The organism is Kitasatospora sp. HPM-01-4 (assembly GCF_051374625.1).
Classification (GTDB): Bacteria; Actinomycetota; Actinomycetes; order Streptomycetales; family Streptomycetaceae; genus Kitasatospora.
Window position 1 is genome coordinate 1,892,834 of the sequence record NZ_JBPQGP010000005.1, and the last position, 56,411, is coordinate 1,949,244.

Sequence of the window (56,411 nt, forward strand, 5' to 3'; positions counted from 1 at the left end):
AGGGCGAGGCGCTGGCGCTCAGCGACCGGATAGCGGTCTTCCGCCAGGGCCGGATCGAGCAGGCCGGCTCCCCCGCCGAGGTGTACGAGCAGCCCGCCACCGCCTTCACCGCCTCCTTCGTCGGCACCTCCAACCTGCTCGGCGAGCAGGAGTCCCGGCGCCTGCTGGGCACCGGCGGCACCCACAGCATCCGCCCCGAGCGGATCCTCGTCGCGCCCGCCGGCACCGCGCCCGGCCCCGGCCAGTGCGCCGCCGAGGGCGTGGTCGCCGAGCACGGCTACCTCGGCCACTCCACCCGGCTGCTGGTCGACCTCGACGGCGGCGGACGCCTCACCGTCCTCGGGCCGCCGGGCACCGCCGACCCGGCCGCGCCCGGCTCCCGAGTCACCCTGCTCTGGCAGCGCACCCACAACTACCAGGTGTCCCAGGCCGACTGACCGCACCGCACCGAACGGAGCCCGATCATGCGCAGCACCACTCGGACCCTGCGAGCAGCCGCGGCCCTGGGCGCCCTGGCCCTGGCCGTCGCCTGTTCCGGCTCGACCGGCGGCGGCAGCGGCGGGCTGAACCCGCCGAAGCTGGAGGCCCTGAAGTCCATCGGCCCGGGCGAGGGCAGCCTCAACCTGATCGCCTGGGCCGGCTACGCCGAGAACGGCTCCAACGACCCCAAGGCGGACTGGGTCACGCCCTTCCAGAAGCAGACCGGCTGCCAGGTCAACACGAAGATCGCCGGGACCTCCGACGAGATGGTCAGCCTGATCAAGACCGGCGAGTACGACGCGGTCTCCGCCTCCGGAGACGCCTCGCTGCGCCTGATCGCCTCCGGTGACGTGGCGCCCGTCAACACCGCGCTGCTCACCAACTACCAGGACATCTCGCCGACCCAGAAGATGCGGAAGTGGAACTCCGTGAACGGTGTCGCCTACGGCATCCCGCACGGCTACGGCGCCAACCTGCTCGCCTACCGCACCGACAGGGTCAAACCGGCACCCACCTCGTGGAGTTCGGTCTTCGAGGCCAACTCGCCGTACGCCAAGCACATTTCGGCCTACGACTCGCCGATCTACCTGGCCGACGCCGCCGTCTACCTGATGTCCGCCAGGCCGCAGCTGGGCATCAAGGACCCGTACGCGCTGGACCAGCAGCAGTTCGACGCCGCGGTGGCGCTGCTGAAGCAGCAGAACAGGAACATCGGCGAGTACTGGAGCGACTACCTGAAGGCCGCCTCCGCGCTCAAGTCCGGAACCACCGTCATCGGCAGCTCCTGGCAGGTCGTGGCGAACACCGCCGTCGGCGAGGGCGCGCCGGTGGCCACCGTGCTGCCCGCCGAGGGCGCCACCGGCTGGGCCGACACCTGGATGGTCTACGCGAAGGCCAAGCACCCGAGCTGCGCCTACCGGTGGCTGAACTGGATCACCTCCCCCAAGGTCAACGCCCAGGTCGCCGAGTACTTCGGCGAGGCCCCGGCCAACCAGCTCGCCTGCCGGGAGACCGCCGACAGGAACTTCTGCACCACCTACCACGCCGGCGACACCGCCTACTGGAACAGGGTGCACTTCTGGGCCACCCCCGTCCCGCAGTGCCTGGACGGCCGCACCGACACCAAGTGCGTCCCGTACGCGCAGTGGGTGCAGGCGTGGGCCGCGGTCAAGGGCTGACCGTGAGTGCACCGACCACCGCACAGCGCCTGGCCGGCGGCCTGCACCGGCGGCCCCGGCTGCGGCTCGCCCTGCTGCTCGGCGCCCCGGCGGCCTGGCTGCTGGTGGCGTACCTGGGCTCGCTCGCGGTGCTGCTCTGCTCGGCGCTGTGGACCACCGACCCGTTCACCTCGGATGTGGTCAAGGTCTGGAACCTGGACAACTTCCGGCAGCTGTTCAGCACCGGGGTCTACCGGCAGGTCGCGCTGCGCAGCCTCGGCACCGCGGTCGCCGTCACCGTGCTGGACGCGGTCATCGCCTTCCCGGTCGCCTTCTACATGGCCCGCGTCGCCCGGCCGCGGGTGCGTCCGCTGCTGGTGGTCGCGGTGCTCACCCCGCTCTGGGCGAGCTACCTGGTCAAGACGTACGCCTGGCGCGGCATCCTGACCGAGGGCGGGCTGCTGGACTGGGCGGGCGGCCCGCTCGGCCTGCACTCCCCCGGATACGGGCTGACCGCGACCGTCGTGGTGCTGGCCTACCTGTGGCTGCCGTACATGATCCTGCCGGTCTACACCGGGCTCGAACAGATCCCGGCCGCGGTGCTGGACGCCTCCGCCGACCTCGGCGCCGGCACCTGGCGGACCTTCCGCTCGGTGGTGCTGCCGCTGGTGCTGCCCTCGGTGGCGGCGGGCTCGGTGTTCACCTTCTCGCTCAGCCTGGGCGACTACATCGCCGTACAGATCGTCGGCGGCAAGACCCAGCTGATCGGCAACCTGGTCTACGCGAACATCACGCTGAACCTGCCCCTCGCGGCGGCCCTCGCCACCGTGCCGGTGCTGGTGATCGTGCTCTACCTGCTCGCCGTCCGGCGCAGCGGTGCCCTCGACTCGCTCTGATCGGCGGTGGTCCCACCGTGCACCTGTCCAGAACCGCCCGGATCGCGGTACGCGTGATCGCGTTCGCCGGGTTCGGGGTGATCTACCTGCCGCTGCTGCTGGTGCTGGTCGACTCCGTCAACGCGGACCGCACCTTCGGCTGGCCGCCCACCGGTCTCACCCTGCGCTGGTGGGCCGACGCCTGGTCCGACTCCGGTGCGCGGCAGGCGCTGTGGACCTCGGTCGGAGCCGGGCTCGGCGCCACCGCGATCGCACTGGTGCTGGGCACCCTGGCGGCGTTCGCCGTGCACCGGCACCGGTTCTTCGGCCGGGAGGCGGTGTCCTTCCTGGTGGTGCTGCCGATCGCACTGCCGGGCATCGTCACCGGCATCGCGCTCAACACGGCCTTCCGGACGGTACTCGGGCCGCTCGGGATCGGCCTCGGGATGGTGACGGTGGTGATCGGGCACGCCACCTTCTGCATCGTGGTGGTCTTCAACAACGTGGTCGCCAGGCTGCGGCGCGGCCAGGCCTCGCTGGAGGAGGCCTCGATGGACCTGGGCGCCGACACCTTCCAGACCTTCCGGCTGGTCACCTTCCCGCTGGTGCGCAGCGCCCTGGTGGCGGGCGGGCTGCTGGCCTTCGCGCTCTCCTTCGACGAGATCGTGGTGACCACCTTCACCGCCGGCCCCGGAGTGCAGACCCTGCCGATCTGGATCTTCTCCAACCTGGCCCGCCCCAACCAGGCGCCCGTGGTCAACGTGGTCGCCGCCGTCCTGATGCTGCTCTCCGTCGTCCCGGTCTACCTGGCCGGGCGGCTCACCTCCGACTCCCCCTCCGCCGGGCGCCTGTGAGAACCCGCGTGCCGCCGGCCCGCCTCGGCCGCCCGGGGCGCGGGGTCCGTGCGGGAGGCCCCGGAGCCCGGTGCCGGGGCGACGGCAGGGCCGGGTAGCGTTGGCGGGGTGAGGGAGACGGCGGGGTGGACCGCGAGCGGGCTGCACTGGCACGACGGCCGCGCCTACCTGAGTGCGCGCAACGGCGAGCGCGAGCACGAGCGCCCGGTCACCCCTGGCGACCGGATCGGCTGGCTGCTCACCGGCCCCCGCCGCTGCACGGGCGTCCGGCTCCCCGGCGAACCGCAGCGCCGCCCCTGCCCGCACAACGCGCTCATCGACCCTGACGGCGCCGCCGTCCAGTGCCCGACCTGCCAGCGGGCGGACCTGGGCCTCGCCCTCGCCCGCGACCAGATCCTGGACGACGGCCGCACCTACCGCCTCTACCTCGCCTGGCTCGGCACCGGGCTGCTCAAGGTCGGCCTGACCGCCGAGGAGCGCGGCACCAACCGCCTGCTGGAGCAGGGCGCGCTCGCCTTCACCTTCCTGGCGCGCGGACCGCTGCCCGGCATCCGCCGCGCCGAACTCACGCTCTCCGGCGCCGGGTTGGCCCGTGAGCGGTACCGCAGCCGGACGAAGACCGAGGGCTGGTGGCGGCTGCCCGGCCCCCGGCGGCGCCACGACGACCTGGCCGCCTCGCGCGGTGAGGCGCTGCGCCTGCTGGCCGGCCACCAGCGCATCGAGTGCTTCCCGGGCGGCGGGATCACCGACCACGTCGAGCTGTTCGGCCTCGCGGACGGCGCACCCGCCGAGTACCGCGAGGTCGCCGGGGTGTCGGACGGCGCGGTGCTCTCCGGCACCCTGCGCCGCCCGATCGGCCGCCACCTCTTCCTCGACCAGCCCGACGGCGTGCCGCTGCTGCTGGACACCCGCCGACTGGCCGGCTGGGCGCTGTCCGCCACCGACCTCCCGGCGGGCCCGGGCCTGGACCTCCGCCCGCGCCGCCGCCCCGAGGCGCCGGGCACCCAGGACACCCTGTTCTGAGCGGCCCCGGTCCAGGGTCCACCGGCCCAGGGCCCAGGCGCTCCCGCCCCGGGAGGCCTCCGGGCCCGGCCGCGCACCGTACGGATGCTGTCGGCCGACGCTGCCGACATCATGGAGTCAGCGCCGGAGAACACGGTTCCGAGGAGGACTGCCGTGACCAGCACCGGATGGACCCTCCCTGGCAACGCCCCCGTGGAATGGCTGCCCGCCCTCGACATCCCCGAGCCCGGTCGGCAGCGCAGGCTGACCGTGCTGCTGCGACTGCTGCTGCTGATCCCGCAGTACATCGTGGTCTTCCTGCTGGCGATCGCGGCCCTGGTCATGGTCGTGCTCGGCTGGTTCGCCGCCCTGGCCCTCGGCAGACTGCCGGGGCCGGTGCACCGGTTCCTGGCCGGGTACCTGGGCTACTCCACCAGGGTGGACGCCAGCACCATGCTGCTGGTCGACCGGTACCCGCCGTTCACCCTCGACGCTCCCCCCGACTACCCGGTCCAGCTGGGACTGCGGGCCGGGCCGCTCAACCGCCTGGCCGTGTTCTTCCGGCTGCTGCTGGTCATCCCGGCGGCCGTCGTGGCGAGCCTGGTCACCTCCGGCTGGTACATCCTGGCGTTCTTCTTCTGGCTGCTGGTGCTGGTCCTCGGGCGCATGCCGCGCCCGCTGTTCGAGGCGACCGCCGCGACCCTGCGCTTCGGGATGCGGCTGCGCGCCTACCTCCTGCTGCTCACCTCCGCCTATCCCAAGCGGCTGTTCGGCGACCAGCCTCCCGTTCACGCCCCGCAGGGAGCGCACTCCGCCACGCGGCCCCTGCTGCTGGGCGGCCCGGCCAAGTTCCTGGTCACCCTGTTCCTGGTGCTCGGGCTGACCGGGGAGATCGCCTCCTCCTTCGGCAGCCAGCGCAGGGAGGAGCACACCGAGTTCCACGGGGCCGCCGCCGTCGTACGGCTGCGGTGAGGCCGTGCGGCCGCCGTGGCCCCCGTGCCGTGATCAGAACCGGTACGCGTCCACCTCGGCGAGGTAGCGGGCGCGGGTCGGCTCGTCCAGGAAGGACGCCTCGAAGGAGTTCCGGGCCAGCGTGCGGACCTGCTCCTCGGTGAGCCCGAGGACGGCGGCGGTCTCGGTGAGGTTGTGGTCGACGTAACCGCCGAAGTAGGCGGGGTCGTCCGAGTTGACGGTGGCGACCAGCCCGGCGTCCAGCATCCGCCGCAGCGGGTGGTCGGCGAGGCTGTCGATGCAGCGCAGCCGCACGTTGGAGAACGGGCAGAGGGTGAGCGGGATCCGCTCCCGGACCAGGCGCTCGACCAGCTCCGGGTCCTCCATCGCGCGCAGCCCGTGGTCGATCCGCTCCACCTTCAGCAGGTCCAGCGCCTCCCGGACGTAGGAGGCGGGGCCCTCCTCGCCCGCGTGGGCGACGGCGCGCAGACCCAGCTCGCGGGCCCGCTCGTAGACCTCGGTGAACTTGGACGGCGGGTTGCCGACCTCGGCGGAGTCCAGACCGACGGCGGTGATCCTGTCCAGGTGGGGTCGCGCCGACTCCAGGGTGGCCAGCGCGGCGGAGGCCGGCTGGTCGCGCAGGAAGCACATGATCAGCCGGGTGGTGATGCCGTACCGTTCCTCGGCGCGCTCCAGCGCGGCGGCGAGCCCGGTGACGACGGTGTCGATCGCCACGCCCCGGGCGGTGTGCGCCTGCGGATCGAAGAAGATCTCGGCGTGCCGCACCCCCTGGGCCCGGGCGCGGGCCAGGTACGCGTCGGCCAGGTCGGTGAAGTCCTGAGCGGTGTGCAGCACGTCCATCAGCCGGTAGTACAGGTCGAGGAAGGACTGCAGGTCGTCGAAGCGGTAGGCGGCGCGCAGCCCGTCCACGTCCGCGAAGGGCAGGTCGACGCCGTTGCGCTCGGCCAGGGCGAAGGCCAGCTCCGGCTCCAGGGTGCCTTCGATGTGCAGGTGCAGCTCAGCTTTGGGTATCGGCATCGGGCAATCCTACGGAGCCCCGTCCTCCGGAAATACCTGACTAGTCAGTTACTGTTACGTCAGACGATTCGGTTCGAAATCGCCCGCACCCCTTCCGACAAGGCAGGTACCCCCATGCAGCTCGTCTACGTCCTCGACGCCTACTGCGGCTGGTCCTACGGCTTCGCCCGCACCATGGCCGCCGTCGCCGACCGCCACCCCGAGCTCCCGGTCGAGGTGGTCTCCGGCGGCCTGTTCACCGGGTCCCGCCGGGTGCCGATCCGCGAGTTCGGCTACGTCCAGGGCGCGAACGCCCGGATAGCCGAGCTGACCGGCGTCGAGTTCGGCCCGGCGTACGAGCGGCTGATAGCCGACGGCTCGTTCGTGATGGACTCCGAGGACGCCGCGCGCGGCTTCGCCGCCCTGCGCTCGGCCGCACCCGCCCGGGCCGTCGAGCTGGCCGCCGACCTCCAGGAAGCCTTCTACCGGGACGGCCTGAGCCTCTCCGACCCGGCCACCTACCGGAAGGTCGCCGCGGCCGCCGGCCTGGACGCCGAGGCGGTCGTCCGCCACTTCGAGTCCCCCGCAGCCGGGGCCGACGCCGCCGCCGACTTCCGCCGCTCCGGCCGGCTCGGCGTCGAGGCCTTCCCCACCCTGCTCGCCGTGGACGGCCGCCAGGCCACCGTGCTGGCCGTCGGCCACGCCACGGCCGACGAGGTCGACCGCCGCCTCGCGGCACTGTGACCCGGGCGACCACCCGGGGCACTGGGACCTCGTCCGCCGCCGGAAGCGCCGGCACGACGTACGGGAGCCGCGCGGGCGGACCGCCGGGGACGCGCGGCCCCCGGCACGCCCCTCGGCCCCCGCGGGCGGTCCCCCGGTGCGCGCGCCACCCGTGATCACCACCACCCCAGGAGATTCCCGATGAGCACCCTCGACTTCAAGGTCGTCGACCTGGACTTCCCGGTCGGCAGCAGGAACAAGACCGCCACCCTGGTCACCGGCGAGCGCGAGGCGCTGCTGGTCGACACCGGCTTCACCCGGGCCGACGGCCACCGGCTGGTGGCCGAGGTACTGGACTCGGGCAAGGAGCTGACCACGGTCTTCGTCAGTCACGGCGACCCCGACTACTACTGGGGTGCCGAGGTCCTCGCCGACGCCTTCCCCGCCGCCCGGCTGGTCGCCACCGCGCCGGTGATCAGCCACATCCTCGCCGGGTTCGAAGGGAAGCTGAAGGCCTGGGAGGTTCTGGGCGCCAACCGGCCGACCCGGCTGGTCGAGCTGGAGCCGCTGGCCGGCGACCTCTTCCTGGAAGGCCACCGCTTCCGGCTGATGGGCGGGGCCCCGGCGCTGCCCGACCGCCACTACCTCTGGCAGGCGGAGCACCGTGCGGTGCTCGGCGGCGTCCTGGTCTTCCAGCAGGAGCACGTCTGGACGGCCGACACACCCCGGGTGGAGCAGCGCACCGCCTGGATCGAGCAGCTGAACGAGATGGAGGAGCTGGATCCGCGCCTGGTCGTCCCCGGCCACCGGCTGCCCGGCGCGGCCGCCGACCCCAGTGCCATCGCCTGGACCCGCGACTACCTGCTGGCCTTCGAGACGATGCTCCCGGCGGCGGCCGACGGCGCCACCCTCACCCAGGAGCTGGTCGAGCGCTACCCGGGCGCGGGCATGGTGATCGCGGCCGAGATCGGCCCCAGGGTCGCCAAGGGCGAGCTGGCGTGGGACTGACGACGGACCCGGCCGCCACCCCGCTCACCGCCACGGCTCCCGCCGTCACGGCCCGCTCCGAGCTGTTCGCGGACACCGCGAAGGTGAGCGCCGCGATCCGGCCGTGAGGGCTCGGACACCCTTCCGCCCGGCCGGTGACCGGTTCAGGATTGGACGGCCGACACGGCCGGCCGGGACGATTGGGCCGGGCATCAGTTCGATCGACCAGGGAGGGCTCGCGGTGGCGGAGCAGCAGATCAGCAGCGGGGCGCAGGCCGCCGCCGACCCCCGGATCAGGGCGGTCGGGGTCCTGCTGAGCGCCTCCGCCCTGCTGGAGCACCAGCTCGGCACCGCGATCCAGCGCGAGGCCGGGATCAGCCACTCGATGTTCGAGGTCCTGCTGATCCTGGCCGAACGGCCCGGGGGCGCCCCGATGAGCGAGCTCTCCGGCCGGCTCGTCGTCACCAGCGGCGGTGCGACCCGTCTGGTCGACCGGATGGTCAAGGCCGAACTGGTGGAGCGCCGGCCGTCCCCGGACGACCGCAGGGTCCAGCTGGTCTCGCTGACCGAGCAGGGCGAGGCCGCGCTGGTGCGAGCCGCCCGCGCCCACGTCGGCGAGGCCGACCGGCAGCTGTACGCGGCGCTGCCGCCCGAGGAGCTCACCGCGATGATCGACGCCCTCGACCGGGTCGGGCGGCATGCCCGCGCGCTGCTCCCACCGCTGCGCTAGCCCCGGGGCCCGCCGGGCCGCGTACCCGGCCCGGCACGGCGGCGGAACGTCCTCCGGGCGAGCGGGTGGGCCGAACGTCCCGGGCTGCCGAAGCCTTATTCCGTACCGACACCCGTCCGTGGCAGACTCGGGGGTCATGCACACCACCGGCCAGGCATCGCGGACGATCCGGGCAGCGGTCTTCGCCGCCCTGGTCGTGCTGCTGGCTGCGCTCAGCCAGGTGGTGCTGAGCGGCCGGCCGCTGCCGGTCACCGTCCTCGGCGGTGGTGCGCTGGCGACCTTCCTGGTCGCGTTCGTCTGTTCCGGCGCCGAGCGCGGCTTCGGCCGGACCCTGGCCCTCTTCCTCCCGGCCGAGCTGGCGGTCAACGCCCTGTTCGACCTCGGCCAGGCCACCTGCCCGGGCGGCGAGGCCGCCCTGCACGCCAGCCGCAGCAGCCTCGAGGAGCTGATCTGCGGCGGCGGCTCGGTCGGCGGTTTCCTCACCGACCCGGCCGCCACGGTGACCTCGGTGGGCGGGCTGTCCGTACTGCTCGGGCACGTCCTGCTCGCGGTCCTCGCCTCCTGGTGGCTGTGGCAGAGCGAGCGGGCGCTGCGCGGTCAGGCCACGGTGGCCCGGGCGCTGCGCGAACTGCTCGCCGGTACCTGGCGGGTGCTGCGGCTGCAGGCCCCGCTCCGGTCCCGGCCGGTGCTGCGGCTGCTGATCCCGCGCGCCAGCCGCGAGCGGATCCCGGCCGAGCCCGTACTGCTCCGCCCCGCCGTCCGCCGGGGGCCGCCGGCCTTCGCGCCGGCCTGCTGAGCACCGTCCCGTACCTCACGCAGGCCCCGCCGCACCCGGCACCGAGCCGGGTCGCGCCCAGCCGTGTCCGGACCGCGTGAGACAGGAACCCGCAGCATCATGAGCAACCAGCAGAAGAAGGCGAACAAGTCCGCCACCGAGCGCCTGCGGGAGCAGCGCGTAGCCGAGCAGAAGGCCGAGAAGACGCGCCGCCGGATCGTGATCGGCGTGTCCGCCGCCGTCGTGGTGGCGCTGGCGGCCGGCGTGGCGGTCGCGGTGAGCGGCGGCAGCGGCGGTGACCACGCGGCCTCGGGCCCGGTGGTGGCCCCCGCCAACACCTCCGGCCCCGACGGCACCGTGATCACCTACGGCAAGGCCGACGCCAAGCACACCCTCAAGATCTACGAGGACTTCCGCTGCCCGATCTGCGAGCGGCTGGAGACCACCAACGGCAAGACCATCCAGCAGCTCGCGGACAACGGCACCTACAAGATCGAGTACCACCTGGCCACCTTCCTGGACGCCAACCTCGGCGGGAAGGGCTCGCACAACGCGCTGGCCGCGGCCGGGGCCGCGCTGAACGAGGGCACGGACAAGTTCAAGCAGTTCCACGACGTGCTCTACGCGAACCAGCCGAACGAGCAGACCGACGGCTTCGGCGACGTCAACCACCTGCTCGACCTGGCCGGGAAGGTCCCCGGTCTGAAGACGGACGCCTTCGTCAAGGCCGTCAAGGACGGCACCTACGCCCCCTGGGCCGCCAAGGTCTCCCAGGCGTTCAACGACAGCGGTGTCAACGGCACGCCGACGCTGATGCTGGACGGCAAGACGCTGAACGTCTTCGACAACGGCGGCAACCCGATCAGCTCCGCGCAGTTCCAGACCCTGGTCCAGCAGACCGTATCGGCGGGCTGAGCCGATGCCGCGTACCGAGATCGTCCCCGCCGGCCGCAGACTGGCCTGGCTGCTGGTGGTCACCGGCGCGATCGGGCTGGCCGCCTCGATCGAGCTGACCCTGGACAAGATCCGGATCTTCCAGGACCCGTCCTACGTCCCCAGCTGCAACATCAACCCGATCATCAGCTGCGGCTCGGTGATGCGCAGCGCCCAGGCGGCGGTCTTCGGCTTCCCCAACTCGCTGATCGGCCTGGCGGCCTTCGGCGTGGTGATCACCATCGGCGTCGGGATCCTGGCCGGGGCGACCTACCAGCGGTGGTTCTGGCTCGGCCTGCAGGCGGGCACGGTCTTCGGGGTCGGCTTCGTCACCTGGCTGATGACCCAGACCCTGTACTCCATCGGCGCGCTCTGCCCGTACTGCATCGTGGTCTGGACGGCCACGATCGCGATGTTCTGGTACACCACCCTGCACAACCTGCGCAGCGGTGTGATCCCGGTGCCGCGCGGCCTGAAGCCGGTGGTCCGGGAGGCGGCCCGCTACCACTGGGCGGTGCCGGTGCTCTGGTACGCGGTGATCGCGCTGCTGATCCTGAACAGGTTCTGGTACTACTGGCGGACCCTGATCTGACGGTCCTCCGTCCGCCGAGAGCGCCGTGGCCCGGGTTCCTCCCCGGGCCACGGCGCTTTCTGCCGGCGTGGGTTCAGCCGGTGCCGACCAGGTCGGCCAGCCGGTCGAAGGCGGACCGGGTGGCCGCGGAGAGGACCAGCGGGCCGCGGGGGCCGGCCGCCCGCACGCCCTCGTCGTAGGGGATCGTGACGATCTCCCGGAAAGCGTCGGCCACGAAGCGCGGCCAGCCCTCCTCGCGCCGGGCGAAGGCGGGTGAGGTGTGCACCGCCGCCAGCACGCTGGACCGGGCGAGCTCCTGGTAACCCGCCTCGTGGAGCTGGTACAGCAGGGCGGTCGCGTTCCCCAGGCCCCGGTCCGCGCTGTCCACGAACACCAGTTGGTCGGCGGCGTCCAGGACCTGGCGGGTATGGAGGTCGAGCGGGCGCGCCAGGCAGGTGGTGATCGTCGTGCCGTAGTACCGCCGCAGCACCCCCAGGACCTTCCGGTACTGCTCCCCGGTCAGCCCGAGGTAGTTGCCGCCCCCGCCGAGGATGTGCACCCCGTCCGGGCCGGGGCTCAGGTACTCCCGCAGCGCCGCCCACTCGGGCCCGGCCTCCGCTTCGGCCAGCCGGCGCAGCCCGTCGGGCACCATCCGCTGTCCGAACGCGCTCAGCGCGTCGGCGCCCCGGCCGGAGTCCAGTGCCACGACCGGTCGGCCGGTGGAACCGGCGAGCGCCCCGCCGAGCAGGACCGCGGTGGTGGCGAGTCCGCTCCCCTCGGTCGCCGCCAGCACGGCGATCCGGTGGAACCGCGCGGGGGGCGGCGGCGCTTCGAGGCCGATGCCGGACTCCCGGGCCCGGCCGGGCTGCGCCGCCCGGACTCCGGTCCCGCCGTCGGGGGCGGTCGAGGGCCTGGGCCCGGCCGACCGGTGGCCGTTCAGCAGGGCGCGCCCGCGCTGGGGCATCCAGGGGGTCAGGCCGTTCTCCTCGGAGCCGGGCAGCAGGTGGGCCCGGAAGTCCGAGACCAGCCAGTCGAGACCGGGCCTCGCGTTCGCGTCCTCGCGCAGGCAGTGCGCGACCAGGGTGAGCCACCTGCGCTCCTCCGCCGTCGGCCTGCCCGCCGCCTCGCCCCAGAAGATCCGGTAGTCGTCCAGCCGACCGGTCGGCCGGCTGTTCTCCCGTCCGGTCGCGCAGTAGTAGAGCACCTGCCCCAGGGCGTACACCAGCCTGCTCGCCACGCCCTGGGGCCGGGTGCGGAACACGGCGCTCCAGGACCGCTCGTCACTGAGCAGGCGGGAGACGGCCGCCTCCCCCCGCCAGTCCAGGATCACCGGTGCGTCCCCGGTGATGACGATGCCGTCGACGTCGAGGCGGACCGGGGCGATCCCGTTGTCCAGCACCCGCCGCAGTGCGAGGGCCAGATGGAAGGCCAGGTGGTGCAGCAGCAGCGGAGGCGAGCCCATCAGCGGCCCGCAGACCCGGACGAACTCGCGCAGGGTCGGCGCGGGCCGCCCGGCCGGGGTGAGCGGGACGGTGGTGGCCAGCCAGGCCTCGGATTCGTCCGGTCCGACCGCGATCACCTTCGGGGCGTAGCGGGTGCCGACGCTGCGCAGGTTCCGGGCCTCGGCCCGGATCAGCCGGATGCGGTGGCTCTGCCGGTCCGGGGGGATCCTGAGGCGCACCACCTCCCCCTCGCCGTCGGTGCCCAGGTACGCCCGGTCCTCGGCGGCCCACCGTCCCAGCACCCGGTACGGGCCCGCGGCGCGCGGATCCCCCGGCTGGGGCGGCAGCAGCCGGCCCGTCGCCGCCAGGGCGGCGGCGAGCGGCGGGAGTCCGTCCGTGTGCCCGGCCGGCCCCGCCCCCGCCGGCCCCTCGTCCGCGGGCCCCTCCTCCGCCGGGGCGCGGACGCCGAGGCGGTGCAGCAGGGTCCGGCCGGCCCAGGCGAACGGGGTGTCCGCCGCGCCCGCCCGCGCACCGTCCCCGGTGTCGAGCCAGCTCGGGAAGTCCGCCGAGCGGCCGACCAGGTCGTCGAGCAGCCTGCCCACCTGCCGGCTGACGTCGAGCAGTTCGGCGGTCGGCACCGAGTCCAGCAGTACGTCCTTGACCGGTCCGGGGAAGTCGAACGCCCGGTGGACGGCGGGTCGCCCGGCGGCGGGAGCGGTGGGGCGCAGCAGGCCGCCGAGGACCACCTCGGCGAGCGGGACGGCGTCGGTGGTGCCGAGCAGGGTGGCCTGGACCAGTCGCATCACCGGCACGGTGACCGGTGCGCGGGCGGCGAGGTGGGCGGCGAGGCGGTGTGCTTCGGGGGAGGCCGCACGCTGGAAGCGGTCGAGGCGGAGCCGGAAGGCGGTGTCCGGGTCCGGCCGGCGGGTGGCCCTCCGGTCGGCGCGGGCCGCCGTGAAGCGCGGTTCCCAGAGCGGCAGCCGGGCCTCGCCGCCGGTCGCGGTGAGGAACCGGGAGAAGTCCGTCAGGCACGCCGGGGTGAGGTCCAGCACCGGGACCGGCAGGCCGCTCCCGGCCCCCGGGGCGGTCCGCCAGTCCGCGTTGCGCGCGCCCGGGTACGGAACCTGGACCACGGCCTGCCCGGCGGCCAGGCCGGTCCCCGGCCACATCCGGCGCGGGAGGGCGTGCAGCACCGCGGTCGGTCCCGAACTTCCCCACCGCCGCAGCACGGTGTGCATCCGGCCGTCCCGCCAGGCCGCCCCCGCGCCGTCGCTGAAGAGCAGGAAGAGGGTCTCACCGGTGGGGTCCGCGAGCAGTGCGGGGTCGAGCTCGCCCTTCGGCTCGGCTCCGTACGGGCTGCGCACCAGGCGGGTCCCGCCCTGCCCACGGGTTCGCAGCCCGTGGACCCGTACGTCCCGGAAGGCGCCGCTGCGTTCCAGCAGCAGCCGCAGATCGGTCACCGTCCGCTGCCAGAGCAGCATCGAGATGCCGTCGTCCACCACCAGGTCGCAGCGCAGCCAGCGTTCCCGTACCGGGCGGAGGGCCACGTCCAGTACTCCGCCGTCGGCGGTGAGGGCCACCGTGGCCGCCTCGTCGATCTCCGTACGGCGCTGGCTTGGCCGGTACCGCTTGAGTGGGCGCAGGGCCCGGCCGAGCGGCAACTGGCCTGGCAGGCCCTGGAGTTCGGGGACCCGTACCGCCTGCCGCCGGGTAGTGGCGGCAGGCTGCCCCACCGCCGGCCGGTCGGTGGCGTAGAGCGGGCGGGCCCGGGGCGCGGGGACGGCGGGAACGGCGGGGACGGCCGGGACAGCGTCCGGCCGCGGGTCGGGGAGGGCGGGCGCGGTGGCGGGTGGTGCCGGCCGCGTCCGCTCCGGCCGGGGTTGCGCCGCACCGGCCAGTGGGGCCTGCCGGTCCGTCGGCAGCCGGCCGGCCAGCCAGAGGGCGTCGAGCAGTTCCTCCGGGGCGAGTTCGACACCCGCGCTCGCCAGCACGTCCAGCACCGGTCCGAGTTCCACCGCCGCCCCGCTCAGACCGCTCCGCCGAGCCTGCGCAGCACGGCGTCGAGCAGCTCGTCGGCGTCCAGGCCGACGCCACCCTTGCGCAGGAAGACGGCGTTGAGCAGCTGGTCGGTGGCCAACTCCCCTTCGGCGCGCCGGTCCAGGAAGCCGCGCAGTACGTCCTCGGCACCGTCGAGCGCCTCGGGGCCGAGGTGGGCGGCGACGATGCTGCGCAGCCGGGCCTCGTCCGGGTCGGGCAGGTCGAGGCGCAGGCAGCGGCGCAGGAAGGCGGGCGGGAAGTCGCGTTCGCCGTTGCTGGTGATCACCACGATCGGGAACTCGGTGCACCGGATCCGCCCGCGGACCACCCGGGTGCGGTGGCCGCCGCCGTCGGCGGTGAGCACGTCCGCCTCGGCCTCCGCCTCGGGCAGCCGGGCGAGTTCGGGGATCTCGAAGGCACCGTCCTCGAAGGCGGTGAGCAGGTCGTTCGGGAGGTCCACGTCGCCCTTGTCGAGTTCGTCCACCAGCAGGACGCGGGGGCGCTCGGCCGGGACCAGCGCGGTGCCGAGCGGCCCGAGGCGGACGAAGCTGCCGATGTCCGGCTCGGCGCGGCCGCGTTCCTGCGCGGGGGTGCCCTCGCGCAGCAGGGTGCCCTCGCGGAGCAGGGTGCCCTCGCGGAGCAGGGTGCCCTCGCGGAGCAGGGTGCTCTCGCGCAGCCGGCCGATGGCGTCGTAGCGGTAGAGGGCGTCCTGGAGGGTGGAGCGGCTGTTCACCGGCCAGTGCAGCACCTCGCCGAGGCTGAGTTCGTGCGCGATGGCATGGGCCAGGGAGGACTTGCCGGTGCCCGGGTGGCCGGTGACCAGCAGCGGACGGCGCAGGTGGAGTGCGGCGTTGACGATGTCGGTCTCGGCCCGGTCGATCAGGTAGCGGCGGACGGGCGCGCCGTCGGGGGTGCGGCCGAAGCTGCGCCAGGGCGGGGCCGGGGGCATGACGGGTGTCCTGGCCCGGTTGTCGCCGCGGAACAGCCACCAGTCGGGCGGCGGGCCGGCGGGGGTGTCCGGGGTGTCGGCCGGGTGGTACTGGCTCATCGTTCGCCGTCCCTCGTCATTCGCTGTCCTCCGCGAGGTAGTCGTCGTACAGGTCGTCCGGGTCGCCGAGTTCGAGCACGGGCGGTGGCGGCCGGCTCGGGTCCTCCCAGGCGAGCACGGGCCGCAGCGGGTGGGAGCGGTCGGCGAAGACCTCGGCCCGGTAGCGGCGGACCCGTTCGGGCAGGCCGGGGGCGGGGCCGTCCGGTGCGAGCGGTTCGAACTCCTCGGCCGCCTGCGCGGCCTGGGCCTTCCGGTCCCAGAGCACCACGGGGACGCCGAGCCGCAGGCAGTCGGCGGCGAAGGCGGTGCGGCGGGCCCGGTCGAAGGTGCGCAGGACCACCCTGGCCGCCTGCTGCTCGCGCTGCACCGCACCGGTGACGTGCCGCCGCTCCTGGCAGCGCTCGTCCAGGTGCAGCACGTCCGCCGTCTCCAGGTACTGCCAGCGGCGGCGCAGGCGCTTGGCGCGCTCCTTGGCCTGGACCGGGGGGAGTTCCCCGGCCAGCCGGACCACCATCCGGTAGGCGATGCCGAGGGGTTCGGCGTCGGCGTACCGGTCCTGCGGGTCGGCGCTGTCCCAGCCCTCGACCGGCAGGCCGAGCTCGGGTTCGTCGAGGAAGATCTCCACCAGCGGGTCCTCGGCGGCCGGTTCGGCGGGCAGGTCGTCGTCCCAGGTGGCCAGGACGGTCCGGATGAATCTGGCGACCTCGTTCGGGGCCAGCGGCCCGGGCGCGGAGGCGGGGACGGGGCGCAGTACCCGGTCCCCGTTGTCGGCCCAGGCGGTGCAGCGGAAGCTGCCGTCCCCGCCCTGGCCGGAGTACTCGTAGCGGGTGAGGCTCACGGCTATCCGGGGGCCCGCCGTGGCGGCGTCCGCGGGGGCCGAGGGGTGCAGGGCCCAGAGGGCGGCGGCGGCCCGGTACTCGTCCAGCACGTCGGGGCTGATGCCCAGCCGGGCGGCCACCCGTCCGCTCCAGGAGCGCAGCTCGGCGCCGCGCTGGGGCTCCTGGACCCGGTCGGCCCAGGCGGCGCGGTACTCGACCGCGCGCAGCAGCGGTGGCACGCGGAGTACTCCCGGCTGGTCCACCGAGTAGCCTCCGGTGTGGCGCTCCAGCTGCGCGATCAGTCCGTCCACCGCCCGCCGGCCGGTGTCCTCCCGGTGGGGCACGGCTTCGCCGCCGGTCGCCGGTCCGGCCGCGGGGAGCAGGAGTTCGGGCGGTATCCGGATCTCGGGGGCCGCCCGGCCGACCGCCCTGGCGAGTGCGGCCGGGTCGGTGTCCGCGAGGATGGCGCGCAGCCAGCCGTGCTCTCCCGGTGAGAGCAGGGCGGCCAGGCCGGTCGACCGTCCGGCGGCCAGGAACTCCGCCGCGCCCGGGTGCCGGGCCCCGAGGTGCTCCACCAGGGCCGCCAGGCCGCGCGGTTCGGTGGCGAGCAGGTACGCGAGGGCGTCCGCGTCGGGCCGCCAGCCCGCGGGGACATGCCGCCCGCACTCCCGGGCGACGAACCGCGCGGAGTGGTCCACGCCGTCCGCGCCGGACAGGAACTGGCGTACCAGCATGGCGAGTCGGCGTTGCAGCGGACCGTCCACCGGGTGCTCGCCGGCTCCGCCGAGGCCGCCGGGCCCGGCGGGCGGGAGCAGCGCTGCCACCGCCTCGGGACCCAGGGAGCGGTTCAGCTCCTCCGTGATGCGCTGCCAGGAGATGGCGAAGCTCCGGTCGTGGAATCCGCGCCCCACCGTGCCTTCGGCGGAGCGGAGTTGGCCGACCACCAGCCCGACCACCGCCTCGTCGTCCGGCGACCAGAGCGGCCCGCCGCTGTAGCCGGGGCCGATGACCGGCCCGCCGCCCGCCTCGACGTCCAGGTAGTAGACGTCCGGGCCGGCGTACTGGACCCGGGTGTCCACGTATGACATCGCGAGCCCGCTGCCGTACCAGGCGCGGACCTTCTGCCGCCTGGACATCCGGCCCCAGCGCTGCGGCCTGACCCCGGCGGGCGGGGCCGTGGCCAGCCGGAGCACCGCCAGGTCGCCCTGCCAGCCGACGGCTCCCTCGGGCACCCGCCCGCCCTCGGCCGTGCGCGGCGGTATCCAGGAGGCGAGTTCACCCTCGACGGTCCCGCCGCGGAAGGAGACCCGCAGTGTCACCGGTCCCGGATGGCCGGGGTCGAAGCCCTTCCGGCGCAGTGCCATGTTGACCACGTGGGCGCAGGTGAGCACCGACTGCTCCGCCAGGAGCACCGCCCCGCCGGACACCTCTCCGGTGCACGCGTCGAGTACCGAGGCGTAGGAGTCGAGCAGCGCCTGCTCGGCCGCGTACGCCTCATGTCCGGACCAGACCATGCCCCCGGCTACCGCGCGGAGGGCACGGTCGGCGGGGTGTCCGGACCGAGCGACGCGGCGCCGGTCGGGTCGGCACCACCGGCGGCGGGCTGCGGCGGAAGCTGCCAGGTCGCCGAGACCTTCAGGCTGGACTCCCCGCTGCCGCCCACCACGGCCAGCTTGAGGTCGGTGCCGAACCGCACGCCGAACTCGACCGACACCGTGTCCGGACGGTCCGGCACCCCGGCCACGGTGTCGTGCACCTCCTGCAGCAGCGGGACCAGCGGGCGAAGGGCCGCCCGCAGCGAGCCGTGCGCGAGCCTGGTCACCCGCCCGGCCCGCCGCTCGCCGTCCTCCTGTGACTCATCCTCGGCGCCCCGCCCCACCGCGCGGCCGCCCGCCATGCCGGGCGGCAGGCTCCCGTACGGGGCCGGCTCCGACTCGGGCTCCGCCGCCTTCTCCGCGGCGGGAAAGGCGTGCAGCATGACTGACGTGCCGTCAGTGAAGGCGAACTCGAGGAACGATGACATGGCCTCGATTCTGCCCACTTCCGGCGATCTCCGCAGGCGGATCGGCAAGATCACGATTCGGCGACGCGGGGAACCGGCCCGGCCCTCGCCCCAACCGGCCGCGCGGACCGCCGAACTCACCCGGTCAGCGCGGAAGTTCACCCGCCCTGGCCGGATCCGTGAGGCCCGACATCGGGTCACGGGGGCGGGCGAGCACCTGGTCCGGGGTGAGCCAGAGGTCCTCGGGGCTGCGGCAGTTGCGGACGGCGGTCCAGGTGAGCGGGGCGGACACGGCGGGCCGGGGTCCGGCGCGCAGCGAGTACGGGGCCACCGTGGTCTTGGAGCTGCTGTTCTGCGACCAGTCGACGAAGACCCGGCCGGTGCGCAGCGACCTGTCCATCCGGTCCACCACCAGGTCGGGCCGGTGGGCGCGCAGCGCGGCGGCGAGCCGTCGGGCGTAGTCGACCGCGGTCCGCTCCGGCACCGGGCGCAGCGGTACCACCAGGTGGAGCCCCTTGGCGCCGGAGGTCTTGGGCCAGGCGGTGAGGCCGTCGGCGGCGAGTTCGCGGCGGGCGAGCAGGGCGATGGCGCAGCAGTCCACGATGGTGGTACCGGGACCGGGGTCGAGGTCGATGATCAGCCGGTCGTGTTCGGCCGGGCTCTGCCGCCACTGCGGGACGTGGATCTCCAGTGCGCCGAGGTTGACCGCCCACAGCAGGGTGGGCAGGTCGGCCACGACGACGTGCCGCAGGGTCTCCTCGCGGTGTTCGACGTCGAGGGTGGCGAGCCAGTCCGGGGCGCCGGGCGGCACCCGTTTGGCCCAGAACCGCTCGCCGGTGACGCCTTCGGGCAGCCGCAGGAAGGAGGCGGGCCGACCGGCGAGGTGGGGCAGCAGCAGGTCGGCGGCCTTCAGGTAGTACTGCAGAGCGGCCGCCTTGGTCCAGCCGGTCTCCGGGTAGTAGACGCGGTCGAGGTGGGTCAGCTTCAGCCGCCGCCCCTCGATCTCGGTGACGGTGGCGCTGGGGTCCGGGAGGGCGGGCACCGGGTTCACCACCGGGGCCCGGGGGTGCGGCGGGCGGCGGCCTCGGCGATCACCCGGGCCGTGGTCGGAGCGATGGCCTTGAGAGCGGCGGCCCGAGCAGCCAGAGTGGAGACATCGGGCTCGGCCGCGAGCCGGGCCGAGGCGGCCTCGGCGGCGTGCCCGAAGGCCCGCGCCCGAGAGGTCGAGGACTGCTCGCGCTCCAGCAGAAAGGCGATCCGCTCAAGCGCCTGAACGGGATCCATGTGCCGGGCCTGCCCGGTGGGGCAGCCGGGGAAACCGGTTCTCCGCGGCTCACCCGGGGCTTCGGGCTTCGGGCTTCGGAAGCATCCGTTCGGCGACCCGTCGGGGACTCCGTCCGGGGGATCCTTCCGGCGAGCCGCCACGGCTACCGGTACGGCGTCCGGTCAGGGGGCGTCCGGGGGGTCAAGCTCGTCCGGGGGGCCAAGGAGGAACGGCCATGCATGATCCCCACACTCCGCAGCACCGGTCCGAGGGCATCCCTCCACTGGACCTGGAGACGGACGTCCTGCTGCGCGAGCTCTCCCAGCTGCACCGCACCCGCCACGAGACCTTCCTGTACGGCTCCGAGGAGGCGCTGCAGCGCCACACCCTGCGCACCGGCCAGCTGGAGGCCGAGTACCTGCGGCGGTTCCCGCTCCGCCAGGTGATCGCCGGGCGGACCAGGACCGGCGCGCGGGCCCGGGACGCCGCCGCCCGCGCCGAGGCACACCCGGAGTGAGGCCATGCCCATCGCAACCGTGAACCCCGCGACCGGCGAGACGCTGGAGACCTTCGAAGCGCTGAGCCCACACGAGCTGGAACTGCGCCTGGCCAGGGCCTACGCCGCCTTCCGGGAGTACCGGACCACCGCCTTCGAGTTCCGCTCCCAGCTGCTGCGCCGGGCCGCCCAGGTGCTGGACGCCGACCGGGACCGGCTGGCCCGCACCATGACCACCGAGATGGGCAAGCCGCTGCCCCAGGCCGCCGCCGAGACCGCCAAGTGCGCGCGGGCCCTGCGCTGGTACGCCGACCACGGCGCGGCCCTGATCGCGGACGAGCGGCCCGCCGAGGAGGACGTCGCCGACTCCGGTGCGACGGCCGCGTACGTCCGCTACCGCCCGCTCGGGGTGGTGCTGGCCGTCATGCCGTGGAACTTCCCGCTCTGGCAGGTGGTGCGCTTCGCGGCACCCGCGCTGATGGCGGGCAATGTGGGCCTGCTCAAGCACGCCTCCAACGTGCCGCGGACCGCGCTGGCCCTGGAGGAGGTGTTCCGCCGGGCCGGGGCGCCCGAGGGCTGCTTCCAGGCCCTGCTGATCGGCTCGGGCGCGGTCGCCTCCGTGATCCGGGACCGCCGGGTGGCGGCCGTGACCCTCACCGGCAGCGAGCCGGCCGGCCGCTCGGTCGCGGCCGTGGCGGGCGACGAGCTGAAGAAGACCGTACTGGAGCTGGGCGGCAGCGACCCGTTCGTGGTGCTGCCCAGCGCGGACCTGGACGCCGCCGTCCGGACCGCCGTCCGGGCCCGTGTCCAGAACAACGGGCAGTCCTGCATCGCGGCGAAGCGGTTCATCGTGCACTCGGACGTCTACCCCCGGTTCACCGGCGAGTTCGCCAAGGCGATGGGCGCACTGCGGATGGGCGACCCGATGGAGCCGGACACCGACATCGGCCCGCTCGCCACCCGGCAGGGGCGGGACGAGCTGTCCGCCCTGGTCTCCGACGCGCTCGCACTCGGCGCCGTCGCCGAGTGCGGCGGCGACCGGCCCGAGGAGCCCCTCGGCCGGGGCTGGTACTACCCGCCGACCGTGCTCACCGGGATCACCTCCGCGATGCGGATCCACCGCGAGGAGGCCTTCGGACCGGTCGCCACCGTGTACCGGGTGGACAGCCTGGAGGAGGCGGTGGCGCTGGCCAACGACACCCCGTTCGGCCTGAGTTCCAACGTGTGGACCACCGACCCGGCCGAGCAGGAGCGGTGCGTACGCGACATCGAGGCGGGCGGCGTCTTCTTCAACGGCATGACCGCCTCGCACCCCGCCCTGCCCTTCGGCGGGGTCAAGCGCTCCGGCTACGGCCGGGAGCTGGCCGGCCACGGCATCCGGGAGTTCTGCAACGCCACCACGGTCTGGCTGGGTCCCGTCTGACCGGCTGAGCCGGGCACGGGAATGGCCCTCGTGCCCGGCGGACAGCGCGCTCCGCGCGGCCGCTCAGGAGACCGCGCGCAAGCGCCGTTTGGGGCGGGCGGCGGGCTCCAGGGCGTGCTGGAGCTCGTCCCGGGTCATACCGGAGCGGCCCTGGACGCCCTGCTCGGTCGCCATCCGGTACAGCTCGGCCTTGCTGAGCGCCGCCAGATCGGGGCCGCCGGCGGTCTTCCGCGCCTTCCGCGCCCCGGAGGCCTCGGGCCGTGCGCCGGCCTCCTTCCGGCCCGTGGTCCCCTTGCCGCGCGCGGTCCCCTTCCCGCTCCCGGCCTCCGCCTCCCCGGTGCCACCGCCGCCCCCGGGCCCTGCGCCGGCCTGCCGCAGGCTGCGCTGGAGGACGTCCATCAGGTCCACCACGTTGGTGGACTCCGGCGCCGGGGCGGCGGCCACCGTCTCCCGTCCGCCGAGCTTGGCCTCGACCAGTTCGCGGACCTGCTCGCCGAAGGTGTCGTGGTAGGCGTCCGGCTCCCAGTCGACGCTGAGGGCCTCGATCAGCTGGCAGGCGGTGGACAGCTCCTTCTCGCGCGGTGCGACCTCACCGGGCAGGTTGTCCACCTCCCGGTGCGGGTCGCGGACCTCGTCCGCGTAGTGCATGGTCTGCAGCACCAGCAGGTCCTCCTCCGGCCGTACCGCCGCCAGGTACTGCTTCCCGCGCATCGCGAAGGTGGCCAGGCCGGCCCGTCCGGTCTCGGTCATCGCCCGCAGCAGCAGGCCGTACACGTTGGCGTACTCCTTGCCGCGCGGACCCAGGTAGTACGTCCGGTCGAAGAAGACCGGGTCCACCTGCTGGAGCCGGACGAAGCCGCTGATCTCGATCGACCGGGAGCGCCCGGGGGAGAGCTCCTCCAGCTCGGAGGGCTCGAAGACGACGTACTCGCCCTCGGCGACCTCGTAGCCCTTGACGACGTCCCCGTACGCGACCTCCTTGCCGGTGCGCTCGTTGACCCGCAGGTTGCGCACCCGGTCAAAGGTGCCGCGCTCCAGCTGGCGGAAGTGCGGCGAGTGGTCCTCGGTCGCCGCGTACAGCGCCACCGGGACGGCGACCAGCCCGAAGCTCAGGGTGCCGGTCCAGATCGGCCTGGCCATGACGGGCCTCCTCGGTCTGCCGTCCGCGCTCGCCGCCAACGGCTCATGCCTCACCGGCGCCCCGCGATTCGCCGGTGTCCATGGTCCGTCCCACCCGGCCGATCGGCCAGTCGTCCCGGAGCCGGCCGGGCGTCGGGCGGGCGTCGGCCGGGCGGACGAACGGGGCTGGGGCCGGCGGGCCGACCGGCGCACCCTGGAAGGATGAGCACATCCGCCGGACCGGGGCCCCTGCCCGAGTCGCTCAGCCCGATGCTGGCCGGCACCAGCACCCGCCGGGAGTTCGACGCCGGCTGGATCCTGGAACGGAAGCTGGACGGGGTCCGCGCGCTCGCCTACCGCGACGGCGACCGGATCCGGCTGGTCAGCCGCAACGGCAAGGCACTGCAGGACGGTTACCCCGAACTGGTCGCCGCGCTGGCCGCGCAGCCCGTCCAGCGCTTCGTGGTGGACGGCGAGATCGTCGCCCTCGACCACGGTGTGACCAGTTTCGAGCTGCTCCAGCGCCGGATGCAGCTGCGTGACGCCCGCCGGGCCAGGGCGACCGGGGTGGAGGTCACGTACTACCTCTTCGACCTGCTGCACCTGGAGGGGTACGACACCACCCGGCTGCCGCTGCGCTCGCGCAAGAAGCTGCTGCGGCAGGCGATCCGCTACGGCGGGCCGCTGCGCTTCACCGTCCACCGCAACGGCGACGGCCCGGCACCGCTCGCGGAGGTCTGCGCCCGGGGCTGGGAGGGCCTGATCGCCAAACGCGCGGACAGCCGCTATGTGCAGCGGCGCTCGACGGACTGGCTCAAGCTCAAGTGCTCGGCCGCGCAGGAACTGGTGATCGGCGGTTTCACCGCCCCGGCGGGCAGCCGGGTCGGCTTCGGCGCCCTGCTGCTGGGCCACTTCTCCGACGGCCGGCTGCACTACGCGGGCAAGGTGGGCACCGGCTTCGACACCGCCACCCTGCACCGGCTGCGGGCCGCCCTCGACGCCCTGGCCCAGCCCGCCTCCCCGTTCGCCGAACCGGTACCCGAGCGCACCGCCCACTGGGTCCGGCCGGAACTGGTCGCCCAGGTCGCCTTCACCGGGTGGACCCGCGACGGCCGGCTGCGCCACCCGCGCTACCTCGGTCTGCGCGAGGACAAGCCCGCCCACCAGGTCACCCGCGAGTCCTGACCGGCTAAGACCGACCGGCAGTAGGGCCGTGCCCGGAGCGGGTGGCGTCCGGTTCCTGGGCTCCTGCCCGCAAGAGCGACACTGAAGTCATGGACGAGTCGCACCGGCCAGCGAAGGGGGATATTTTCACCCCGCCCGTGGTCGTGCGCCCACCGACCCGGGGCGCGCGGCCCTACCGCCGTGTGGAGATCTACGGACGGCTGGTCGGCAAGGCGTACGGCGAGCTGGACGTGGCCGAGTTCATCCGGCGAGCCGGGGTCGACGAGCCCGATCTGGACGACCCGGATCTGGTCGGCTGGCGCGGTGGCGACCGCACGGTCTGGTCCGCGGAGCCCGTTCCCCCTCCCGAAGAGCCCCTGCCCGGCCCCGGCGAACCGGCACCCGAGCCGCTCTCGCCGGGCGATGCCGCGAATTCCGAAGGTTCTGTGGAGATTTCGGGGCCACCACCGGCCGAGTAGCCGCGGCGCCCGGACGCTCGCATACTGAGGCGTAACAGGCCGACGCAGTATAGGCCTATTCAAAAGCGCCCTACAGGGCCGTTTCATACCTCCGATTCCCAGGCTGAATTCCCCCATCGGTATGCAATCAGCGGAGCGTCCGCGCAGGCCAGGGCTAGTCTCAAGTAATCCTCAAATCTCGGCCTGCCGCCCGGCTCCGCAAGTCCACAACTCCCGGCACTGGCACGTTGATTGACGCCCGGATTCATCCGGCATTCACCCACGGCACGGCTTTCGAATATAACTATTCGGAATCATGGGCTGTTCTCGGGGATTCCGGCCCGCCTAGCCTTGGGCAACTCTCACCCCCTGCCATCACCCGAGAGGCATCTCCCCCATGGCAAATGTCCAACAGCTTGCCCAGTCCGCAGCGCCTCCGACCGGGTCTCCCGCCGGATCCGGCGGCCGCTCGCTGCGCCGCGACGTCGGCCTGATCGGGCTGCTCTGGGCCTCCGTCGGTTCGATCATCGGATCCGGATGGCTCTACGGCGCCAAGAACGCCGTGGTCGCAGCCGGCCCCGCCGCGGTCGTCTCCTGGGGCATAGGCGCCGTGGCGATCGTCCTCCTCGCCTTCGTCCACGCCGAGCTGGGTGGGCTCTTCCCCGTCGCCGGCGGCACCGCCCGCTACCCCCACTACGCCTTCGGCGGTCTGGCCGGCATGTCCTTCGGCTGGTTCTCCTGGCTGCAGGCGGCCACCGTGGCTCCGATCGAGGTCGAGGCGATGATCGGCTACGCCGGTCACTGGGACTTCGCCAAGGGATTCCTGAACGCCAACGGCACCCTCACCGCAAGCGGCTTCACGGTCGCGGTGATCCTGATGGGCGTCTTCGTCGCGGTGAACTTCCTCGGTGTCCGGGTGCTCTCGCACACCAACTCCGTCGCCACCTGGCTGAAGATCTTCGTCCCGCTGTTCACGATCTTCGTGCTCGCCGCCACCCACTTCCACGGCAGCAACTTCACCTCGCACGGCTTCATGCCCTTCGGCCCCAAGGGCATGCTCGCCGCGATCAGCACCAGCGGCATCATCTTCGCCCTGCTCGGCTTCGAGCAGGCGATCCAGCTGGCCGGTGAGAGCCGGAACCCCAAGCGGGACATCCCCCGCGCGGTGCTCGGCTCGGTGGCCATCGGCACCCTGATCTACACCCTGCTGCAGGTCGTCTTCATCGGCGCCCTCCCGGTCTCCGCCTTCGCCAACGGCTGGGCGCACCTGGACTTCCCGGGCATCAGCGGCCCCTTCGCCGGCCTCGCCACCGTCGTGGGCCTCGGCTGGCTCGCCGGGGTGCTGTACTTCGACGCCATCGTCTCCCCCGGCGGCACCGGCCTGATCTACACCACCTCCACCTCGCGCATCTCCTACGGCCTGAGCCGCAACGGCTACGCGCCGCAGCTCTTCGAGAAGGTCGACAAGCGCGGTGTGCCGTGGTTCGGCCTGATCATCTCCTTCGTCACCGGTGTGATCTGCTTCCTGCCCTTCCCGAGCTGGCAGGAGCTGGTCGGCTTCATCACCTCCGCCAGCGTGCTGATGTACGCGGGTGCCCCGCTGGCCTTCGGTGCGCTGCGCCGCCGGCTGCCGGACCGCGAGCGCTCCTACCGCCTGCCCTTCGGCGAGATCATCTCCCCGCTGTCCTTCGTGGTCGCCAGCCTGATCATCTACTGGACCGGCTGGACCACCCTGGCCCGCCTGGGTGCCGCCATCGTGATCGGCTACCTGCTGCTCGGCTCCTACGCCGTGTACGCCACCAGGAAGGGCCTGCCGAACGCCCCGCGTCTGGACTGGAAGCCCGCCCAGTGGCTGCCGGTCTACCTGCTGGGCCTCGGTGTCATCTCCTGGCAGGGCGGTTTCGGTGACGGCACCGGCAACATCCCGATGTGGTGGGACATGGCGCTGGTCGCCGCGTTCTCCCTGGCGATCTACCAGTGGGCGATCCGCGTCGCACTGCCCGCCGAGGCGATCGAGCAGAACATCTCGGACGTCGAGGTCGTCGACGAGGGCGGCCACTGATCACGGCCACCGGTCATCGGCCCCCTTCCCGGGCCCGGTCGGGACCCTCCTGCGGGAGGGCCCCGGCCGGGCCGGGGCGCGTCGGCCGGCCGTCCCCCGGCCCATGACCGGGCCTGCTGCGGTTGTGGGAGCGGCCGGTCGGTGCTCAAGTGGAAGCGGCCGCAGCGGGAGCCGCCACCGGCCCCGTCGGCGCCCGCACCCGGCACGCCTGCAGCCGGCAGGCCTGCACCGCGAGGAGGCCCCTCCACCATGTCCGAAGCAAGCACCCCGTACACCACCAACAACGCCGGCGTCCCCGTCGAGAGCGACACCGACTCGCTGACCGTGGGAGCGGCCGGCCCGATCCTGCTGCACGACCACTACCTGATCGAGAAGATGGCCCAGTTCAACCGGGAACGGGTACCCGAACGGGTGGTGCACGCCAAGGGTTCCGGCGCCTACGGCTTCTTCCAGGTCACCAACGACGTCAGCCAGTTCACCAAGGCATCGGTCTTCCAGCCCGGTAAGAGGACCGAGATGCTGGCCCGTTTCTCCACCGTCGCGGGTGAGCAGGGCTCCCCCGACACCTGGCGCGACCCGCGCGGCTTCGCGCTGAAGTTCTACACCGACCAGGGAAACTACGACCTGGTCGGCAACAACACCCCCGTCTTCTTCGTCCGGGACACCATCAAGTTCCAGGACTTCATCCGCTCGCAGAAGCGCCGCCCGGACAACGGGCTGCGGGACAACGACATGCAGTGGGACTTCTGGACGCTCTCCCCCGAGTCCGCCCACATGGTCACCTGGCTGATGGGCGACCGGGGGATCCCCAGGACCTACCGCAACATGAACGGCTACGGCTCGCACACCTACAGCTGGGTCAACGCCGGCGGCCAGCGGTTCTGGGTGAAGTACCACTTCAAGACCGACCAGGGCATCGACTTCTACACCCAGGAAGAGGCCGACCTGATGGCCGGGCAGGACGCGGACTGCCACCGCCGCGACCTGTACGAGGCGATCGAGAGCGGCAACCACCCCTCCTGGACGCTCTACGTGCAGATCATGCCCTTCGACGATGCGTGGGACTACCGCTTCAACCCCTTCGATCTGACCAAGGTGTGGCCGCACGGCGACTACCCGCTGATCGAGGTCGGCCGGATGACCCTCGACCGCAATCCGGAGGACTACTTCGTCCACATCGAGCAGGCCGCCTTCGAGCCCTCCAACCTGGTGCCCGGTGTGGGCGTCTCCCCCGACAAGATGCTGCTCGGCCGGATCTTCTCCTACCCGGACACCCACCGGTACCGGATCGGCCCCAACTACGCCCAGCTGCCGCCGAACCGCTCGCACGTCCCCGTGCACTCCTACGCCAAGGACGGCCCGATGCGCTTCGATCCCTCCAGGGCCGCACGGCCGTACGCGCCCAACTCGTACGGCGGCCCGGACGCCCGGACCGACCTGTGGGGCGCGCCGCTCGGCTGGGAGGTGGAGGGCCAGATGGTCCGCGAGGCGTCGCCGCTGCACCGGGAGGACGACGACTGGGGGCAGGCGGGCACCATGGTGCGGAAGGTGCTGGACGACGCCGCACGCGACCGCCTGGTCTCCAACATCAGCGGGCACCTGCTGGACGGGGTCTCGGCACCCGTGCTGGCCCGGGCGCTGGAGTACTGGCGCAACGTCGACAAGGACCTGGGCGACCGGATCGCCAAGAAGGTCAACGGCGGCTGAGACCGCAGCCTCACGCGTCCTGTCGGGACCGCCCCGGGTGATGACCACCCGGGGCGGTCCGCTGTGCGCCGCGAAACCCCGGCACCCGAACACCGACCGCCACGCCTCCGGACGGGAAGACCGGCGAGAACCGACCGCCCCGTCGACCGTTGACAGTTCGGTGCGGGCACCGTGATGCTAAGCAAGCGCTTAGTCAGTAGTTCGGCCTCCCACCGCCGCCGCCTCAGTCCCCACCCCTGCCACCCAGACGAGGTAGTCCAGATGAGCGATACCCCCGAGACTCCACCCGGCCTCGACCTCGCGCGGCTGCGCGAGCACCTCGACACCGAGCTGCCCGGTACCGTCCGCGGACCGCTGCGCGCCCGGCTGTTCGAGGGCGGCAGGTCCAACCTCACCTACCTGCTGGAGGACGGCTCCACCCGCTGGGTGCTGCGCCGCCCGCCACTCGGCCATGTCCTGGCCACCGCGCACGACATGGCGCGCGAGCACCGGGTGCTGTCCGCACTCCACCCCACCCGGGTGCCGGTGCCGCGGCCGCTGCTGCTGGTCCAGGACGAGTCGGTGATCGGCGCGCCGTTCTATCTGATGCGGTACGTGCCGGGCACCCCGCACCGGGACGCGGCGGCGCTCACCGCGCTCGGGCCGCAGCGGGTGCACGCGCTCGGGCTGCACCTGGTGGACACCCTGGTCGACCTGCACGCCGTGGACCCCACCGCCGTGGGACTCGCGGACTTCGGCCGCCCTGCGGGCTTCCTGGAGCGGCAACTGCGGCGCTGGGGAAAGCAGTTGGACGCCTCCCGAAGCCGCGAGGTGGCCGGCGTCGACGAACTGCACGAGCAGCTGGCCAAGACCCTCCCGGCCTCACCCGAGCCCGCCCTGGTGCACGGCGACTACCGTCTGGACAACGTCCTGGTCGGCCCGGACGACCGGATCACCGCGGTACTGGACTGGGAGATGTCCACCGTCGGCGACCCGCTCACCGACCTCGGGCTGCTGGTGATGTACACCGAACTCGCCCGCCGCTACGACGGGATCCTGCCCGGCGCGGCCCTCGCCGAGGGCTTCCCCGGCACCACCCGGCTGGTCGACCGCTACGCCACCGGCTCCGGACGGGACGTGTCCGCGCTCGGCTGGTACGTCGGCTTCGCCTCGTTCAAGCTGGCCGTGGTGCTGGAGGGCATCCACTACCGCTACACCCGGGGCGGCACGGTCGGCGCGGGCTTCGACCGGGTGGGCGAACTGGTGCCCCTGTTCGTGCGTTTCGGCCTCACCTCGCTGAAGGAGCGGTGACCATGGACTTCTCGTACGACGCCAGGACCGAGCAGCTGCTCGGGCAACTCGGCACCTTCATGGACGAGTTCGTCTACCCCGCCGAACCCGTGCTGGCCGCCCAGCTCGCCGACCCGGACCGTGCGCCGTGGACCGCCCCGCCGGTGATCGGCGAGCTGCAGGCCCAGGCGAGGTCGCGCGGGCTCTGGAACCTGTTCCTGCCAGGGGAGTTGGGCGCCGGACTGACCAACCTCCAGTACGCGCCGCTGGCGGAGCTCACCGGCCGGAGCGTCCTGCTCGCACCGGCCGCACTCAACTGCGCCGCACCGGACACCGGGAACATGGAACTGCTGGCCCAGTTCGGCGACGAGGCCCAGCGGAAGCAGTGGCTGGAGCCGCTGCTCGCCGGCGAGATCCGGTCGGCCTTCGCGATGACCGAGCCCGAGGTGGCGTCCTCCGACGCCACCAACATCACCACCCGGATCGAGCGCGACGGTGACGAGTACGTCGTCAACGGCCGCAAGTGGTACATCACCGGGGCGATGAACCCCGAGTGCCGGATCTTCATCGTGATGGGCAAGACCGACCCCACCGCCGAGACCCGCCGGCAGCAGAGCATGATCCTGGTGCCGCGCGACACCCCCGGGGTGACCGTCAAACGCGGGATGACGGTCTTCGGGTACCAGGACTCCGACCACGGCGGGCACGCCGAGATCCTGTTCGAGAACGTCCGGGTGCCCGCCGCCAACCTGATCGGCGAGCCCGGTTCGGGCTTCGCCATCGCACAGGCCCGGCTCGGCCCCGGGCGGATCCACCACTGCATGCGGGCGATCGGAGTCGCCGAGCGGGCACTGGAGCTGATGTGCCGCCGGGCGAACGAGCGGGTCGCCTTCGGCAGGCCGCTGGCCGCGCAGGGAGTGGTCCGGGACTGGATCGCCGAGTCCCGGGTGCGCATCGAGCAGGCCCGGTTGCTGGTACTGAAGACCGCCTGGCTGATGGACACGGTCGGCAACCGGGGTGCGCACACCGAGATCCAGGCCATCAAGATCGCCGTACCGGCCGCGGTCGAGTGGATCCTGGACAAGGCGGTCCAGACCCACGGCGCCGCCGGGGTCGGCCAGGACACCCCGCTGGCCCAGCTCTGGGCCGGCATCCGGACCCTACGGCTGGCGGACGGGCCCGACGAGGTGCACAAGCGCTCGCTGGCCCGGCGCGAGCTGGCGCGCCACGCGTGAGACCGGTCACCGGAGAGGGAGTGAGCTGACGTGGAGACGGACATCAGGGCACGGATCGACGCGCTGCTGGCGGCACACGATCCCGCCGCCACCGGGCGCCTGGACTTCCTGCGGGCCCGCTTCGACGCCGGGCTCGCCTGGGTGCACTTCCCGGTCGGGCTGGGCGGACTCGGCGCACCGCGCGCCCAACAAGCCGTGGTGGACGCCGAGTTGGCGGCGGCGGGCGCACCGGACAACGATCCGCGCCGGATCGGGATCGGGCTCGGCATGGCCGCGCCGACCATCCTGCGCTACGGCACCGAGGAGCAGAAGTCCCGCTTCCTGCGGCCGCTGTGGACCGGTGAGGAGGTGTGGTGCCAGCTGTTCAGCGAGCCCGGTGCCGGTTCCGACCTGGCCGCGCTCGCCACCCGGGCGGTCCGTGACGGCGACGACTGGGTGGTGGACGGGCAGAAGGTCTGGACCTCCAGCGCGCACACCGCCCGCTGGGCGATCCTGCTCGCCCGCACCGACCCCGACGTGCCCAAGCACCGGGGCATCACCTACTTCGTCTGCGACATGACCGACCCCGGGGTCGAGGTCCGGCCGCTGCGCCAGATCACCGGGGAGGCCGAGTTCAACGAGGTCTTCCTCACCGGCGTACGGATCCCCGACGCCCACCGCCTCGGCGCCGTCGGCGAGGGCTGGCAGGTCGCGCAGACCACCCTCAACAACGAGCGGGTCGCGATCGGCGGCCAGGCCACCCCACGCGAGGGCGGCATGATCGGTGTGGTGGCCGGGGCCTGGCGCCGACGGCCCGAGGCGCGCACCCATGAGCTCCACCAGCGGCTGCTGAAGGGCTGGGTGGAGGCCGAGGTGATCCGGCTGACCGGCGAGCGGCTGCGCCAGCAGCTGGCGCTCGGCCAGCCCGGACCCGAGGGCGCGGCGATGAAGCTGGCCTTCGCCCGGCTGGCCCAGGAGCTCAGCGGCCTGGAGGTCGAGCTCCTCGGCGAGGAGGGCCTGTCGTACGACGACTGGACCATGACCCGGCCGGAGATCGTCGACTTCACCGGCCGCGAGGCCGGGTACCGCTACCTGCGGGCGAAGGGCAACTCGATCGAGGGCGGCACCAGCGAGATCCTGCGCAACATCATCGCCGAGCGGGTGCTCGGCCTGCCCGCCGAGCCGCGCACCGACAAGGACCTGCCCTGGAAGGAGCTGTCCCGATGACCTCGCCGGATCTGCTGTACTCGGAGATCGAGGACGAACTCCGCTCCACGGTACGGGATCTGCTGGCCGGCCACTGCCCGCCCAGTGCCGTCCTGGCCCGGTGCGAGGGCCCCGAGCCGTACGACCTCGCGCTCTGGCGGCGGCTGGTGACCGAGCTGGGAGTGGCCGGACTCCAGGTGCCCGAGGAGTTCGGCGGCGCGGGGGCCTCGCTGCGCGAGACCGCCGTGGTGCTGGAGGAGCTGGGGCGCGGGGCGGCACCGGTGCCCTTCCTGGGGAGTGCGGTGCTGGCGACCTCGGTGCTGCTGGCCTGCGGTGCGGGTGAGCTGCTGTCGGGGCTGACCGCGGACGGACGGGTGGCGGCGCTGGCGGTGCCGTTCTCGACGCCGCCCGGCGGCGCGTTCCCCGACGGGGTGCGGGTCGGTGCGGACGGCACCTTGACCGGGCGGGTCACCTCGGTGGCCGATGCGCTGCCGGCCGCGCTGCTGCTGGTTCCGGCGGTGGGCGCGGACGGTCCCGGCCTGTACGCGGTCGAGGCGGACGCGCCCGGGGCCGGGGTGGTCCGGCGGACGTCGCTGGACCTCACCCGGCAGTTGGCCGACGTGGCCCTGCACGGCGTGTCCGGACGGAGGCTGGCGGGGGCGGACACGGCGGCCGCGGTGCTGGAGCGGGCGCTGCTGACCGGGGCCGGGCTGCTGGCCTCGGAGCAGCTGGGCATCGCCGAGTGGTGCCTGGAGACCACGGTCGCGTATCTCAGGGAGCGGCGGCAGTTCGGGCGCGCGCTCGGCTCGTTCCAGGCCCTCAAGCACCGGCTGGCCGACCTGTGGCTGGAGACGGTGGGGGCCCGGGCGGCGGCGCGGTACGCGGCCGACGCGCTGGCCTGCGGCAGCCGGGACACGGCGGTGGCGGTCGCGGTCGCACAGGCGCACTGCGGGGCGCTGGCGGTGCGGGCGGCCGAGGAGTGCGTCCAGCTGCACGGCGGCATCGGGATGACCTGGGAGCACCCGGCGCACCTGTACCTGAAGCGGGCCAAGGCCGACCAACTCGCGCTCGGCACACCGGGGTTCCACCGCAACGCGCTGGCCGCCCTGGTCGACCTGCCCGGCCCGGTGGGCTGAGGACAGCGGACGGGCGCGGGGAGCGCGGCGGCGGCGTGCCGGTTCCGCGCTCCCCGCGCCCCGAGGTTCGGCAACAGGGAGCGTGGCGTCGCCGCGGGCCCTGTTGCCGGCCGGGCTCAGGTGAGGACGGCGATCCGGCCGACGGAGTCGCCGTCCGCCACGCGCTGGACTCCCTCGGCGGCACGGTCGAACGGCAGCCGTTCACTCACCAGCGGCCGTACCACTCCCTTGGCGGCGAGCTCGGTGAGCTCGGCGTGCGCCGCCCGGACCGCCTCCGGGTCCCTGGTGTTGTACAGCCCCCAGTGCAGCCCGAGGATCGAGTAGTTCTTCACCAGCGCGTGGTTCAGGCCCGGGCTCGGGATGCCGCCGCCGGCGAAACCGACCACCAGGATGCGGCCCTCGAAGGCGACGCATCTGGTGGAGCCGGTGTAGGCGTCGCCGCCGACCGGGTCGAAGACGACATCGGCACCGCGCCCGCCGGTGGCCTCCTTGACCACCGCGACGAAGTCCTCCGCCCGCCGGTCGATCACCAGGTCGGCTCCCAGCTCCCGGGCCCGCACGGCCTTTCGGGGCCCGCCGACGACCCCGATCACGGTGGCCCCGGCCGCCTTGCCGAGCTGGACCGCCGCGCTGCCGACCCCGCCTGCCGCCGCGTGCACCAGCAGGGTCTCCCCCGCGCGCAGCCCGGCCCGGCGGTGCAGACCGAACCAGGCCGTCTGGTAACCGATGTGGAGCGCCGCCGCCTCGGCGTCGTCCAGCGCGGCGGGTGCCGGGAAGACGCTGTCGGCGGCCATCAGCGCGTACTCCGCGAAGGCGCCGGCGGGCAGCAGCGGCGTGCCGATCAGGCGCTCCCCCGCCCGCGGTCCGCCGACCACCTCGCCGCAGAGCTCCACTCCCGGGGTGAACGGCAGCGGCGGGCGCACCTGGTAGTGGCCCCGGCACATCAGCGCGTCCGGGAAGTTCACCGCCGCCGCCCGCACCCTGACCAGCAACCGGCCCGCGTCCGGCTCGGGTTTCGGGACGTCCCGGTGCAGCTCCATGACGTCCTTCGGTTCACCGAGTGCGCCGACCTGCCAAGCCCTCATCGCTCTCGTCCCTTCTCGTCCACGTGGTCGTCGAGGCGCTGCTGAAGCCGGTTCATAGCGTCGAGCCAGCGGTCGGGGTCACCGGCCCGGGCCGCGTAGTACCGGGCGACCTCGGGGTGCGGCAGGACCAGGAAGGTCTCCGACTCGATGCCGCGCAGCACCGCGGCCGCCACATCCGCCGGTTCGAGCGCGGACTCGGCGAGCAGCGCCTGCCCGGCCGGCCCGCAGTCGGCGAGCATCCTGGTCCGTACGCCTTGCGGGCAGACGGCGTGCACCCGCAGACCCCGGTGGCGGTAGCTGGCCGCGAGCCACTCTGCGAAGGCGAGGGCACCGTGCTTGCTGACGGCGTACGGGGCGGAGCCGAGCATGGTGAGCAGCCCGGCGGCGGAGACGGTGGCGACGAAGCGGCCCTCGCCGCGTTCCAGCCAGTCGGGGAGCAGCAGTTCGGCCGCGCGGACGTGGGCCATCACGTTGACCTCCCAGGCGCCGGCCCAGGCGAGGGGTGAGGCGTCGGCGCCGCCGGCCGGGGCGACTCCCGCGTTGGCGCAGTAGACGTCGATCCGGCCGAGCGCCGTGCGGGCGGCGGTGATCAGCGCGGCAACGCCCTCGGCCGCGGCGGCGTCGCCCGGTACGGGGATGCCGCCGATCCTGGCCGCGACCTGTCCGGCGGCCTCGGCGTCCAGGTCGTTGACCACCACCCGGGCGCCCTCGGCGGCGAAGGCCTCGGCGAGGGCGGCCCCGATGCCGTGTCCGGCGCCGGTGACGACCACGCCCTGACCGGCCAGGGGGCTGCTCACATCCCACCGCCGAGGGTGAGGCCGCCGTCCAGCACCAGGGTCTGCCCGGTGATCCAGCCGGCCTCCTCGGAGAGCAGGAAGGCGACGGCTCCGGCGACGTCCTCGGGCAGGCCGAGCCTGCCGAGCGGGTAGGCGCGGGCCACCTCCTCCTCGCGGCCGTCGTAGAGGGCCTCGGCGAACCTGGTCTTCACCACCGCGGGCGCGACGGCGTTCACCCGGATACCGGGGCCGAGTTCGGCGGCGAGTTCGGTGGTGAGCCGGATCAGCGCGGCCTTGCTGACGCCGTACATGCCGATCCCGACCGAGCTGCGGATGCCCGCGGTGGAGGCGATGTTGACGATCGCGCCGCCGTTCTCGCCCATCCAGGCGGCGCGGGCGAGCCGGGTCCAGGCGAGCGGGGCCAGCACGTTGACGCCGAGGATCTTGGCGGCGGTGTTCGGCTCGACGTCCAGGATCGAGCCGAACACCGGGTTGATGCCGGTGTTGTTCACCAGGTAGTCGAGCCGTCCGAAGGACTCGACGGTGCGCTCGACCGCCTCCTCCTGGTGGGCCGGGTCGTCCGCCTTGCCGGCGACGGCGATGACGTTCTCGGGGCCGCCGAGGTCGCGGACGGCCTCGGCGAGCGGTTCGGGGTTGCGGGCGGTGATGCAGACCTTCGCGCCACGCTCCACCAGCGTGCGCGCGATGCCGAGGCCGATGCCCCGGCTGGCTCCGGTGACCACGGCCACCCGGCCCTTGAACGAGGGAGACATCGCCGGTCCTCTCGACAGCGGCAGGGCGTCGGGCCATGCCGTCCGACTAAGCGGTCTGCGCATCTGACTAAGCGCTTGCTTAGCATGTTGGGCACGCGCGACACTGTCAACCACGGGAAGCACCCCGGAAGACCCCGGCCGGCCGGGGTCACCAGGCCCATCTGCGAGGATTGCACCATGACCGATCAGGCAGCCGCCGTTCCCCTGCCGGGCGATCACCTCGGAGTACCGGCAGGCGGGCGCACCGAGGCCGCCCGGCGACTGCTGCTCGCCGCCGTGGACTCCTTCGCCCGGCGCGGCTACCACGCCACCACCACCCGCGACATCGCCACCGCCGCCGGGATGAGCCCCGCCGCGCTCTACATCCACTACTCCTCGAAGGCCGCCCTGCTCTCCGAGATCAGCCGGACCGGCCACCAGGCCACCCTCGACCTGGTCGAGCGGGCGGCGGCGGGCGGCGGCGGCCCGGTCGAGCAGATGCGCAACCTGGCGGAGGAGTTCACCACCTGGCACGCCCGCGGCCACACCGTCGGACGGATCGTCAACCACGAACTGCACGCCCTGCCGGAGGAGGACTTCGCCGTCGTCGCCGAGCTGCGCCGCCGGATCGAGGAGACCGTCCGCCGCATCATCGAGGCCGGCGTCGCCACCGGCGCCTTCACGGTCCCCGACGTCCGCACCGCCGCCCGCGCGGTCACCTCGCTCGGCATCGACGTCTCCCGCTGGTACAGCGAGCGCAGCACCGAGACCCCGGAGGAACTCGGCCGCCGCTACGGCATCCTGGTCCTGCGCATGCTCGGTGCCGCGGTCTGAACGCGGCTCGCCCGCCCCGCCCTGGCGCGGCCCCGGCGACCAGAGCCGCCTCGAACCACCGGTGACCTGCCGTGACTCCGCAGCCGTCGCACTCGTGACGCACGGGCGGCGCAACGCACGGGTGGCGCGACGCACGGGCGACGTGAAGCACGGGAGGCGCGACGCACAGGCGACGTGAAGCACGGGCAAAGGGTCCGGATCGCGCGGGCGGCTCAGCACGAACCCCAGGCCGGAGACTCCGACCTGGGGTTTTCACGCTCTTGATCCGGGCGGCGACGAGGCAGCGGCGACGTCGCGCCCCGGAGGATTATCCCGGCCCAATCGTCCTTCCGGGAAGTATTCGTAACACTTCGTCAAATACCTTCGGAGTTCTGTTGTGTCCGCGGCAATCCGACGAAGACCAGGATTGCCGTCACCACGGCGACGTACGACCCGATGCGGAATGCCCGCTGGAAGCCCTCCGCCATCGTGGCCGGGTCGGCGCCTCCGGCGTTCTGGTGGGCGATCGTCATCAGAACCGCGATACCGAGGGCCGTGCCGAACTGCTGGGAAGTGCTCAGCAGTGCGCCAGCCAGGCCCTGTTGGTGGTCGGGAATGCCCCCCGTCGCGAACATGGCCGCAGTGGCGAAGAACGCCGCGAAGCCCATGCCGGTGACCAACAGCCCTGGCAGCATTGAAAGATAGGGCGTCCCGGGGGTGAACCGGCTCAGCAGCAGGACGCCGGCGGCGACCAGCAGCGCGCCGACCGCGCAGACGGCCTTCGGTCCGACCTTCCCGCTCAGAATCGCCGCGATCGGGCCGGCGATGAAGATAATCGCACCGAAGGGGAGGAAGGCGAGCCCGGTGGCGAGCGCCGAACGCCCCTGCACCTGCTGGAGGAAGAGCGAGAGCTGCAGGGCGACGGCGCCCATCAGCCCCGGCAGCAGCAGGCTGGTGACGTTGGCCACCGACACCGCCCGGAGACGGAAGATACCCAGCGACACCAGAGGGTTGGCGGAACGGGCCTCCACCAGGACGAATGCGAGCAACAGCAGCAATCCGGCCATGATCCACCACATCGGTGCCAGACCGCCGGAGGGCACGATGCTCAGGCCGTAGATCACCGCGGAGCAGCCGGCCGTGGAGAGCAGGGCGCCGGGCACGTCCAGCCGCCTGGGGCCGCCGGTCGGCGCGGACTCATGGATCAGCCAGCGGGCGAAGCCGATGATGATCGCGATGATCGGCACATTGACGAAGAACACCAGCCGCCAGCCCGAGAGTTGGGTTAGCACGCCGCCGAGCAGCACACCGAGGGCGAAGCCGCCGGCGGTCGCGGCACTGAACCACCCGAGTGCCCGGTTGCGTTCCGGCCCCTCGGCGAAGCCGGTGGTGATCAGGGCGAGGATGGCCGGCGAGGCCAGCGCCGCGCCCATGCCCTGGAGCACGCGTGCGGTGACCAGCAGGCCGGGCGCCTGCACCAGTCCGCCGGCCAGCGAGGCGAGACCGAACAGGGTCAGGCCGATCAGCAGGGTCCGGCGCCGGCCCACGGTGTCGCAGAGCCGTCCGCCGAGCAGCAGCAGGCCGCCGAACGCGAGCGCGTACGCGCTGACCACCCACTGGATGCCGGACAGGCTGAAGCCCAGCCCACGCTGTATCTGGGGTAACGCGACGTTGACGATGGAGAAGTCGAGCAACAGGACGAGCTGGGCGAAGCACAGGACAGCGAGGACCGCACCCCGGCCGCCACCAGGCACTTTCGATGATTCACGGTCATTAGGACGGATTTCTCGGGCTTCCTGACTCAACGTGGTTCCGCCTCCTCGCGGCCGCCTGTGCGGAGTGGGTGGATGGAGTACAGCTGCGAAGTCTATGACACTGATCTCCCGTATGCGGAGGACCGTCCTGATTCGGCCCTCCCGAGCATGATCGACTTGCTCCCCATGGCTGGCCGATAGTGATCGGTCGGCACGAAGCCGTGAAGAGGTACTTGCCGTCGGCCGTTTCTGGGGATACGTTCGATCATCGAAAGGGGGAGCGATGACGGAAATGTTCTGCCGATGTAGCCACCTCGCCGATCGATGTCGCACATGCCTGACATGATCATCGACGCACGCGAGATCGCGCAGCGGTACATTGACAACTGTTTTCCACACGCGAGCCTCCGCGATCCCGCGGATCTGAGGTTCAGCGAGGACTTCTGCCGGGCGGTCGCCGACTGGTACGACCGGGCGCCGCTCTACAGTGACCGTCCCGACGAGCAGCGAGAGTACCGCCGCTTCAAGAACGAGACGAATCTGCAGTTCAGGGCCCTGCGAGAGGCCCACGTGCGGATCGAGCCTTGGGTCTGGGCGGGTCAGCCGTACTCCACCTCCGGCGATCTGCGCCGCGAGTTCCCCTCGACCGGGACCCTCTACGTCTATCTGACGGCCAACGGCCACGGGCCCTACGGCGAGAGCACCGAGAGCACCGGGAACGCTCCGCCGCCACACCCGATGCGCGTCCCCTCAGCCGTCACCCTGTGCGGCCGCCGGCTTCTTGAGAACGATCTTTTCCGGGCCGTCCACGACGTCTTCGGTCATGTGGTGCACGGAAACAGCTTCTCGCTGGAGGGCGAACTCCTGGCCACCTGGGACCATATGCAGATGTATTCCCCGGAGTGCCATCGCGCGCTCCTGACGGAAACACTCTGCCAGATCTGCTGGTTCTATTGCGGTCCACATATCAGGCGATCGGACGGAAGCGTTCCGAAGGCCGGCGACCCTGATTATGTGAAACCCTCCAAGCGGCCTTATTCGCTGCAGAAGACGAATCTCATCCCGCACGAGTTCGTCGCATCATTCCACTCCCTTTTCGCTGATAGGTGAGCTCGATGTCTGTTTCCTCGGACTTCTCGGCCGTACGCGCCGACTTCCCCATTCTCGGCGTCGATCTCGACGGCAGGAGCCCGGCCTATCTCGACAACGCAGCCACCACGCAGAAACCCCGGCAGGTCCTCGACGCGATCCACGATTACTACACCACGGCCAACAGCAACGTCGGCCGCAGTGTGCACACCCTCAGCATGAGGGCGACCGAGCGCTACGAGTCCGCCCGGGGCCGGGTCGCCGAGTTCCTCGGGGCGGCCGACAAGGACGAGGTCGTCTTCACCAGAGGGACCACCGACTCCATCAACATGGTGGCCGAGGGCTTCGGCCGGCAGGTCGTCGGTTCCGGTGACGAGGTGCTGATCAGCGGCATGGAGCACCACTCCAACCTGCTGCCCTGGCGCCGGCTCTGCGAGCGCGTCGGCGCCACCCTGCGGGTCGTACCGATCGACGAGCACGGCGAGTTGACGCCCGAGGCGTTCACCGCCCAGATCACCGAGCGCACCAAGCTCATCGCGGTGGCCCACGTCTCCAACGTCCAGGGCACCGTCAACCCGGTCCGGGAGATCACCGCCGAGGCACACCGGCACGGCATCCCGGTGGTCGTGGACGGCGCCCAAGCGGTGGCCCACCGCCCGGTCGACGTCCAGGAGTTGGGCGCCGACTTCTACTGCTTCTCCAGCCACAAGATGTACGGCCCGATGGGCGTGGGCGTGCTGTACGGCAGGGCGGAGCTGCTGGAGCGGATGCAGCCGATCAACGTCGGCGGCGGCATCGTCCGGCACGTCACCTACGACGGGCCCAACAAGTACTACAAGGCACCGCACCTGTTCGAGTCCGGCACTCCGAACATCGCCGACGCGGTGGGTCTCGCCGCGGCGATCGACTACCTGGAGGGCATCGGCCGCGAGCAGGTCGCCGCGCACGACCTGGCGCTGGCGGAGCGGGCCGCCGCCGGACTGCGGGCCCTGGACGGCGTCACGGTATTCGGCGCGCAGCGGCCCCAGGGCGGCATCGTCTCCTTCGGCGTCGAGGGCCTCCACCCGTACGACGTCGGTAACCACCTCAACACCTACGGGATCGCCGTCCGTACCGGTGTGCACTGCGCGGTGCCCTTCATCGACAGCCTCGGGCTCACCATCGGCACCACCCGCGCGTCCTTCGGCGTCTACAACACCGCCGAGGAGGTCGACCTCCTGCTCGAAGCCGTCAGCACCGTGGAGAAGGGCTTCTGGAGCAACGAACACCCCAACGACCGGTCCCTGGCCTGACCCCGGAGGTCCCTCGATGAGCTTCGACGCCGACGCATTCAAAGCGGGCCAGCGGAACAACTGGAACGACCTCAGCTCCGGCTGGGACAAGTGGTACGACCTGTTCGAGACCGGAGCCGCGCCCGCGACCGGTGCGCTGCTCCAGGCGGCCGGCATCGTCTCCGGCTCCTCGGTGCTGGACATCGGCAGCGGCACCGGTCAGCCCGCCCTGGCGGCCGCCGCACTGGTCGGCCCGAGCGGCCGGGTGGTCGGTGTGGACCAGGCCGGCCAGATGCTGACCATCGCCCGCCGCCGGGCGGAGGAACTCGGCCTCTCCAACATCGAGTTCCTGGAGCAGGACGCCGAGCAGCTGGACGTGCCCGAGGACAGCTTCGACGCCGCGATCAGCCGCTGGAGCCTGATGTTCCTGCCGGACGTCGATCGCACCCTGCGCTCGGTCCACCGCGCGCTGCGGCCCGGCGGGGTGCTCTCCGCCACCGTCTGGGGACCGGCACCCCAAGTCCCCCTGCTGAGCATGGCGTTCGGCATCGCGGCCGCCCGGCTGGGCCTCGCCGCGCCGCCCCCGGGAACGCCCGGCCCGTTCAGCATGTCCGACCCCGAGCGGGTGGCCGAGCAGCTGGCCGCGGCGGGCTTCTGCGAGGTGCGGGTCGACCGGTGCCCGCTGGTCTTCACCGTCTCCTCGGCGGAGGAGTTCGCCGACTTCTCCTGGGACCTGCTGCCGTCCTGGCTGAAGAAGAGCCTGGTCACCCAGTACGGGGACGAGCACGACCCGCGGACCAAGGCGACGGTGATCGCCGCCGCCCGCGAGTTCGAGTCGGACCTCGGGGGCCTGCGCGTTCCCTGCCTGAGCCACCGTGTCCGGGCGGTCCGGGCCTAGAGCTCGTCCGACGGTTCCAGCCGGGCGCACGACGCCGGGCGTCCTCTCCCGTCCCGCGACCGGGAGACGCCCCGCTTCGCCCCGGCGTACGAGGCGGTGCCCTTCCCCGGTCCGCGGCCGGGGGCACCGCCTCGGCCGTGCCGGCGGACCGTCCGGGTACGGCCCGGTACGAGGACGATCCGCCGGCACGGCCTGCCCGGCGTCCGGCGCCGCGCGCCGGTCCGGCGCGAACCGCCGGACCGGCCCTGCCGGCCGCCCTTTCGCAGCCCACTCCACTCCGAACCATCCCTCAGGAGCGCACCGCATCATGGAGTTCGACACCAAACTCGTCCAGCTGGGCCAGGAACCGACGCCGGGCACCGGCGATGTCGTGCCCCCCATCCACCTCGCGTCGACCTTCGAGCAGCGGGCCCAGGACGACCTGCGGTACTTCTACGGCCGGGGTGAGAACCCGACCCGCGAGGGGCTGGAGCGCTGCCTCGCCTCGCTGGAGGACGCCGCGCACGCGCTCGCCTTCTCCTCCGGCCAGGCCGCCGGCGCCACCGCGCTGAGCCTGCTCAGGCCGGGCGACGTGCTCGTCTCCTCCGACGACGTCTACGGCGGCACCTTCGCGCTGTTCTCGACCCTGGAGCGGTACGGGATCACGGTCGAGTACCACGACCTGTCCGACCCGGACGTGGTGCGTTCCGCCGTCCGCGAAGGCGTCGGCCTGGTCTGGATCGAGACGCCCACCAACCCGCTGCTCAAGGTGACCGACATCGCCGCGGTCAGCCGGCTCGCCCGTCCGCTGGGCATCCCGGTGCTGGTCGACAACACCTTCGCCAGCCCCGCTCTGCAGCAGCCGCTCGCCCTCGGCGCGGACATCAGCCTCTACAGCACCACCAAGTTCATATCCGGCCACTCCGACGTGATCGGCGGTGCGCTGGTCTACCAGCGGGACGACTTCCACCAGGCGTTCTTCTCGTACCGGACCGCCGCCGGCAACGTGCCCGGGGCCTTCGACTGCTTCCTGCTGCACCGCGGGCTCAAGACCCTCTCGCTGCGCGTCGAGCGGCAGAACGCCAACACCGCGCGGATCGTCGAGCTGCTGCAGGCCTCGCCCCGGGTCGGCCGGGTGCACTACCCCGGACTGTCCGACCACCCGCAGCACGAGGTGGCCAAGGCCCAGATGAGCGGGTTCGGCTCGATCGTCACCTTCGAGTACCTGGGCGAGGTCCCGGACCTGCTGAAGAAGGTCGAGCGCTTCGCGGTGGCGGTGAGCCTCGGCAGCGTCCGCTCGCTGATCGAGTGCCCGGCCCTGATGACCCACCGGCCGATCCCGGCCGAGACCCGGCTGGCCCTCGGCATCACCGACAACATGGTCCGGCTCGCGATCGGCATCGAGGACCCCCGGGACCTGCTCGCCGACCTCGAACAGGCGCTCTGAGCGTGCGCCCGCTGGGAGAGGCCCTCGGCCTGGGTTCCGACCGGCCGGTCCTGCTGGACGGAGCCAAGGGCACCGAGCTGCAGCGGCTCGGCGTCGCCGTCACGGACCCGTGGTGGACCACCGCGGCGCTGCTCACCGAGGCGGACCGCACCCGGCTGGCGGAGATCCACCGCAGCTACACCCGGGCCGGCGCCGATCTGGTGACCGCCCTGACCTTCCGGACCAACCGGCGGGCGCTGCAGCGGGCAGGGGCCGGTGAGGACCGGTCCCGTGAGTTGGTCCGGACCGCCGTGGAGGTGGCCCGGAGCGCCACGGACACCGCGGACACGCCGGTGCTGGCGGCCTCCGTCACCGCGGTGGAGGACTGCTACCAGCCCCGACTCGTGCCTCCTGACGCCGACTTGCGAGAGGAGCACGGCTGGCTGGCGGCCCGGCTCGCGGAGGCCGGGGTCGGCCTGGTGCTGGCCGAGACCATCAACAGCGCACGGGAGGCGGTGGCGGTGGCCGCCGCCTGCACCGAGCAGGGGCTGCCGGTCTGGGTCGGCTTCGTCTGCACCTCGGACGGCCGGCTGCTCTCCGGTGAGAGCATCGGGACGGCCGCCCGCCAGGCGGCCGCCGCCGGAGCCGGGGCCGTCCTGGTCAACTGCTCGACTCCGGCCGACACCGACGCGGCGCTGGAGGTGCTGTCCGCCGACTGCCCGGTGCCGATCGGCGCCTACCCCAACCTGGAGGACAGGTCGGACATCGCGGACTGGGTCGCCGTGGACAGGTACGTCCCGGTCCGGTTCGGCCCCGAGGAGTTCGCCGAGCTCATGGCGGAACGCGTGAGAAGGTACGGCCTGTCGGTCGTCGGCGGCTGCTGCGGCAGCACCCCCGCCCATATCGCGGCGCTGCGCTCCCGGCTGGCACCCGCCCGCCGGCCGTGAGGCGGCTACGCACCGCCCCGTGATCCCGCCGGCCCGGCCCGCCGGCCCTTCCCGGCCCTGATCCGCGGCTCCGTCGTCAGTGCGGTTCGCCCGGTGGCACGGGAAGGGCCCGGGTCTGAGCCGGGTCCATCACCCTCCCGCATCGATCGGCACGGCCGGGGGATCGTTCCCACGTCCGGTGTTGATCGTCCACGGAGCCGATGCCAGGCTGGTGGTGACGGTTGGTCAATTCCTTGTACAACTCGACGTGGAGTCATTCGTGATCGTTGTCACCGGTGCCACCGGCACCGTGGGTTCGAAGGTCGTCGCCGGACTGCGGGAGCGCGGCGAGAGCGTGCGGGCACTGGTCCGCGACACCGCGGCCGTCCCGGCTGGGTGGGACGAGGGCGTGCAGCCGGTCGCCGCCGACTTCGGCGATCCGGCCTCGCTGGACGCCGCACTGGCGGGCGCGGACGTGGTCTACCTGCTGGTCGCGGTGGACTCGGAGATGGCCGCGCACGAGCGGAACGTGATCGACGCCGCGGTCCGCACCGGGCGGCGCCCGCGGATCGTGCTGCACGGTGCCGCCGGCCTGGAGCACCGGCCGGAGGGAGTGCGGTTCGTCGGCGCGCATGTCGCCGGGTACGACCACCTGCTGGCCAGCGGGCTGCCCTGGACCGTGGTGGCACCCAACGGCTTCTACCAGAACTTCCTCGGCCAGGCGGAGTCGGTGAAGGCCGGTCAGCTCGCGGTGCCGGGCGGCGAGGGCGCGGTGTCGTACGTGGACGCCCGCGACGTCGCCGACTCGGCCGTGCGGGTGCTGACCACCGAGGGGCACGAGGGCCGGATCTACACCCTGACCGGCCCGGCGGCACTGACCCACGGTGAGATCGCCGCCGAGCTCGGCGCGGTCGCCGGACGGACGGTCGACTACCTTCCCGTGGCACCCGAGGCGGCTCTCACCGAGATGCTCAAGGCGGGCTGGGACGCCTGGCGGGCGGAGGGGATGGTGGAGCTCTACGGGCTCTACGCCGCCGGGCACGCCGCCACGGTGAGCGCGGATGTGGAGAAGCTGACCGGCCGGCCCGCGCGGTCCTTCGCCGACTTCGCCGCCGAGCACTCGGCGGCCTTCCACTGAGCGGATGAGCGCACCGCGGCGCGCGGGCGCCGGAGCGGTCGGCACGGGGGCGTGGTTCGCTCTCGTGCCGACCGCTCCGCACCCCCGAACGCACCGGCACTCCCGCCCGCCCCTTCGGCCGGGGAAGCGGCGGGCGAACCCGGCAGGGCATCTGATCGGCACTTCCACAGCCCTCCTGAATTAGGTTAGGCTCACCTAACCAACAAGGAGGTCCCATGTCCGACGCCGAGCGCCACCGCATGCCCGTCGCCACCCGGCCCCAGCCCACTCGGCGCGAACAGGAGCCGAGCGGGGCCGAACGCGCCCGCACCATGCTGGAGTTCGGCTCCTCGGTGGTCCTCGACGTGCCGGGGATCGACCTGCTGAACCGACCGGGGATCCCCCCGCTGGTGCGCTGCGCCGCGCTTCCCGACGGCGCGCTGGCCGTCCTGGTCGAGAGCTCCTCACCGCTCTGCCGGATCGCCGCGCTCTCCCGGGACGAGCTGCTCACGGCCGACCTGGAGGCGGTGGACGTCGCGCCGATCGCGCTCCCCCACCGGATCCGGGGCCGGCTCACCGCGCAGGGAAGGCTCAGCGCGCTGCCGACCGCCGGACCGGAGCTGATCGACGGCCTGTTCCCCTGGCGCGGCACCGGCGACCACACCCTGCTCCGCCTCGATCTGGACCACCTGGCCGTCGAGGACCTCTGGGGCACCGAGTGCTGCATCGACCCGGCCGCGTTCGTCGCCGCGGCCCCGGACCCGATCGCCGCCGACGAGGCCCCGATGCTCCAGCACCTGGCCGCCTCCCACTCCGGGCAGCTCTACCTGCTGGGCCGGCGGGCACTTGAGCACCCGTCAGGGCGGGATGCCTGGCAGGAGCCCGTCCACAGCCTCTCCGAGGTCCGCCCGGTGTCACTCGACCGGTACGGGCTGCGCGTCCGGCTGCTCAGCCGCACCAGGACGCTGGACGCCCGCTTCGACTTCGACCACCCGGTCACCGGCTCCGATCAGCTGCCCGACGCGATGCACCGGATCTTCGGCCACCTGTACCCCGCCCGCCGGGAGCCGGGGCACGACTGAGCATCAGAGCGGGGCGAGGCGGGTCTTGAGCAGGCAGAACTCATTGCCTTCGGGGTCGGCCAGGACATGCCACGACTCCTCCCCCGTCTGGCCGATGTCGGCCGGGCGCGCACCGAGCTTCAGAAGGCGTTCGAGCTCGGCGTCCTGATCGCGGTCGGTGGCGTTGACGTCGATGTGCAGCCGGGGCTTCCCCTTCTCCGGCTCGTCCCTGCGACTGAGGAAGATCGTCGGCTGCGGACCGCCGAACCCTTCGCGCGGCCCGATCTCCATCGAGCCGTCGTCCTCGCGATCCAGCACGACGAAGTCCAGGACCTCGCACCAGAACCGCGCCAGCACCTCGGGGTCGCGGCAACCGAGCACGAGCTCACTGATACGACATGCCATGACGAAACCTGCTCTCAACCTGGGAACCGCCGGGCAGGCCACACGCGAACCTCATGGACCCCCGGCGGTGAAACCGATCCCGCGACCGTACCGGACCGGGCGAGCACGGGCGAGATGTTTTCAGGACCCCCTGTCCGGGCGGCCGGGCAGGGCCGTCGGCCGTGCGGTGGGGAAGCCGACTCCGGGAAACGGCCTAGCCGTTGGGGCTGATCACCGAGAAGACGCCGCCCTCCGCGTCGCGCAGCCGGGCCACCCTCCCGTACGGGGATTCGCTCGGGTCGTCCACGACCGCCCCGCCGAGGGCGGTCGCGTGGTGCACGGCGGCGTCGGTGTCGGCCACCGAGAAGAACACCTCCCAGTGCGGGACCACCTCGGTGGCGGTGCGCAGCGCGGCCACACTGCGCCCCTCGGAGCGCAGCACGACCCGCTCGTGCTCGTAGCGCACCTCGAAGTGCGCCGGGTCGCGGCTGTCCCAGAGGAAGACCTCGCCGTAGAAGAGCGCGGCGGCGAACGGGTCCACCGTGCGCAGCTCGATCCAGACGGCGGCGCCGGGCGAGTTCACCCAGGTGGCGCAGCCGAGGTCGCCCTCCCAGATGCCGAAGGCCGCACCGAACAGGTCGGCGGCCAGCGCGACGCGCCCGGCGTCGAAGGCGAGTGGGCCGACCGCGACGGTGGCGCCGCGCTCCCGGATCCGGGCGGCGGCCTCGTCGGCGCTCTCGATGCCGAAGTACGTGGTCCACGCCACGGGCGGCTGCCAGTCCCCGGAGACCACACCGATGCCGGCCACCTCCACACCGTCCACCACGGCACGCAGGTACGGCCCCCAGCGGTCGGGGCCCGGTTCGAAGGTCCAGCCGAGCAGCGGCCCGTAGAACGCCCGGGCGTCCTTGAGGTCGCGCGCCATCAGGCTGACCCAGCAGGGGGTGGCCGGTACGCAGCGTACGGTGACAGTGTGCTCGCTCATTCGGACGTGCCCCTTCCGGTGCTGGCAGGTTCAGCCTAGGGGCACGTCCGGGCCACGGCACGGAGCGCCGTGCGGGCGTGTGCCGAGAGGCCGTCCCGGCCGTCCGGCCGCGGCCGGCGGTGCGGGCCGCGGCCGGCGGTGAGCGGGGCCGCGGCGCGAAGTCCCCGCCCCCGCCGGCCGGTCGCGGTCAACTCGGCTGCCAGCCGGACGGGTTGACGCCGCCGGGGATCGGTGCACCCGGGTCGTAGGGGGACCGGGTCAACACGAAGCTGCCGATGTCCAGGTGGCTCGCCGTGCCGTCCGCGGACCGGACCACCCGGAGCGTCTCACCCGCGTAGTAGCCGTCGAGCCCGGTCCAGGTACCGTCCGCCTCGGCCCGGAACCGGGAGCCCCGGCCCAGGGCGCCCATCGGCGCGAGCTCCAGCGCGCGGTCGGCACGCAGGCGCAGGAGGTGCGCCGAGGGGCCCCAGTACCAGGGACCGGTCAGTGCCACCAGCTCCGGATCGGCCTCGGGCAGCGGGCGCCAGGGCTCCGGGAGCCTCGGCTCGTGTTCGGCGACGATCCGGATCAGGTCGGCGGCGATCACCGAGGTCGGAGTACCGGAGGTCGCGTTGGCCAGTACGACGGCGGCCAGGTCGTCCTCCTCGCTCACCCAGAGCGCGGCCAGGAAGCCGGGCATCGAGCCGGTGTGCCCGAACAGCGCCCTGCCGTCCTGCCGCCGCAGATCCAGGCCGAGCCCGTACGAGGAGGTCCACTCCGGACCCTCCGGCGGTGCCACGGGCCGACGCAGCTCGGCGACGCCGGCGGGGCCCAGCACCCGCTCGTCCCCGCCGGCCAGGAACGCGGCCCATCGCGACAGGTCCGCGGCGGTGGACCAGAGTTGACCGGCGGGGGCCATCACCCCCGTGTCCTCCAGCGGCTCGGGCAGCATGACGTCCGCCCAGGGGTGCACCGCGAACCCTCCGGCGTGCGGCGCCCGGGGCGACAGGGTGGTGCGGGTCAGACCGAGCGGCTCCAGCACCTCCCGGCGCAGCGCGTCGCCCCAGGGCTCCTTGCGCAGCCGCTCGACCAGGGCACCGAGCAGCGCGTACCCGGGGTTGGAGTAGTGGTACCGGCTGCCCGCCGGGTGCCGCATCGGCTGCTCGCCGAGCACGTCCGCGAGGCCGGGCCGCAGTGCTCCCGGTGTCCGCTCCCACCAGGGCCCCGGGGTCTCGGAGGCCAGTCCCGAGGTGTGGGACAGGAGTTGGGCGATCGTCAGCCGTCCGACCGGGGTGCCGGGCAGATGCCGCTCCAGCGGGTCGGTCAGCTCCAGCAGGCCCTCCTCCCTCAGGCGCATGACCATGACCGCGACGAAGGTCTTGGTGAGCGAGCCGATCCGGTACTGCACGTTCCCGTCCGGGCGGTGGTCGTCGATCATGCTCCGCCCGTCGCTCCAGACCGGGTGCCCGCCCCGGATCACCGCTCCCACCAGCGACGGTGTCCGCCCCTCCGCCTGTCCGACGGCCAGCCGGTGGAGCAGGGCGCGGCGGGTGGCGGGAAGCAACTCCTCGGGCGGAAAGGACATCTGACTCCTCGTTCCTGTGGTGTCCGACCAGGATCGGCCGACCCTACCCCGGCCCCGCCGGGCCCGCTCGCCTTTTGTTCCCGGGACGCCCCCGGCCGGACACTCCCTAACGGTGCGCCGACCGGGCTCTGACGCCGGCCCGGCTGCCCGCGCCCCCGGCGGTGCGCGCGGCAGCGCGACCTCGGTCGGCGCGACCTTGGGCGGCGCGCCCGGCGCGGAGCCGCTCAGCAGGAGCGAGCGGAAACCCGAGCGCCGGTGCCACAGAGTGACCACCCGATCAGATTCGCGGTTCGCCGCGCGACCGCCTGGAGAAGAGAGTGTGATGGGGAGGCGCAACGGACCGACGGACGCAAGGAGCTGGGGATGGAGAGCGCGTACGTGATCGTGGGTGCCAGCCTGGCCGGGGCCAAGGCAGCCGAAACCCTGCGCGAGGAGGGTTTCGAGGGGCCGGTGGTCCTGATCGGGGACGAGCAGGAGCGCCCGTATGAGCGTCCGCCGCTCTCCAAGGGGTATCTGATGGGCAAGACGGCACGGGAGAAGATCTACGCCCACTCCGCCGAGTGGTACCAGGAGCACTCCATCGACCTCCGTCTCGGCACCACCGTCACCGCGATCGACCCCGCCGCGCACCGGGTGACGCTGGCCGACGGCAGCAGCGTCGGCTTCTCCAGACTGCTGCTCACCACCGGCGCGAGCCCGCGCCGACTGGCGGTCCCCGGCGCGGACCGGGCGAACGTGTTCTATCTGCGCCGGGTCGAGGACAGCGACCGGATCGCGGCGGTGCTGCGGCCCGGCGCCCGGATCGCCGTGGTCGGCGCCGGGTGGATCGGCATGGAGACCGCGTCCGCCGCCCGCGAGGCCGGCTGCGAGGTGACGGTGCTGCAGTCGTCGGAGCTGCCGCTGCTGCGCGTTCTGGGCCGGGAGGCGGCCCGGGTCTTCGCCGAACTGCACCGGGACCACGGGGTGGACCTGCGCTTCGGCGTCAGGGTCACCGGGATCACCGAGCGGGGGGTCCTGCTCGCCGACGGCACGGTCATCGAAGCGGACGCGGTGATCGTCGGGATCGGGGTCGTCCCGAACGCCCAACTCGCCGCCGCTGCCGGGCTGGCGACCGACGACGGCGTACTGACCGACCAGCACCTGCAGAGCTCGCACCCGGACGTCTTCGCGGCCGGGGACGTGGTGAACGCCTTCCACCCGCTGTACAACAGGCCGATCCGGGTGGAGCACTGGGCCAACGCGCTGCACCAGCCGAGGACGGCGGCGCGTTCGATGCTCGGCGAGGAGGCGGTGCACGACCGAGTGCCGTACTTCTTCACCGACCAGTACGAGCTGGGCATGGAGTACACCGGCTATGTCGGGCCGGACGGCTATGACCGGGTGGTGTTCCGGGGGGACGTACCGGGGCGGGAGTTCATCGCCTTCTGGCTCTCCGGCAACCGGGTGCTCGCCGGAATGAACGTCAACATCTGGGACCTGACCGATCCGATCCGCGAACTGGTCCGCTCCGGACGCCCGGTGGACCCGGACGCCCTGGCCGACCGGGACACACCGCTCGACCGGGTCGGCGGTCCCCGGCGGGGCTGACCGATCCGGTCGTGGTCCGGCGCGAGGTCCGGGCAGTGCGCCGACGGGAACTCAACCGGCCGAGAGGCTACTTGAGTTCGTCGTGCGCCTTGGTCAGCAGCTGCATCGCGAGGTCGTTCAGCGCTCTGGCACCGGCGACCTCCTCACCGACCCTCGCCTGCGGCGCGTCGGCGTGGTGCCGGGTGCTGTAGCCGTGGGAGCGGACCTCCGTGCCGTCCGGGAGCCGGACCAGCGCGACGGCCTTGGTGCGGTCCCCTTCCTCCTGGAACTCCAGCTCGACGTGCCATCCGACGAGTGTGTGCATCATGGTCGCCACCTCCACGGGTTCCGCTATCCAGCGTGCTCCGGGCGGCGGGCCCTCGCCACCCGCCCCGGGTGCCCCGGCGGGTGTGGCCCTCCTCGCCCCCGGTGTGTCCCCGCTCCCCGGACCGGAGGGGCAGTCTTGAACGCGTTCAGTTTTGCCGTAGAGTCTGCTGCGGCAGTGTTTTGAACACGTTCAAGCGCGGCGCGCACCGGTTGCGCCCGGCTGCGCCCGCGCGTCCACACAAGGGGCTGGGACCGTGACCGCACTGGTCGACCTCATCGTCATGCTCGGAATGTTCGCCGCGATACCGCTCGGACTCACCCTCGTCGACGGGCCCGGCACCGCCCGGGCCGCCCGGCTCTGGCCGGTCGCCGCCGCTCCCGGCGCCCTCGCGCTCTGGCTGCCCCGCGGGGCGCTGGCCACGGGCCTGGCCTGTGTCTACGCCTGCGCCACACTGGCGCTGGCCGCGCTCGCCCCGGTCCGGCTGAACCTCACCAGGTCCCTGGCCCCCGCGGAGATCGCCACCCTGACGGCGCTGGCGGCGCCCTCGGTGGCAGGGGTCGCGCTGGTCGCCGAACGCTCCGGGTACCGGCTGTTCGGCTTCGACCTCAGGATCCTGGCGCTCACCGTGCCGCACTTCCACTTCGCCGGATTCACCGCCGCGCTGGTCGCCGGCCTCGTCTGCCGCACCGGCCCCGACCGGCTCGCCGCCCGGGCGGCGGCGCTCAGCGTCCCGGTCGGCACCCTGCTGGTCCTCGCCGGGTACTTCATCGACGACTGGGCCCAGCTCCTCGGGGCCGCCGTCCTGACCGCCGGCATGTGGCTGGTCGGGCTGCTCACCTGGCGGGACCTGCGCACCCGCACCAAGGACCGGCTCACCGGCCGGCTGCTCGCCGTCTCCTCGGCGGTGCTCCTGGCCACCATGCTGCTGGCACTCTGGTGGGCCCTCGGACGAGCCGTAGGCTTCCCACACCCCACCCTGACCTGGATGGCCGCCACCCACGGCCTCGGCAACGCGCTCGGCTTCGCGCTCTGCGCACTGCTCGCCTGGCGCCGGCTGAAGGAGCTCCACCCGTGACCAGCACACTCAACTACCCCGAGGTCGGCCGCACCGGCACCCCGGACCAGGCGCTGCCCGCCGGCTACCACCACCTCCGTCACCGGGTCCTGATCGGTCACGGCCGCGACGTACTCGAGGCCGCGGGGGAGGCCGTGACCAGCTGGCGGATGCACCGGGCCGCCGGGGTCCGGATGCGGACGGCGGCGGCCCGGGCGGAACCGGGGGTCGCCGTCGAGTGCTCGATCGGCGTCGGCCCGCTGAGGGTGTCCGCGCCGTGCGAGGTGGTGTGGAGCAGCTACCGGCCCGACCGGATCGGCTTCGCGTACGGCACCCGCAGCGGGCACCCCGAGTGCGGTGAGGAGTCCTTCGTCGTCGAGATGGGCCCGGACAAGGCCGTCTGGTTCACCGTCACCGCTTTCAGCCGCCCGAACCGCTGGTACACCCGGCTGGCCGGGCCGATCATCCCCGTCCTGCAACTCGGCTACGCCCGGCGCTGCGGCCGCCCCCTGCGAAAGCTCGCCGGGGGCCGGTGAACACCCCCGCAGGCCGGGTGCTCACCGGCCGAGCCGCCGCACCGCCCGTCCCACGCGCAGAACGACCCCCGCCGGGCGCACCCACAGTGCCGCACTCGCGTCGACCGCCCACACCAGTGCTCTGATCAGCGGCATCACCGTCCGTCTCCCGACAGTGCTCCGGCCTTCCCGGCGTGGTACGGCGAGAACCGGGGGCCGAGCCGGAGTACCTGGCGCGGGTGGCCCGCGGCCCCGGGACCGCCGGGCGAGTACTCGGTCACACCCCGGTGGTGTGCGGACACCGCGCTGCGCCGACGGTCGGCGCGAGGTCGAGCGGCCACCGGGCGGGCCCGGCGGCGACGGGGAGCGGCGGTTGCGGACACTGGGCTCTCCAGGGCTGCGGGGCGCGGACGGAGCCGAGGGCGGGTGCGCTTCGGACGCCGGTCGTGCCCGGGCGGTTCGGCCGTGCCACAACCTAGGGCCGCAATTGATCTTCGCGGACTCCCGCCACCGGGGCGCACACCGGATGGGCCACCGAATTCGCCCGTAAGGATCAAGGATTCACGATCGGAGCACCGGCCCCTCACGGGCACGGGCACTTCGGTGCGGCGCCACCGGTGTGCGGCCCTTCGACTACGGGCCGGTATCCAAGCGACCGCACAGGCCTCGCACCGCGGGCGGAATAGCCGGGCGCGGGACTTGGTTGACGCGGGTCGTACGCTCACCGACAGCAGCGGAAGGGCAGGTGTCCCCGAGATGAGCACCATCGAGCTGACCAAGGACAACTTCGACGAGATCGTCCAGGGTCCGGATGGCAAGGGCTTCGTCTTCATCGACTTCTGGGCCGGCTGGTGCGGGCCGTGCCGGCAGTTCGCCCCGGTGTACGAGAAGGCCTCCGAGCGCCATCCCGACCTGGTCTTCGCCAAGGTCGACACCGAGGCGCAGCAGGAGCTGGCGGCGGCGTTCGAGATCCGCTCGATTCCGACCCTCGCGATCATCCGTGACGGGGTCCTGGTGTTCTCGGAGCCGGGAGCGCTGCCGGAGCCGGTCCTGGAGGACTTGATCGGCAAGGCCCGGGCACTGGACATGGACGAGGTCCGCGCCAAGGTGGCCGAGCAGCAGGCGTAGCCGGGCCGCAGCGCCTGGGGCCGCACCGGCGGGCGGGTCCCTTCCGCGGCCCGCCCGTCGGGCTGCGGCGCCCGGGGCGCCCCTGGGCATCGGCCGATGGTGCCGGCGGTGAGGCCGCCCTGGAGGGGCGGCCTCCGAAGCCGCTTCGGCCCAGGGCCCGGCCGGAAGCCCGCGGGGCCGGGTGCCCCGAGCGCACCGGCAGCGGTGGCTCCGCTCCCGCCGTCCGCTGCCCCCGGTCGGTTCTCGCTCACGACACGCCGTCCGCACGGCTACCGGCCGGGGCCGGTCCGTCGGAGGATGGTCTCGCCCCGCCCGGGTGGCGGTGGCAGCGCACGCACAGCGCCAGCAGAGCGAGAGCGAGAGCCATGACCCCGCAACCCGAGCAGTACGACGTGGTGGTCCTCGGTGCGGGTCCGACAGGCGAGAACATGGCCGAACGGACTCGCGCCGCCGGGCTGAGCACCGTCATCGTGGAGAGCCAGCTGATCGGCGGCGAGTGCTCGTACTGGGCCTGCGTCCCGAGCAAGGCGCTGCTGCTGCCTGGCTCCGCGCTCGCCCACGCGCGCGCCCTGCCCGGTGCCAAACAGGCCGTGGGCGGCGGCCTGGACGCGGCCTCCGTGCTGGCCCGCCGCGACGAGTTCACCTCGCACTGGCACGACGACCGCCAGGTCGAGTGGCTCCGCTCGGCCGGCATCGACCTGGCGCGCGGACACGGCCGGCTGGCCGGTGAGCGGGCGGTACTGGTCGACGGCGAACGGCTGTTGACCGCCCGGCACGCCGTCGCCGTGTGCACCGGAAGCCGCGCCGCCCTGCCGCACGTCCCCGGACTGGCCGAGGCCCACCCCTGGACCAGCCGGGACGCCACCAGCTCCGCCGTCGTACCGCCCCGGCTGGCGGTGGTCGGCGGCGGCGTGGTCGCCGTCGAGATGGCCACCGCCTGGCGCTCGCTGGGCTCGGAGGTCACCCTGCTGGTGCGCGGCGGACAGCTGCTGCACCGGATGGAGCCCTTCGCCGGTGAACTGGTCGCCGACGGCCTGCGGGAGGCCGGGGTCGACGTCCGCTTCAACACCGCGGTCACGGCGCTGCACCGGGACGGGCCGGTGACGCTCACCCTCGGCGGCGACGGGCAGCTGGTGGCCGATCAAGTGCTCTACGCGACCGGCCGGTTGCCCCGTACCGACGACATCGGGCTGGAGACCATCGGCCTCTCCCCCGGCAACTGGCTCACCGTGGACGAGAGTTGCCTGGTCACCGAGGTACAGGGCGACTGGCTGTACGCCGTCGGCGACGTCAACCACCGCAATCTGCTCACCCACCAGGGGAAGTACCAGGCGCGGATCGCCGGCGCGGCGATCGCCGCCCGGGTGCGGGGCGAGCGGCCGGACAGCACCGTGCGCTGGGGCCCGTACGCGGCCAGCGCAGACCCAGCGGGGCCGCCCCAGGTGGTCTTCACCGAACCGGAGGCGGCGTCGGTCGGGTTGACGCTCGAGGCCGCCGAGCGCGCGGGACTGCGGGTACGGGCCGTCGACTACGAGATCGGCCAGGTCTCCGGCGCCGCACTCTACGCCGACGACTACCGGGGGCGGGCCCGGATCGTCCTCGACCTCGACCGGCAGGTGATCGTCGGCGCGACCTTCGTCGGCCCGGCGGTGGCCGAACTCCTGCACTCCGCCACCGTCGCGGTGGTCGGCGAGGTCCCGATCGACCGGCTCTGGCACGCGGTACCGTCCTTCCCGACCATCAGCGAGATCTGGCTGCGCCTGCTGGAGACCTGCCGGGACACCATGTGAGCCTTCGGTACGGCGACGGCACCCCGGGACGTCGGGGGCGGCGCGGACGACCGCGCCCCGGCGCCGGTGCCCCGCGGGCCTCCGCTCCCGCCCGTCGGTTTCCTCCCGACGCGCCGGGCCGTGGACGCACGTGGTCCACGACCGCAGGAGGAAACTGACGGGCGGGGGGCCGTACCTCATCGCCTGGGTGGTTGCGTCATGAGCGAGACACTGTTGGCCGTCGGCACGCAGAAGGGCCTCTTCCTGGGGCGCAGCCCCGACCGGACGAGGTGGGAGTTCAGCGGCCCGCACTTCCAGATGAACGCGATCTACTCGATCGGGATCGACCGGCGCGACGGGCGGGTGCGGCTGCTGGCCGGGACCGACAGCAGCCACTGGGGCCCGGCCGTCCGGTGGTCCGACGACCTGGGGGCGACCTGGCCGGAGCCGTCCCGCCCGGCCGTGCACTTCCCCGGGCACACCGGGACCTCGCTGGAACGGGTCTGGCAGCTCCAGCCCGCCGGTGCGGAGGCGCCCGACGTGGTGTACGCGGGGACGCAGCCCGCCGCCCTGTTCCGTTCGGACGACCGGGGTGAGAGTTTCACCCTGGACGAATCGCTCTGGTCCCACCCGCAGCGCAAGGACTGGGCCGCCGGGTTCGGCGGCCAGGGACTGCACACGATCATCACCGACCCGCGCGACGCGGACGCGCTCACGGTCGCGGTCTCCACCGGCGGGGTCTACCGCACGGCGGACGGCGGCCGGAACTGGCGCCCCGCCAACACCGGGATCCGGGCCACCTTCCTGCCGGACGAGTACCCGGAGTTCGGCCAGTGCGTGCACAAGGTGGCGGCCGACCCGGTCGACCGCGACCGCCTGTACCTCCAGAACCACGGCGGGGTCTACCGCAGCGACGACGGCGGCGGGCACTGGCAGGACGTCGGCGCCGGCCTCCCCGCCACGTTCGGCTTCGGGATCACCGCCCACCCCCGGCGGTCCGGCACGGCCTACCTCTTCCCGCTCGACGCCGACTACGCCCGGCTCCCGGTCGGCCGCCGCTGCCGGGTCTTCCGCACCGAGGACGCGGGCGCCAGCTGGCATCCGCTCTCCGACGGCCTGCCGGCGGAGGACCACTACGGCGTGGTGCTGCGCGACGCACTCTGCACCGACGACGGCGAACCGGCCGGGGTGTACTTCGGCAACCGCAACGGCGAGGTCTACGGCAGTGCGGACGACGGCGACAGCTGGGCG

Annotated in this window: 52 protein-coding genes (2 of these 52 running past the window's edge); 36 read left to right on the top strand and 16 right to left on the bottom strand. The window is 73.1% G+C overall.

Annotated elements, in window-relative coordinates; translation table 11 throughout:
* From ACSMTC_RS08205 to ACSMTC_RS08230, 6 genes are all read left to right on the top strand, one after another.
* Nucleotides 1-437 carry the final stretch of an ABC transporter ATP-binding protein gene (locus ACSMTC_RS08205; protein WP_436558985.1) on the top strand. The gene continues 607 nt to the left of window position 1, outside the view, so 437 of the gene's 1,044 nt are visible here — the last part of the coding sequence; its start codon lies off the left edge, out of view; its stop codon occupies nt 435-437.
* A 27-nt stretch (nt 438-464) separates the two neighbouring features.
* Complete coding sequence (locus ACSMTC_RS08210; protein ID WP_436558986.1) at nt 465-1,658, top strand: ABC transporter substrate-binding protein; 1,194 nt, start codon at nt 465-467, stop codon at nt 1,656-1,658.
* On the top strand, nt 1,655-2,533 hold the full coding sequence (locus ACSMTC_RS08215; RefSeq protein ID WP_436564623.1) for an ABC transporter permease: 879 nt from the start codon (nt 1,655-1,657) through the stop codon (nt 2,531-2,533). Before ACSMTC_RS08210 ends, ACSMTC_RS08215 begins: the two co-directional genes overlap by 4 nt.
* Nucleotides 2,534-2,550: 17 nt before the next feature.
* Complete coding sequence (locus tag ACSMTC_RS08220) at nt 2,551-3,366, top strand: ABC transporter permease (protein WP_436558987.1); 816 nt, start codon at nt 2,551-2,553, stop codon at nt 3,364-3,366.
* Nucleotides 3,367-3,474: 108 nt separating this feature from the next.
* Nucleotides 3,475-4,389, top strand: coding sequence for a DUF2797 domain-containing protein (locus ACSMTC_RS08225; protein WP_436558988.1), 915 nt, complete (start codon nt 3,475-3,477; stop codon nt 4,387-4,389).
* A gap of 153 nt (nt 4,390-4,542) precedes the next feature.
* Nucleotides 4,543-5,340 carry a DUF4389 domain-containing protein gene (locus ACSMTC_RS08230; protein WP_436558989.1) on the top strand — a complete coding sequence of 266 codons (798 nt, stop codon included), beginning with the start codon at nt 4,543-4,545 and terminating at the stop codon, nt 5,338-5,340.
* Between the two features lie 33 nt (nt 5,341-5,373).
* Here ACSMTC_RS08230 and ACSMTC_RS08235 read toward each other — a convergent pair whose 3' ends face one another.
* Nucleotides 5,374-6,357 carry an adenosine deaminase gene (locus tag ACSMTC_RS08235; RefSeq protein WP_436558990.1) on the bottom strand — a complete coding sequence of 328 codons (984 nt, stop codon included), beginning with the start codon at nt 6,355-6,357 and terminating at the stop codon, nt 5,374-5,376.
* Nucleotides 6,358-6,471: 114 nt separating this feature from the next.
* On the opposite strand from ACSMTC_RS08235, the gene ACSMTC_RS08240 reads away from it, so the two are divergent.
* From ACSMTC_RS08240 to ACSMTC_RS08265, 6 genes are all read left to right on the top strand, one after another.
* Nucleotides 6,472-7,080, top strand: a complete 609-nt coding sequence (locus tag ACSMTC_RS08240) for a DsbA family protein (RefSeq protein ID WP_436558991.1) — start codon at nt 6,472-6,474, stop codon at nt 7,078-7,080.
* A gap of 180 nt (nt 7,081-7,260) precedes the next feature.
* The gene (locus ACSMTC_RS08245) at nt 7,261-8,067 is read left to right on the top strand and encodes an MBL fold metallo-hydrolase (RefSeq protein ID WP_436558992.1); all 807 of its coding nucleotides are present in this window, start codon (nt 7,261-7,263) and stop codon (nt 8,065-8,067) included.
* A 220-nt stretch (nt 8,068-8,287) separates the two neighbouring features.
* Entirely contained in the window at nt 8,288-8,776 is a 489-nt protein-coding gene (locus ACSMTC_RS08250) for a MarR family winged helix-turn-helix transcriptional regulator (protein WP_436558993.1), read from the top strand.
* 136 nt (nt 8,777-8,912) lie between these two features.
* Nucleotides 8,913-9,572, top strand: coding sequence for a hypothetical protein (locus ACSMTC_RS08255; protein WP_436558994.1), 660 nt, complete (start codon nt 8,913-8,915; stop codon nt 9,570-9,572).
* Nucleotides 9,573-9,671: 99 nt separating this feature from the next.
* Entirely contained in the window at nt 9,672-10,466 is a 795-nt protein-coding gene (locus ACSMTC_RS08260) for a DsbA family protein (RefSeq protein ID WP_436558995.1), read from the top strand.
* A 4-nt stretch (nt 10,467-10,470) separates the two neighbouring features.
* Complete coding sequence (locus ACSMTC_RS08265) at nt 10,471-11,076, top strand: vitamin K epoxide reductase family protein (RefSeq protein WP_436558996.1); 606 nt, start codon at nt 10,471-10,473, stop codon at nt 11,074-11,076.
* Nucleotides 11,077-11,149: 73 nt separating this feature from the next.
* Here ACSMTC_RS08265 and ACSMTC_RS08270 read toward each other — a convergent pair whose 3' ends face one another.
* The 6 genes from ACSMTC_RS08270 to ACSMTC_RS08295 all read right to left on the bottom strand — a co-directional run bounded on the left by ACSMTC_RS08270 (nt 11,150) and on the right by ACSMTC_RS08295 (nt 19,686).
* On the bottom strand, nt 11,150-14,512 hold the full coding sequence (locus ACSMTC_RS08270) for an SAV_2336 N-terminal domain-related protein (protein ID WP_436558997.1): 3,363 nt from the start codon (nt 14,510-14,512) through the stop codon (nt 11,150-11,152).
* An 11-nt stretch (nt 14,513-14,523) separates the two neighbouring features.
* Nucleotides 14,524-15,582 (bottom strand): AAA family ATPase, encoded by a 1,059-nt coding sequence (locus ACSMTC_RS08275; RefSeq protein WP_436558998.1) that lies wholly within the window; start codon nt 15,580-15,582, stop codon nt 14,524-14,526.
* A gap of 16 nt (nt 15,583-15,598) precedes the next feature.
* Complete coding sequence (locus tag ACSMTC_RS08280; RefSeq protein WP_436558999.1) at nt 15,599-17,914, bottom strand: VMAP-C domain-containing protein; 2,316 nt, start codon at nt 17,912-17,914, stop codon at nt 15,599-15,601.
* Between the two features lie 8 nt (nt 17,915-17,922).
* Nucleotides 17,923-18,423 carry a CU044_2847 family protein gene (locus tag ACSMTC_RS08285; RefSeq protein WP_436559000.1) on the bottom strand — a complete coding sequence of 167 codons (501 nt, stop codon included), beginning with the start codon at nt 18,421-18,423 and terminating at the stop codon, nt 17,923-17,925.
* Between the two features lie 124 nt (nt 18,424-18,547).
* Nucleotides 18,548-19,444, bottom strand: a complete 897-nt coding sequence (gene ligD / locus ACSMTC_RS08290) for a non-homologous end-joining DNA ligase (RefSeq protein WP_436559001.1) — start codon at nt 19,442-19,444, stop codon at nt 18,548-18,550.
* Nucleotides 19,445-19,449: 5 nt separating this feature from the next.
* Nucleotides 19,450-19,686: a hypothetical protein gene (locus tag ACSMTC_RS08295; protein WP_436559002.1), complete on the bottom strand. Its 237-nt coding sequence runs from the start codon at nt 19,684-19,686 to the stop codon at nt 19,450-19,452.
* 215 nt (nt 19,687-19,901) lie between these two features.
* On the opposite strand from ACSMTC_RS08295, the gene ACSMTC_RS08300 reads away from it, so the two are divergent.
* Nucleotides 19,902-20,183: a DUF6158 family protein gene (locus ACSMTC_RS08300; protein WP_436559003.1), complete on the top strand. Its 282-nt coding sequence runs from the start codon at nt 19,902-19,904 to the stop codon at nt 20,181-20,183.
* Nucleotides 20,184-20,187: 4 nt separating this feature from the next.
* Nucleotides 20,188-21,585, top strand: coding sequence for an NADP-dependent succinic semialdehyde dehydrogenase (locus ACSMTC_RS08305; protein WP_436559004.1), 1,398 nt, complete (start codon nt 20,188-20,190; stop codon nt 21,583-21,585).
* Between the two features lie 63 nt (nt 21,586-21,648).
* On the opposite strand, the gene ku is transcribed toward ACSMTC_RS08305, so the two are convergent.
* Nucleotides 21,649-22,725 (bottom strand): non-homologous end joining protein Ku, encoded by a 1,077-nt coding sequence (ku, locus tag ACSMTC_RS08310; RefSeq protein WP_436559005.1) that lies wholly within the window; start codon nt 22,723-22,725, stop codon nt 21,649-21,651.
* A gap of 201 nt (nt 22,726-22,926) precedes the next feature.
* On the opposite strand from ku, the gene ligD (ACSMTC_RS08315) reads away from it, so the two are divergent.
* The 8 genes from ligD (ACSMTC_RS08315) to ACSMTC_RS08350 all read left to right on the top strand — a co-directional run bounded on the left by ligD (ACSMTC_RS08315) (nt 22,927) and on the right by ACSMTC_RS08350 (nt 32,920).
* Entirely contained in the window at nt 22,927-23,889 is a 963-nt protein-coding gene (gene ligD, locus ACSMTC_RS08315) for a non-homologous end-joining DNA ligase (protein ID WP_436559006.1), read from the top strand.
* 89 nt (nt 23,890-23,978) lie between these two features.
* Nucleotides 23,979-24,347, top strand: coding sequence for a hypothetical protein (locus tag ACSMTC_RS08320; RefSeq protein ID WP_436559007.1), 369 nt, complete (start codon nt 23,979-23,981; stop codon nt 24,345-24,347).
* A 376-nt stretch (nt 24,348-24,723) separates the two neighbouring features.
* Nucleotides 24,724-26,388: an APC family permease gene (locus tag ACSMTC_RS08325; RefSeq protein WP_436559008.1), complete on the top strand. Its 1,665-nt coding sequence runs from the start codon at nt 24,724-24,726 to the stop codon at nt 26,386-26,388.
* Between the two features lie 249 nt (nt 26,389-26,637).
* Nucleotides 26,638-28,095 (top strand): catalase, encoded by a 1,458-nt coding sequence (locus tag ACSMTC_RS08330; RefSeq protein ID WP_436559009.1) that lies wholly within the window; start codon nt 26,638-26,640, stop codon nt 28,093-28,095.
* A 261-nt stretch (nt 28,096-28,356) separates the two neighbouring features.
* Nucleotides 28,357-29,385, top strand: coding sequence for a phosphotransferase family protein (locus ACSMTC_RS08335; protein WP_436559010.1), 1,029 nt, complete (start codon nt 28,357-28,359; stop codon nt 29,383-29,385).
* Nucleotides 29,386-29,387: 2 nt separating this feature from the next.
* Nucleotides 29,388-30,599, top strand: coding sequence for an acyl-CoA dehydrogenase family protein (locus ACSMTC_RS08340; protein WP_436559011.1), 1,212 nt, complete (start codon nt 29,388-29,390; stop codon nt 30,597-30,599).
* A gap of 30 nt (nt 30,600-30,629) precedes the next feature.
* Nucleotides 30,630-31,805, top strand: coding sequence for an acyl-CoA dehydrogenase family protein (locus ACSMTC_RS08345; protein WP_436559012.1), 1,176 nt, complete (start codon nt 30,630-30,632; stop codon nt 31,803-31,805).
* Nucleotides 31,802-32,920 (top strand): acyl-CoA dehydrogenase family protein, encoded by a 1,119-nt coding sequence (locus ACSMTC_RS08350; protein ID WP_436559013.1) that lies wholly within the window; start codon nt 31,802-31,804, stop codon nt 32,918-32,920. Before ACSMTC_RS08345 ends, ACSMTC_RS08350 begins: the two co-directional genes overlap by 4 nt.
* 116 nt (nt 32,921-33,036) lie before the next feature.
* On the opposite strand, the gene ACSMTC_RS08355 is transcribed toward ACSMTC_RS08350, so the two are convergent.
* Genes ACSMTC_RS08355 through ACSMTC_RS08365 form a run of 3 tightly spaced genes read right to left on the bottom strand, consistent with a single transcriptional unit; the run spans nt 33,037 to nt 35,554 of the window.
* Nucleotides 33,037-34,005, bottom strand: a complete 969-nt coding sequence (locus ACSMTC_RS08355) for an NADPH:quinone oxidoreductase family protein (protein ID WP_436559014.1) — start codon at nt 34,003-34,005, stop codon at nt 33,037-33,039.
* The gene (locus tag ACSMTC_RS08360; protein WP_436559015.1) at nt 34,002-34,802 is read right to left on the bottom strand and encodes an SDR family oxidoreductase; all 801 of its coding nucleotides are present in this window, start codon (nt 34,800-34,802) and stop codon (nt 34,002-34,004) included. Before ACSMTC_RS08360 ends, ACSMTC_RS08355 begins: the two co-directional genes overlap by 4 nt.
* Nucleotides 34,799-35,554: an SDR family oxidoreductase gene (locus tag ACSMTC_RS08365; protein ID WP_436559016.1), complete on the bottom strand. Its 756-nt coding sequence runs from the start codon at nt 35,552-35,554 to the stop codon at nt 34,799-34,801. Before ACSMTC_RS08365 ends, ACSMTC_RS08360 begins: the two co-directional genes overlap by 4 nt.
* Before the next feature lie 177 nt (nt 35,555-35,731).
* On the opposite strand from ACSMTC_RS08365, the gene ACSMTC_RS08370 reads away from it, so the two are divergent.
* Nucleotides 35,732-36,367, top strand: coding sequence for a TetR/AcrR family transcriptional regulator (locus ACSMTC_RS08370; protein ID WP_436559017.1), 636 nt, complete (start codon nt 35,732-35,734; stop codon nt 36,365-36,367).
* Between the two features lie 353 nt (nt 36,368-36,720).
* Here ACSMTC_RS08370 and ACSMTC_RS08375 read toward each other — a convergent pair whose 3' ends face one another.
* A complete protein-coding gene (locus ACSMTC_RS08375; protein WP_436559018.1) occupies nt 36,721-38,151 on the bottom strand; it encodes an MFS transporter in 1,431 nt (476 codons plus the stop codon).
* A 291-nt stretch (nt 38,152-38,442) separates the two neighbouring features.
* Here ACSMTC_RS08375 and ACSMTC_RS08380 point away from each other — a divergent pair, with 291 nt between their 5' ends.
* From ACSMTC_RS08380 to ACSMTC_RS08410, 7 genes are all read left to right on the top strand, one after another.
* Nucleotides 38,443-39,210 carry a hypothetical protein gene (locus ACSMTC_RS08380; RefSeq protein ID WP_436559019.1) on the top strand — a complete coding sequence of 256 codons (768 nt, stop codon included), beginning with the start codon at nt 38,443-38,445 and terminating at the stop codon, nt 39,208-39,210.
* 5 nt (nt 39,211-39,215) lie between these two features.
* Nucleotides 39,216-40,481: an aminotransferase class V-fold PLP-dependent enzyme gene (locus tag ACSMTC_RS08385; protein ID WP_436559020.1), complete on the top strand. Its 1,266-nt coding sequence runs from the start codon at nt 39,216-39,218 to the stop codon at nt 40,479-40,481.
* Between the two features lie 16 nt (nt 40,482-40,497).
* Nucleotides 40,498-41,358: a class I SAM-dependent methyltransferase gene (locus ACSMTC_RS08390; protein WP_436559021.1), complete on the top strand. Its 861-nt coding sequence runs from the start codon at nt 40,498-40,500 to the stop codon at nt 41,356-41,358.
* Nucleotides 41,359-41,665: 307 nt separating this feature from the next.
* Nucleotides 41,666-42,784: a trans-sulfuration enzyme family protein gene (locus tag ACSMTC_RS08395; RefSeq protein WP_436559022.1), complete on the top strand. Its 1,119-nt coding sequence runs from the start codon at nt 41,666-41,668 to the stop codon at nt 42,782-42,784.
* 2 nt (nt 42,785-42,786) lie between these two features.
* Entirely contained in the window at nt 42,787-43,710 is a 924-nt protein-coding gene (locus ACSMTC_RS08400) for a homocysteine S-methyltransferase family protein (protein ID WP_436559023.1), read from the top strand.
* A gap of 259 nt (nt 43,711-43,969) precedes the next feature.
* Entirely contained in the window at nt 43,970-44,827 is an 858-nt protein-coding gene (locus ACSMTC_RS08405; RefSeq protein ID WP_436559024.1) for an SDR family oxidoreductase, read from the top strand.
* A gap of 215 nt (nt 44,828-45,042) precedes the next feature.
* Nucleotides 45,043-45,888 (top strand): DUF2470 domain-containing protein, encoded by an 846-nt coding sequence (locus ACSMTC_RS08410; protein WP_436559025.1) that lies wholly within the window; start codon nt 45,043-45,045, stop codon nt 45,886-45,888.
* A 3-nt stretch (nt 45,889-45,891) separates the two neighbouring features.
* On the opposite strand, the gene ACSMTC_RS08415 is transcribed toward ACSMTC_RS08410, so the two are convergent.
* The 3 genes from ACSMTC_RS08415 to ACSMTC_RS08425 form a co-directional block, all read right to left on the bottom strand.
* Complete coding sequence (locus tag ACSMTC_RS08415) at nt 45,892-46,272, bottom strand: VOC family protein (protein ID WP_436559026.1); 381 nt, start codon at nt 46,270-46,272, stop codon at nt 45,892-45,894.
* A 193-nt stretch (nt 46,273-46,465) separates the two neighbouring features.
* The gene (locus ACSMTC_RS08420; protein WP_436559027.1) at nt 46,466-47,236 is read right to left on the bottom strand and encodes a VOC family protein; all 771 of its coding nucleotides are present in this window, start codon (nt 47,234-47,236) and stop codon (nt 46,466-46,468) included.
* A gap of 187 nt (nt 47,237-47,423) precedes the next feature.
* Nucleotides 47,424-48,800, bottom strand: coding sequence for a serine hydrolase domain-containing protein (locus ACSMTC_RS08425; protein WP_436559028.1), 1,377 nt, complete (start codon nt 48,798-48,800; stop codon nt 47,424-47,426).
* Nucleotides 48,801-49,163: 363 nt separating this feature from the next.
* On the opposite strand from ACSMTC_RS08425, the gene ACSMTC_RS08430 reads away from it, so the two are divergent.
* The gene (locus ACSMTC_RS08430) at nt 49,164-50,387 is read left to right on the top strand and encodes an NAD(P)/FAD-dependent oxidoreductase (protein WP_436559029.1); all 1,224 of its coding nucleotides are present in this window, start codon (nt 49,164-49,166) and stop codon (nt 50,385-50,387) included.
* A 67-nt stretch (nt 50,388-50,454) separates the two neighbouring features.
* Here ACSMTC_RS08430 and ACSMTC_RS08435 read toward each other — a convergent pair whose 3' ends face one another.
* Nucleotides 50,455-50,694: a DUF1876 domain-containing protein gene (locus tag ACSMTC_RS08435; RefSeq protein ID WP_436559030.1), complete on the bottom strand. Its 240-nt coding sequence runs from the start codon at nt 50,692-50,694 to the stop codon at nt 50,455-50,457.
* A gap of 253 nt (nt 50,695-50,947) precedes the next feature.
* On the opposite strand from ACSMTC_RS08435, the gene ACSMTC_RS08440 reads away from it, so the two are divergent.
* From ACSMTC_RS08440 to ACSMTC_RS08460, 5 genes are all read left to right on the top strand, one after another.
* Nucleotides 50,948-51,769: a YndJ family protein gene (locus ACSMTC_RS08440; RefSeq protein ID WP_436559031.1), complete on the top strand. Its 822-nt coding sequence runs from the start codon at nt 50,948-50,950 to the stop codon at nt 51,767-51,769.
* Entirely contained in the window at nt 51,766-52,284 is a 519-nt protein-coding gene (locus ACSMTC_RS08445) for a DUF1990 family protein (protein ID WP_436559032.1), read from the top strand. Before ACSMTC_RS08440 ends, ACSMTC_RS08445 begins: the two co-directional genes overlap by 4 nt.
* 735 nt (nt 52,285-53,019) lie before the next feature.
* Complete coding sequence (locus ACSMTC_RS08450; RefSeq protein WP_436559033.1) at nt 53,020-53,391, top strand: thioredoxin family protein; 372 nt, start codon at nt 53,020-53,022, stop codon at nt 53,389-53,391.
* Between the two features lie 365 nt (nt 53,392-53,756).
* On the top strand, nt 53,757-55,181 hold the full coding sequence (locus ACSMTC_RS08455) for a dihydrolipoyl dehydrogenase family protein (protein WP_436559034.1): 1,425 nt from the start codon (nt 53,757-53,759) through the stop codon (nt 55,179-55,181).
* A gap of 198 nt (nt 55,182-55,379) precedes the next feature.
* A protein-coding gene (locus tag ACSMTC_RS08460; protein WP_436559035.1) for a WD40/YVTN/BNR-like repeat-containing protein crosses the window boundary here: on the top strand, nt 55,380-56,411 show its 5' portion. 57 nt of this gene lie beyond the right edge of the window; only the first 1,032 of its 1,089 coding nucleotides appear in the window; the start codon lies at nt 55,380-55,382; the stop codon falls past the right edge of the window.

Bases quoted from the DNA above. Each gene is read 5' to 3' on its own strand.
- ACSMTC_RS08210 (WP_436558986.1), top strand. From the start codon at position 465: ATGCGCAGCACCACTCGGACCCTGCGAGCAGCCGCGGCCCTGGGCGCC.
- ACSMTC_RS08235 (WP_436558990.1), bottom strand. From the start codon at position 6,357: ATGCCGATACCCAAAGCTGAGCTGCACCTGCACATCGAAGGCACCCTG.
- ACSMTC_RS08240 (WP_436558991.1), top strand. From the start codon at position 6,472: ATGCAGCTCGTCTACGTCCTCGACGCCTACTGCGGCTGGTCCTACGGC.
- ACSMTC_RS08245 (WP_436558992.1), top strand. From the start codon at position 7,261: ATGAGCACCCTCGACTTCAAGGTCGTCGACCTGGACTTCCCGGTCGGC.
- ACSMTC_RS08255 (WP_436558994.1), top strand. From the start codon at position 8,913: ATGCACACCACCGGCCAGGCATCGCGGACGATCCGGGCAGCGGTCTTC.
- ACSMTC_RS08260 (WP_436558995.1), top strand. From the start codon at position 9,672: ATGAGCAACCAGCAGAAGAAGGCGAACAAGTCCGCCACCGAGCGCCTG.
- ACSMTC_RS08265 (WP_436558996.1), top strand. From the start codon at position 10,471: ATGCCGCGTACCGAGATCGTCCCCGCCGGCCGCAGACTGGCCTGGCTG.
- ACSMTC_RS08275 (WP_436558998.1), bottom strand. From the start codon at position 15,582: ATGAGCCAGTACCACCCGGCCGACACCCCGGACACCCCCGCCGGCCCG.
- ACSMTC_RS08280 (WP_436558999.1), bottom strand. From the start codon at position 17,914: ATGGTCTGGTCCGGACATGAGGCGTACGCGGCCGAGCAGGCGCTGCTC.
- ACSMTC_RS08285 (WP_436559000.1), bottom strand. From the start codon at position 18,423: ATGTCATCGTTCCTCGAGTTCGCCTTCACTGACGGCACGTCAGTCATG.
- ACSMTC_RS08295 (WP_436559002.1), bottom strand. From the start codon at position 19,686: ATGGATCCCGTTCAGGCGCTTGAGCGGATCGCCTTTCTGCTGGAGCGC.
- ACSMTC_RS08300 (WP_436559003.1), top strand. From the start codon at position 19,902: ATGCATGATCCCCACACTCCGCAGCACCGGTCCGAGGGCATCCCTCCA.
- ACSMTC_RS08305 (WP_436559004.1), top strand. From the start codon at position 20,188: ATGCCCATCGCAACCGTGAACCCCGCGACCGGCGAGACGCTGGAGACC.
- ku (WP_436559005.1), bottom strand. From the start codon at position 22,725: ATGGCCAGGCCGATCTGGACCGGCACCCTGAGCTTCGGGCTGGTCGCC.
- ligD (WP_436559006.1), top strand. From the start codon at position 22,927: ATGAGCACATCCGCCGGACCGGGGCCCCTGCCCGAGTCGCTCAGCCCG.
- ACSMTC_RS08320 (WP_436559007.1), top strand. From the start codon at position 23,979: ATGGACGAGTCGCACCGGCCAGCGAAGGGGGATATTTTCACCCCGCCC.
- ACSMTC_RS08325 (WP_436559008.1), top strand. From the start codon at position 24,724: ATGGCAAATGTCCAACAGCTTGCCCAGTCCGCAGCGCCTCCGACCGGG.
- ACSMTC_RS08330 (WP_436559009.1), top strand. From the start codon at position 26,638: ATGTCCGAAGCAAGCACCCCGTACACCACCAACAACGCCGGCGTCCCC.
- ACSMTC_RS08335 (WP_436559010.1), top strand. From the start codon at position 28,357: ATGAGCGATACCCCCGAGACTCCACCCGGCCTCGACCTCGCGCGGCTG.
- ACSMTC_RS08340 (WP_436559011.1), top strand. From the start codon at position 29,388: ATGGACTTCTCGTACGACGCCAGGACCGAGCAGCTGCTCGGGCAACTC.
- ACSMTC_RS08350 (WP_436559013.1), top strand. From the start codon at position 31,802: ATGACCTCGCCGGATCTGCTGTACTCGGAGATCGAGGACGAACTCCGC.
- ACSMTC_RS08355 (WP_436559014.1), bottom strand. From the start codon at position 34,005: ATGAGGGCTTGGCAGGTCGGCGCACTCGGTGAACCGAAGGACGTCATG.
- ACSMTC_RS08365 (WP_436559016.1), bottom strand. From the start codon at position 35,554: ATGTCTCCCTCGTTCAAGGGCCGGGTGGCCGTGGTCACCGGAGCCAGC.
- ACSMTC_RS08370 (WP_436559017.1), top strand. From the start codon at position 35,732: ATGACCGATCAGGCAGCCGCCGTTCCCCTGCCGGGCGATCACCTCGGA.
- ACSMTC_RS08380 (WP_436559019.1), top strand. From the start codon at position 38,443: ATGATCATCGACGCACGCGAGATCGCGCAGCGGTACATTGACAACTGT.
- ACSMTC_RS08385 (WP_436559020.1), top strand. From the start codon at position 39,216: ATGTCTGTTTCCTCGGACTTCTCGGCCGTACGCGCCGACTTCCCCATT.
- ACSMTC_RS08390 (WP_436559021.1), top strand. From the start codon at position 40,498: ATGAGCTTCGACGCCGACGCATTCAAAGCGGGCCAGCGGAACAACTGG.
- ACSMTC_RS08395 (WP_436559022.1), top strand. From the start codon at position 41,666: ATGGAGTTCGACACCAAACTCGTCCAGCTGGGCCAGGAACCGACGCCG.
- ACSMTC_RS08410 (WP_436559025.1), top strand. From the start codon at position 45,043: ATGTCCGACGCCGAGCGCCACCGCATGCCCGTCGCCACCCGGCCCCAG.
- ACSMTC_RS08415 (WP_436559026.1), bottom strand. From the start codon at position 46,272: ATGGCATGTCGTATCAGTGAGCTCGTGCTCGGTTGCCGCGACCCCGAG.
- ACSMTC_RS08420 (WP_436559027.1), bottom strand. From the start codon at position 47,236: ATGAGCGAGCACACTGTCACCGTACGCTGCGTACCGGCCACCCCCTGC.
- ACSMTC_RS08425 (WP_436559028.1), bottom strand. From the start codon at position 48,800: ATGTCCTTTCCGCCCGAGGAGTTGCTTCCCGCCACCCGCCGCGCCCTG.
- ACSMTC_RS08430 (WP_436559029.1), top strand. From the start codon at position 49,164: ATGGAGAGCGCGTACGTGATCGTGGGTGCCAGCCTGGCCGGGGCCAAG.
- ACSMTC_RS08435 (WP_436559030.1), bottom strand. From the start codon at position 50,694: ATGATGCACACACTCGTCGGATGGCACGTCGAGCTGGAGTTCCAGGAG.
- ACSMTC_RS08450 (WP_436559033.1), top strand. From the start codon at position 53,020: ATGAGCACCATCGAGCTGACCAAGGACAACTTCGACGAGATCGTCCAG.
- ACSMTC_RS08455 (WP_436559034.1), top strand. From the start codon at position 53,757: ATGACCCCGCAACCCGAGCAGTACGACGTGGTGGTCCTCGGTGCGGGT.